Annotated in this window: 62 protein-coding genes and 1 pseudogene (2 of these 63 only partly in view); 31 read left to right on the top strand and 32 right to left on the bottom strand. The window is 62.0% G+C overall.

Annotated features, from left to right (window positions below; translation table 11 throughout):
* The 3 genes in view from GC127_RS06605 to glpD are tightly spaced (at most 16 nt apart) and all read right to left on the bottom strand, a layout consistent with a single transcriptional unit that may run on beyond the window.
* Nucleotides 1-53, bottom strand: partial view of an ABC transporter ATP-binding protein gene (locus GC127_RS06605; protein WP_151977173.1) — the 5' portion only. 1,042 nt of this gene lie to the left of the window's left edge; 53 of the gene's 1,095 nt are visible here — the first part of the coding sequence; its start codon is at nt 51-53; its stop codon lies off the left edge, out of view.
* Between the two features lie 9 nt (nt 54-62).
* On the bottom strand, nt 63-1,151 hold the full coding sequence (locus GC127_RS06600) for an ABC transporter ATP-binding protein (protein ID WP_081507614.1): 1,089 nt from the start codon (nt 1,149-1,151) through the stop codon (nt 63-65).
* A 16-nt stretch (nt 1,152-1,167) separates the two neighbouring features.
* A complete protein-coding gene (gene glpD / locus GC127_RS06595; RefSeq protein WP_151977171.1) occupies nt 1,168-2,829 on the bottom strand; it encodes a glycerol-3-phosphate dehydrogenase in 1,662 nt (553 codons plus the stop codon).
* A gap of 238 nt (nt 2,830-3,067) precedes the next feature.
* Here glpD and GC127_RS06590 point away from each other — a divergent pair, with 238 nt between their 5' ends.
* Nucleotides 3,068-3,853: a DeoR/GlpR family DNA-binding transcription regulator gene (locus GC127_RS06590; RefSeq protein ID WP_008279280.1), complete on the top strand. Its 786-nt coding sequence runs from the start codon at nt 3,068-3,070 to the stop codon at nt 3,851-3,853.
* Here the strand turns inward: GC127_RS06590 and GC127_RS06585 are convergent.
* On the bottom strand, nt 3,841-4,095 hold the full coding sequence (locus GC127_RS06585; RefSeq protein WP_151979659.1) for a DUF167 domain-containing protein: 255 nt from the start codon (nt 4,093-4,095) through the stop codon (nt 3,841-3,843). The genes GC127_RS06590 and GC127_RS06585 overlap by 13 nt on opposite strands.
* Nucleotides 4,096-4,208: 113 nt before the next feature.
* On the opposite strand from GC127_RS06585, the gene GC127_RS06580 reads away from it, so the two are divergent.
* Nucleotides 4,209-4,787, top strand: a complete 579-nt coding sequence (locus GC127_RS06580) for a nitroreductase (RefSeq protein WP_151977169.1) — start codon at nt 4,209-4,211, stop codon at nt 4,785-4,787.
* Nucleotides 4,784-5,491 carry an EI24 domain-containing protein gene (locus GC127_RS06575; RefSeq protein ID WP_151977167.1) on the top strand — a complete coding sequence of 236 codons (708 nt, stop codon included), beginning with the start codon at nt 4,784-4,786 and terminating at the stop codon, nt 5,489-5,491. Before GC127_RS06580 ends, GC127_RS06575 begins: the two co-directional genes overlap by 4 nt.
* Here GC127_RS06575 and GC127_RS06570 read toward each other — a convergent pair.
* Together GC127_RS06570 and mce are read right to left on the bottom strand one after the other, a co-directional pair.
* The gene (locus tag GC127_RS06570) at nt 5,457-5,741 is read right to left on the bottom strand and encodes a DUF1467 family protein (RefSeq protein WP_008279284.1); all 285 of its coding nucleotides are present in this window, start codon (nt 5,739-5,741) and stop codon (nt 5,457-5,459) included. The two genes, GC127_RS06575 and GC127_RS06570, sit on opposite strands and share 35 nt — an antisense overlap.
* Nucleotides 5,741-6,145 carry a methylmalonyl-CoA epimerase gene (gene mce / locus GC127_RS06565; RefSeq protein WP_151977165.1) on the bottom strand — a complete coding sequence of 135 codons (405 nt, stop codon included), beginning with the start codon at nt 6,143-6,145 and terminating at the stop codon, nt 5,741-5,743. Before mce ends, GC127_RS06570 begins: the two co-directional genes overlap by 1 nt.
* 138 nt (nt 6,146-6,283) lie before the next feature.
* Here mce and GC127_RS06560 point away from each other — a divergent pair, with 138 nt between their 5' ends.
* Genes GC127_RS06560 through pdeM form a run of 3 tightly spaced genes read left to right on the top strand, consistent with a single transcriptional unit; the run spans nt 6,284 to nt 10,168 of the window.
* Nucleotides 6,284-6,994: a response regulator gene (locus GC127_RS06560; RefSeq protein ID WP_087148877.1), complete on the top strand. Its 711-nt coding sequence runs from the start codon at nt 6,284-6,286 to the stop codon at nt 6,992-6,994.
* A gap of 44 nt (nt 6,995-7,038) precedes the next feature.
* On the top strand, nt 7,039-9,447 hold the full coding sequence (locus tag GC127_RS06555; RefSeq protein WP_151977163.1) for a ligase-associated DNA damage response DEXH box helicase: 2,409 nt from the start codon (nt 7,039-7,041) through the stop codon (nt 9,445-9,447).
* Between the two features lie 43 nt (nt 9,448-9,490).
* On the top strand, nt 9,491-10,168 hold the full coding sequence (pdeM, locus tag GC127_RS06550) for a ligase-associated DNA damage response endonuclease PdeM (RefSeq protein WP_008279288.1): 678 nt from the start codon (nt 9,491-9,493) through the stop codon (nt 10,166-10,168).
* On the opposite strand, the gene GC127_RS06545 is transcribed toward pdeM, so the two are convergent.
* Complete coding sequence (locus GC127_RS06545) at nt 10,156-11,022, bottom strand: LytTR family DNA-binding domain-containing protein (protein WP_151977161.1); 867 nt, start codon at nt 11,020-11,022, stop codon at nt 10,156-10,158. The two genes, pdeM and GC127_RS06545, sit on opposite strands and share 13 nt — an antisense overlap.
* A 90-nt stretch (nt 11,023-11,112) precedes the next feature.
* Between GC127_RS06545 and GC127_RS06540 the strand changes: the two genes are divergently transcribed.
* Nucleotides 11,113-11,526, top strand: a complete 414-nt coding sequence (locus GC127_RS06540; protein ID WP_151977159.1) for a PaaI family thioesterase — start codon at nt 11,113-11,115, stop codon at nt 11,524-11,526.
* A gap of 27 nt (nt 11,527-11,553) precedes the next feature.
* Here the strand turns inward: GC127_RS06540 and GC127_RS06535 are convergent, their stop codons facing one another.
* Complete coding sequence (locus tag GC127_RS06535) at nt 11,554-12,240, bottom strand: bifunctional 2-polyprenyl-6-hydroxyphenol methylase/3-demethylubiquinol 3-O-methyltransferase UbiG (RefSeq protein ID WP_151977157.1); 687 nt, start codon at nt 12,238-12,240, stop codon at nt 11,554-11,556.
* A 91-nt stretch (nt 12,241-12,331) separates the two neighbouring features.
* Between GC127_RS06535 and aat the strand changes: the two genes are divergently transcribed.
* Nucleotides 12,332-12,973: a leucyl/phenylalanyl-tRNA--protein transferase gene (gene aat / locus GC127_RS06530; RefSeq protein WP_151977155.1), complete on the top strand. Its 642-nt coding sequence runs from the start codon at nt 12,332-12,334 to the stop codon at nt 12,971-12,973.
* On the opposite strand, the gene GC127_RS06525 is transcribed toward aat, so the two are convergent.
* The 5 genes from GC127_RS06525 to GC127_RS06505 all read right to left on the bottom strand — a co-directional run bounded on the left by GC127_RS06525 (nt 12,940) and on the right by GC127_RS06505 (nt 16,357).
* On the bottom strand, nt 12,940-13,299 hold the full coding sequence (locus tag GC127_RS06525; protein WP_254700021.1) for a DUF2155 domain-containing protein: 360 nt from the start codon (nt 13,297-13,299) through the stop codon (nt 12,940-12,942). The genes aat and GC127_RS06525 overlap by 34 nt on opposite strands.
* On the bottom strand, nt 13,296-13,757 hold the full coding sequence (gene mlaD / locus GC127_RS06520; protein ID WP_008279294.1) for an outer membrane lipid asymmetry maintenance protein MlaD: 462 nt from the start codon (nt 13,755-13,757) through the stop codon (nt 13,296-13,298). Before mlaD ends, GC127_RS06525 begins: the two co-directional genes overlap by 4 nt.
* 10 nt (nt 13,758-13,767) lie before the next feature.
* The gene (locus tag GC127_RS06515; RefSeq protein WP_008279295.1) at nt 13,768-14,151 is read right to left on the bottom strand and encodes an NADH:ubiquinone oxidoreductase subunit NDUFA12; all 384 of its coding nucleotides are present in this window, start codon (nt 14,149-14,151) and stop codon (nt 13,768-13,770) included.
* Between the two features lie 158 nt (nt 14,152-14,309).
* On the bottom strand, nt 14,310-15,578 hold the full coding sequence (clpX, locus tag GC127_RS06510) for an ATP-dependent Clp protease ATP-binding subunit ClpX (RefSeq protein ID WP_008279296.1): 1,269 nt from the start codon (nt 15,576-15,578) through the stop codon (nt 14,310-14,312).
* 146 nt (nt 15,579-15,724) lie between these two features.
* Nucleotides 15,725-16,357, bottom strand: coding sequence for an ATP-dependent Clp protease proteolytic subunit (locus tag GC127_RS06505; RefSeq protein WP_008279297.1), 633 nt, complete (start codon nt 16,355-16,357; stop codon nt 15,725-15,727).
* 262 nt (nt 16,358-16,619) lie between these two features.
* Here GC127_RS06505 and GC127_RS06500 point away from each other — a divergent pair, with 262 nt between their 5' ends.
* Nucleotides 16,620-16,958, top strand: coding sequence for a helix-turn-helix transcriptional regulator (locus GC127_RS06500; protein WP_008279298.1), 339 nt, complete (start codon nt 16,620-16,622; stop codon nt 16,956-16,958).
* 21 nt (nt 16,959-16,979) lie between these two features.
* On the opposite strand, the gene GC127_RS06495 is transcribed toward GC127_RS06500, so the two are convergent.
* From GC127_RS06495 to GC127_RS06465, 7 genes are all read right to left on the bottom strand, one after another.
* Nucleotides 16,980-18,215, bottom strand: a complete 1,236-nt coding sequence (locus tag GC127_RS06495; protein WP_151977153.1) for an acyl-CoA dehydrogenase family protein — start codon at nt 18,213-18,215, stop codon at nt 16,980-16,982.
* A gap of 70 nt (nt 18,216-18,285) precedes the next feature.
* A complete protein-coding gene (locus GC127_RS06490; RefSeq protein WP_008279300.1) occupies nt 18,286-19,314 on the bottom strand; it encodes a GlxA family transcriptional regulator in 1,029 nt (342 codons plus the stop codon).
* Nucleotides 19,295-20,401 (bottom strand): ABC transporter ATP-binding protein, encoded by a 1,107-nt coding sequence (locus GC127_RS06485; protein ID WP_151977151.1) that lies wholly within the window; start codon nt 20,399-20,401, stop codon nt 19,295-19,297. Before GC127_RS06485 ends, GC127_RS06490 begins: the two co-directional genes overlap by 20 nt.
* On the bottom strand, nt 20,398-21,198 hold the full coding sequence (locus GC127_RS06480) for an ABC transporter permease (protein WP_081507602.1): 801 nt from the start codon (nt 21,196-21,198) through the stop codon (nt 20,398-20,400). Before GC127_RS06480 ends, GC127_RS06485 begins: the two co-directional genes overlap by 4 nt.
* On the bottom strand, nt 21,195-22,037 hold the full coding sequence (locus GC127_RS06475) for an ABC transporter permease (protein WP_151977149.1): 843 nt from the start codon (nt 22,035-22,037) through the stop codon (nt 21,195-21,197). Before GC127_RS06475 ends, GC127_RS06480 begins: the two co-directional genes overlap by 4 nt.
* Before the next feature lie 73 nt (nt 22,038-22,110).
* Nucleotides 22,111-23,247 (bottom strand): spermidine/putrescine ABC transporter substrate-binding protein, encoded by a 1,137-nt coding sequence (locus tag GC127_RS06470; RefSeq protein WP_081507600.1) that lies wholly within the window; start codon nt 23,245-23,247, stop codon nt 22,111-22,113.
* A gap of 22 nt (nt 23,248-23,269) precedes the next feature.
* A complete protein-coding gene (locus GC127_RS06465; RefSeq protein ID WP_008279305.1) occupies nt 23,270-24,070 on the bottom strand; it encodes a creatininase in 801 nt (266 codons plus the stop codon).
* 94 nt (nt 24,071-24,164) lie between these two features.
* Between GC127_RS06465 and GC127_RS06460 the strand changes: the two genes are divergently transcribed.
* Nucleotides 24,165-25,055, top strand: coding sequence for a LysR substrate-binding domain-containing protein (locus GC127_RS06460; RefSeq protein WP_008279306.1), 891 nt, complete (start codon nt 24,165-24,167; stop codon nt 25,053-25,055).
* A gap of 102 nt (nt 25,056-25,157) precedes the next feature.
* Entirely contained in the window at nt 25,158-26,375 is a 1,218-nt protein-coding gene (locus GC127_RS06455) for a M24 family metallopeptidase (protein WP_081507599.1), read from the top strand.
* A 131-nt stretch (nt 26,376-26,506) separates the two neighbouring features.
* Here GC127_RS06455 and GC127_RS06450 read toward each other — a convergent pair whose 3' ends face one another.
* Nucleotides 26,507-27,421 (bottom strand): threonine/serine dehydratase, encoded by a 915-nt coding sequence (locus GC127_RS06450; RefSeq protein WP_151977147.1) that lies wholly within the window; start codon nt 27,419-27,421, stop codon nt 26,507-26,509.
* A gap of 80 nt (nt 27,422-27,501) precedes the next feature.
* Here GC127_RS06450 and GC127_RS06445 point away from each other — a divergent pair, with 80 nt between their 5' ends.
* Entirely contained in the window at nt 27,502-28,317 is an 816-nt protein-coding gene (locus tag GC127_RS06445) for an LOG family protein (RefSeq protein WP_151977145.1), read from the top strand.
* 78 nt (nt 28,318-28,395) lie between these two features.
* Here the strand turns inward: GC127_RS06445 and GC127_RS06440 are convergent, their stop codons facing one another.
* On the bottom strand, nt 28,396-29,430 hold the full coding sequence (locus GC127_RS06440; protein WP_008279311.1) for a succinylglutamate desuccinylase/aspartoacylase family protein: 1,035 nt from the start codon (nt 29,428-29,430) through the stop codon (nt 28,396-28,398).
* A gap of 144 nt (nt 29,431-29,574) precedes the next feature.
* Here GC127_RS06440 and GC127_RS06435 point away from each other — a divergent pair, with 144 nt between their 5' ends.
* The gene (locus tag GC127_RS06435) at nt 29,575-30,177 is read left to right on the top strand and encodes a methyltransferase (RefSeq protein ID WP_199861204.1); all 603 of its coding nucleotides are present in this window, start codon (nt 29,575-29,577) and stop codon (nt 30,175-30,177) included.
* A gap of 239 nt (nt 30,178-30,416) precedes the next feature.
* Here the strand turns inward: GC127_RS06435 and GC127_RS06430 are convergent, their stop codons facing one another.
* On the bottom strand, nt 30,417-31,070 hold the full coding sequence (locus tag GC127_RS06430) for a peroxiredoxin (RefSeq protein WP_008279313.1): 654 nt from the start codon (nt 31,068-31,070) through the stop codon (nt 30,417-30,419).
* Between the two features lie 132 nt (nt 31,071-31,202).
* On the opposite strand from GC127_RS06430, the gene GC127_RS06425 reads away from it, so the two are divergent.
* Together GC127_RS06425 and GC127_RS06420 are read left to right on the top strand one after the other, a co-directional pair.
* A complete protein-coding gene (locus GC127_RS06425) occupies nt 31,203-32,645 on the top strand; it encodes an aldehyde dehydrogenase family protein (protein ID WP_151977141.1) in 1,443 nt (480 codons plus the stop codon).
* Nucleotides 32,646-32,649: 4 nt separating this feature from the next.
* Nucleotides 32,650-33,372, top strand: coding sequence for a glycosyltransferase family 25 protein (locus tag GC127_RS06420; RefSeq protein ID WP_151977139.1), 723 nt, complete (start codon nt 32,650-32,652; stop codon nt 33,370-33,372).
* A gap of 4 nt (nt 33,373-33,376) precedes the next feature.
* Here GC127_RS06420 and preA read toward each other — a convergent pair whose 3' ends face one another.
* Both preA and GC127_RS06410 read right to left on the bottom strand, forming a co-directional pair.
* Entirely contained in the window at nt 33,377-34,681 is a 1,305-nt protein-coding gene (gene preA, locus GC127_RS06415) for an NAD-dependent dihydropyrimidine dehydrogenase subunit PreA (protein ID WP_151977137.1), read from the bottom strand.
* 3 nt (nt 34,682-34,684) lie between these two features.
* A pseudogene (locus GC127_RS06410) lies at nt 34,685-35,566 on the bottom strand (FAD-dependent oxidoreductase); the annotation flags it as partial.
* Between the two features lie 148 nt (nt 35,567-35,714).
* On the opposite strand from GC127_RS06410, the gene GC127_RS06405 reads away from it, so the two are divergent.
* From GC127_RS06405 to GC127_RS06390, 4 genes are all read left to right on the top strand, one after another.
* Nucleotides 35,715-35,918, top strand: coding sequence for a hypothetical protein (locus GC127_RS06405; RefSeq protein WP_151977135.1), 204 nt, complete (start codon nt 35,715-35,717; stop codon nt 35,916-35,918).
* A gap of 6 nt (nt 35,919-35,924) precedes the next feature.
* Nucleotides 35,925-36,401 (top strand): hypothetical protein, encoded by a 477-nt coding sequence (locus tag GC127_RS06400; protein ID WP_008279517.1) that lies wholly within the window; start codon nt 35,925-35,927, stop codon nt 36,399-36,401.
* A 261-nt stretch (nt 36,402-36,662) separates the two neighbouring features.
* Complete coding sequence (locus GC127_RS06395) at nt 36,663-37,040, top strand: thiol-disulfide oxidoreductase DCC family protein (RefSeq protein WP_008279516.1); 378 nt, start codon at nt 36,663-36,665, stop codon at nt 37,038-37,040.
* 63 nt (nt 37,041-37,103) lie between these two features.
* Entirely contained in the window at nt 37,104-38,363 is a 1,260-nt protein-coding gene (locus tag GC127_RS06390; protein ID WP_151977133.1) for a glycerate kinase, read from the top strand.
* Between the two features lie 96 nt (nt 38,364-38,459).
* Here the strand turns inward: GC127_RS06390 and GC127_RS06385 are convergent, their stop codons facing one another.
* The gene (locus GC127_RS06385) at nt 38,460-39,344 is read right to left on the bottom strand and encodes a LysR family transcriptional regulator (RefSeq protein ID WP_008279514.1); all 885 of its coding nucleotides are present in this window, start codon (nt 39,342-39,344) and stop codon (nt 38,460-38,462) included.
* A gap of 192 nt (nt 39,345-39,536) precedes the next feature.
* Here GC127_RS06385 and dctP point away from each other — a divergent pair, with 192 nt between their 5' ends.
* The 8 genes from dctP (at nt 39,537) to GC127_RS06345 (ending at nt 46,001) form a co-directional block, all read left to right on the top strand.
* A complete protein-coding gene (dctP, locus tag GC127_RS06380; RefSeq protein ID WP_081507480.1) occupies nt 39,537-40,526 on the top strand; it encodes a TRAP transporter substrate-binding protein DctP in 990 nt (329 codons plus the stop codon).
* A 62-nt stretch (nt 40,527-40,588) separates the two neighbouring features.
* Nucleotides 40,589-41,092, top strand: coding sequence for a TRAP transporter small permease (locus GC127_RS06375; protein ID WP_081507481.1), 504 nt, complete (start codon nt 40,589-40,591; stop codon nt 41,090-41,092).
* Nucleotides 41,093-41,095: 3 nt separating this feature from the next.
* Nucleotides 41,096-42,397: a TRAP transporter large permease gene (locus GC127_RS06370; RefSeq protein WP_081507482.1), complete on the top strand. Its 1,302-nt coding sequence runs from the start codon at nt 41,096-41,098 to the stop codon at nt 42,395-42,397.
* Nucleotides 42,373-43,158, top strand: coding sequence for an alpha/beta fold hydrolase (locus tag GC127_RS06365; RefSeq protein ID WP_008279508.1), 786 nt, complete (start codon nt 42,373-42,375; stop codon nt 43,156-43,158). Before GC127_RS06370 ends, GC127_RS06365 begins: the two co-directional genes overlap by 25 nt.
* 200 nt (nt 43,159-43,358) lie before the next feature.
* The gene (locus GC127_RS06360) at nt 43,359-43,859 is read left to right on the top strand and encodes a YbjN domain-containing protein (protein ID WP_008279507.1); all 501 of its coding nucleotides are present in this window, start codon (nt 43,359-43,361) and stop codon (nt 43,857-43,859) included.
* A gap of 42 nt (nt 43,860-43,901) precedes the next feature.
* A complete protein-coding gene (gene proC / locus GC127_RS06355; RefSeq protein ID WP_151977131.1) occupies nt 43,902-44,717 on the top strand; it encodes a pyrroline-5-carboxylate reductase in 816 nt (271 codons plus the stop codon).
* Nucleotides 44,710-45,048 carry a tRNA-binding protein gene (locus tag GC127_RS06350; protein WP_008279505.1) on the top strand — a complete coding sequence of 113 codons (339 nt, stop codon included), beginning with the start codon at nt 44,710-44,712 and terminating at the stop codon, nt 45,046-45,048. Before proC ends, GC127_RS06350 begins: the two co-directional genes overlap by 8 nt.
* Nucleotides 45,045-46,001, top strand: a complete 957-nt coding sequence (locus GC127_RS06345; protein ID WP_083803297.1) for a D-glycerate dehydrogenase — start codon at nt 45,045-45,047, stop codon at nt 45,999-46,001. Before GC127_RS06350 ends, GC127_RS06345 begins: the two co-directional genes overlap by 4 nt.
* A gap of 39 nt (nt 46,002-46,040) precedes the next feature.
* Here the strand turns inward: GC127_RS06345 and GC127_RS06340 are convergent, their stop codons facing one another.
* Nucleotides 46,041-46,421, bottom strand: a complete 381-nt coding sequence (locus tag GC127_RS06340; RefSeq protein ID WP_008279503.1) for a hypothetical protein — start codon at nt 46,419-46,421, stop codon at nt 46,041-46,043.
* Nucleotides 46,422-46,607: 186 nt separating this feature from the next.
* Here GC127_RS06340 and GC127_RS06335 point away from each other — a divergent pair, with 186 nt between their 5' ends.
* A complete protein-coding gene (locus GC127_RS06335) occupies nt 46,608-47,258 on the top strand; it encodes a hemolysin III family protein (RefSeq protein WP_151977129.1) in 651 nt (216 codons plus the stop codon).
* A 43-nt stretch (nt 47,259-47,301) separates the two neighbouring features.
* Here the strand turns inward: GC127_RS06335 and GC127_RS06330 are convergent, their stop codons facing one another.
* The 3 genes from GC127_RS06330 to GC127_RS06320 form a co-directional block, all read right to left on the bottom strand.
* Nucleotides 47,302-47,565, bottom strand: coding sequence for a DUF6455 family protein (locus GC127_RS06330; RefSeq protein ID WP_037296779.1), 264 nt, complete (start codon nt 47,563-47,565; stop codon nt 47,302-47,304).
* Between the two features lie 63 nt (nt 47,566-47,628).
* A complete protein-coding gene (locus GC127_RS06325; protein ID WP_151977127.1) occupies nt 47,629-47,985 on the bottom strand; it encodes a YigZ family protein in 357 nt (118 codons plus the stop codon).
* A 1-nt stretch (nt 47,986) separates the two neighbouring features.
* Nucleotides 47,987-48,697, bottom strand: a complete 711-nt coding sequence (locus GC127_RS06320) for a M48 family metallopeptidase (RefSeq protein ID WP_008279499.1) — start codon at nt 48,695-48,697, stop codon at nt 47,987-47,989.
* A gap of 123 nt (nt 48,698-48,820) precedes the next feature.
* Here GC127_RS06320 and GC127_RS06315 point away from each other — a divergent pair, with 123 nt between their 5' ends.
* Nucleotides 48,821-49,060, top strand: a complete 240-nt coding sequence (locus tag GC127_RS06315; RefSeq protein WP_008279498.1) for a hypothetical protein — start codon at nt 48,821-48,823, stop codon at nt 49,058-49,060.
* Nucleotides 49,061-49,064: 4 nt separating this feature from the next.
* Here GC127_RS06315 and meaB read toward each other — a convergent pair whose 3' ends face one another.
* Nucleotides 49,065-50,039 carry a methylmalonyl Co-A mutase-associated GTPase MeaB gene (gene meaB / locus GC127_RS06310; RefSeq protein ID WP_151977125.1) on the bottom strand — a complete coding sequence of 325 codons (975 nt, stop codon included), beginning with the start codon at nt 50,037-50,039 and terminating at the stop codon, nt 49,065-49,067.
* A 114-nt stretch (nt 50,040-50,153) separates the two neighbouring features.
* Here meaB and hrpB point away from each other — a divergent pair, with 114 nt between their 5' ends.
* Complete coding sequence (gene hrpB / locus GC127_RS06305; RefSeq protein ID WP_151979657.1) at nt 50,154-52,610, top strand: ATP-dependent helicase HrpB; 2,457 nt, start codon at nt 50,154-50,156, stop codon at nt 52,608-52,610.
* 70 nt (nt 52,611-52,680) lie between these two features.
* Nucleotides 52,681-53,142: an NUDIX hydrolase gene (locus GC127_RS06300; protein ID WP_008279495.1), complete on the top strand. Its 462-nt coding sequence runs from the start codon at nt 52,681-52,683 to the stop codon at nt 53,140-53,142.
* A gap of 6 nt (nt 53,143-53,148) precedes the next feature.
* Here GC127_RS06300 and GC127_RS06295 read toward each other — a convergent pair whose 3' ends face one another.
* Nucleotides 53,149-53,764, bottom strand: partial view of a MaoC family dehydratase gene (locus GC127_RS06295; protein ID WP_151977123.1) — the 3' portion only. Its footprint extends 416 nt past the window's final position; the window shows 616 of its 1,032 coding nt (coding positions 417-1,032); its start codon lies off the right edge, out of view; its stop codon occupies nt 53,149-53,151.

The following is a 53,764-nucleotide window of genomic DNA, read 5'->3' as shown; positions in this document are numbered from 1 at the left end:
GCGGGGCGCGAGAGGTAGCTATGCGCGAGATTATCAAGCGTGATCTTGGCCATGGTTCCCCCTCACGCCGCCTCGGCATAGGGCGCGGGTGCGACCAGCGCGCCATCTGCCCCGAATACATAGACATGCGACGGATCAAGATAGACCCGCAACGCCGCCCCCAGTTTCAGATCGCGCACCCCGTGGATAAGACCCACCCAGCGCTCGCCATGGTGATCCAGATGCACAAAGGTTTCAGACCCGGTGATCTCGGTCACGTTGAGGCGTGTGTCAAAGGTCAGCGCATCGGCGGTATGCCGATCAAGTTCCAGATGATTGGGCCGGAAGCCCGCCGTATAGGTGCCGTCCGCCAAAGCGGCCATGCTGCCCAGCGCCTCGGCCGATTGCCCATCGCCAAAGAGGATGCGGTTGCCGGTCTTGGTGACGCTGAGGAAATTCATCGGCGGATCGCTAAAGACGCGCGCGGTCGTGGCATCGCGCGGTTGGCGGTAGACTAGCGGCGTGGGGCCGAACTGCGTGACACGCCCCTCCCACAGGGTTGCGGTATTGCCGCCCAAAAGCAGCGCCTCTTCCGGCTCTGTTGTGGCGTAGACAAAGATGCTGCCAGCCGCCTCGAAAATCTTGGGAATTTCGGCGCGCAATTCCTCGCGCAGCTTGTAATCGAGATTTGCCAGCGGCTCATCCAGCAGCACCAGCCCCGCCTCTTTGACCAGTGCGCGGGCCAGCGCGCAGCGCTGTTGTTGGCCGCCCGACAGCTCTAGCGGTTTGCGCGCCAGCATCGGGGACAATTGCATGAGGTCGGCGGTTTTCTTGACCGCTGCGTCGATTTCGGCGCTGGATTTGCCCATCAGGCGCAGGGGCGAGGCGATGTTGTCGTAGACGGTCATCGAGGGGTAGTTGATGAATTGCTGATAGACCATGGCCACGCGGCGATCCTGCACGCGCATCCCCGTCACATCCGCGCCATTCCACAGAATGCGGCCTGTTGCAGGCACATCAAGCCCCGCCATCAAGCGCATGAGCGAGGTTTTCCCCGAGAGGGTCGGGCCCAGAAGCACGTTCATCGTGCCAGCCTCGAGCGTGAGATCGGTCGGGTGAATATGCACCTGCCCGTTCACACGTTTCGATACCCCCTTGAGTGTCAGCGCCATGCGGTCGATCCCTCCGTTATCCCTTGGCAGCCACGGGGGCAGCCCGATCAAGGCCGCGCTCGTGCTGCATCCAGTCGTCGAGCGCTGCAATCTGCGCCTCGGTCATCTTGAGGCCCAGACGGGTGCGCCGCCAGACCACATCCGCCGCCGTTCGGGCGTATTCATGGTCCATCTGCCAACGCACCTCGGCCCCGGTCAAACCGGCCCCGAAATCGGGGCCAAGATCGGCTGCCTCGCGCGCTTGGCCCAGAATATCCTGCGCCTCGGTCCCATAGGCGCGCACCAAGCGGCGCGCCCCTGCCGCCGTCAGAAACGGATAGGCCCGGTGCAGACTCTCTGTCAGCGAGTCAAACCCGTCAACGGGGAAATTACCCCCCGGCAGGGCGACGCCTGCGGTCCAATCCGCGCCCGCCTCTGGAAAGAAGGGCCGCAGTTTGGCCAGCGCTGCCTCGGCCAATTTGCGATAGGTGGTGATCTTGCCGCCAAAGATGTTCAAAAGCGGCGCGCCCGGCCCCTCGGCCAGCGTGAGCACATAGTCACGGGTGGCGGCAGTGGCGGATTTCGCGCCATCATCATAAAGCGGGCGCACGCCCGAATAGGTCCAAACGATATCAGCGCGTGTCACGGGCGTCTGGAAATACTCGGATGCAAAGCGGCAGAGATACTCAGCCTCTTCCGGTGTGCATTCCGGGCGGCTATCGGCCTGCCCATGTTCGGCATCGGTGGTGCCGATCAGGGTGAAATCCCCCTCATAGGGGATGGCAAAGATGATCCGCCCATCGGTGCCCTGAAAGAAATAGCATTTGTCATGGTCAAACAGGCGGCGCGTCACGATATGGCTGCCGCGCACCAGCCGCACCCCCTCGGCAGAATTAAGGCGCAGCGTGCCCGAGATCACATCCTTGACCCAAGGTCCGGCGGCATTGACCAGCGCGCGTGCCTGCACCACCTCGGTGATACCGGTTTCCTGATCCTTGAGCGTTACCTGCCACAAATCACCCACACGCTCGGCTGATTGCACGCGGGTGCGGGTGCGGATGCGGGCACCACGCGCCGCAGCATCGCGCGCATTGAGCACGACAAGGCGGCTATCCTCGATCCAGCAGTCGGAATATTCATAGGCGCGGGTGAACTTGTCCTTGAGCGGCGCGCCCTCGGGCGTCTTGCGCAGATCAAGCGTAGAGGTCGCGGGCAGGATTTTCCGGCCCCCAAGATGATCGTAGAGAAACAGCCCCAGACGGATCAACCAAGCGGGCCGCCGCCCCTTCATCCATGGCATGACCAGATTGAGGATGCGCGAGGTCGGCGTTTCGCCCTCGAACCGCATATCGCGGTGGTAGGGCAGAACAAAGCGCATGGGCCAGCTGATATGCGGCATCGCACGCAGCAGCGTTTCGCGCTCGATCAGCGCCTCGCGCACCAGCCGGATTTCGAAATATTCGAGATAGCGCAGGCCGCCATGGAAGAGCTTGGTCGACGCGCTTGACGTGGCCCAAGCGAGATCGTTCATCTCGGCCAATTCAACGCGCAATCCACGCCCCGCCGCATCACGGGCGATGCCACAGCCGTTGATGCCGCCGCCGATGACGAACAGGTCGATCACTGTGTTCCCGCGGCCCTGCGACACGCGCCCCTCCCACCGTAAGATGAGCGCAAACGAACCATTTTTTGACCACATCGGTCAAGAATGAATGTTCGTTTTGTTTCTTTTTAAAATACACCTATTGATTTTATTAAATAATTTTCCAAACCCACCTCACTTCAACGGGCGAACGAACGGATTTTGCCACCCAACACCGCGCCAGCAGGCGATCCGGGCTGTCGATTCGTCCGCCATGCCGCAGCGCGGCGGAGGCTTTGCTTGCAGAGATCCCCAAAACGAACATAATCGAACCTGTAACCGATCAAGGCCCGCCATGTCCCAGAGCTTTCGCCAACCCGACATTCTCGAAATTGCCCGCGCCGAAGGCAAGGTTACGGTCGAGGATCTCGCAGAACGCTTTGATGTCACCGTTCAAACCATCCGCCGCGACCTGACCGAACTTGCCAATGCGGGCAAGCTGGAGCGCGTGCATGGCGGCGCGATCCTGCCGTCTGGCGTGTCCAATATCCTGTACGAGGAACGCCGCCGCCTCAATGAGCCTGCCAAGGCCGCGATTGGCCGCGCCTGTGCGGCGGCTATTCCGCATAATGCCTCGGTCTTTCTGGACATCGGCACCACGACCGAAGCGGTGGCGCGCGAATTGATGGATCATCGCAACCTCATGGTCGTCACCAACAATATGAACGTGGCGCAAATCCTGCTGACCAACAAGGATTGCGAGATTGTCGTGGCAGGCGGCGCGCTCAGGCGATCCGACAATGGCTTGGTCGGCAATCTGACCGCGCGCACCATCGAGAATTTCAAGTTCGATTACGCGATTCTGGGATGTTCCGCGCTGGACGAGGACGGCGACATGCTCGATTTCGACATTCAGGAGGTGGTGGTGGGCCAGACCCTGCTCAACCGCTCGCGCGAGGTGTTTCTGGTCGCCGATCACTCAAAATTCCAGCGCAGTGCGCCGGTGCGGCTAGGGTCTATTCGCGATGTAGATCAGGTCTTTACCGACCGCCCCTTGCCGGCACCGCTGGCTGAAAACTGTATTGGTTGGGGAACACGGGTGCAGGTGGCGGGCATGCCGGGCAAGCGTCAGTCGACCTGAAACACCTTGTCCCGGCTGGTGTGACCGCGCAGCAGGGTCAGGCGCGATTTTGGCACGCCCAGCGCCTTGGCCAAGAGTTTTTGAACGGCGGCATTGGCCTTGCCATCCTCGGGCACGGTGGTGACATAGACCCGCAGCACGTCATCCTCTGCAACGATGCGATTGCGCGCGGCCTTGGGCGTGACCCGCAGGGTAAAGGTGGTGCCGGGCTGGGCCAATGCGCTGAGGTCGGGGATGTCCATGGCACCGCAATAGCGGCTGGCTTGAGCCTGTCCAAGAGGATTTGCAGCATCGGGGCTTGACCCCGGGCGCGCGCTTGCCGACATGTGGGGGGCCTTGCAGGAGAAAGACACCGATGCCCACGCCCAATCCCGCCGCCCTTGATTTTCTGCTGTCGCGCCGCTCGCGCCCAGCCAAGACGCTGGGGCTGCCGGTGCCCGACAGCGACGCCCTGCGCCCGCTCTTGGCCGCAGCCACCCGCGTGCCCGACCACGGCAAGCTGGAGCCGTGGCGCCTGATCGTGCTGGAACGCGCGGCCCTCGTGCGGCTGGCGGGGCTGGTGGCCAAAGCAGGCGCGCGGCTGGGCAAATCCCCCGAGGATATCGCCAAGGCCGAGACGCAATTCGCCGATGCGCATCTGGCGGTTGCCGTGATCGAGAGCCCGAAACCCTCGGACAAGATTCCGGCGATCGAACAGACCTATTCGGCGGCCTGCGTCTGTCTTAGCCTCTTGAATGCTGCCCTTGCCGCTGGTTGGGGGGCCAATTGGCTGAGCGGTTGGCCCAGCCATGACCGGGGTTTCGCGCAGACCGCCCTTGGGCTGACCGAACACGAGCGTATCGCCGGTTTTCTCCATATCGGCACCGAAGGGGCCGCCCCGCCCGAGCGACCGCGCCCTGACATCGACGCCATCACCACTTGGGTTTCGGAATGATTTTCGCCAGTTTCTTCAAGGCCTTGGGTCAGATCGGCGACCCGCGCTTTCGCAAGGTGCTGTTCTTGGGAGTGGGTCTGACGCTGGCCCTGCTGATCGCGGCCTATGCTGGTGTGCTCTGGCTCATTCAGGTGGCTGTGGGCGACAGCACCACCCTGCCACTGCTCGGCGAGGTGACATGGCTGGGCGATCTTTTGAGCGGCGCGTCGTTCCTGCTGATGATCGTTCTGTCGGTATTCCTGATGGTGCCGGTCGCCTCTGCCATCACCTCGATGTTTCTCGATACTGTGGCGCAGGCGGTGGAGGACCGGCATTATCCGCATCTGCCCCCGGCCAGCATCGTGCCCTTTGGTGAGGCGCTGCGCGACACGATCAACTTTTTGGGCGTCATCATCGGTGCGAATGTTGTGGCGCTGTTTCTCTACGCGCTTTTCACGCCCTTTGCGCTTTTCATCTTTTGGGGCTTGAACGGCTATCTTCTGGGGATGGAATATTTCCAACTTGTCGCCATGCGCCGGGTTGGGCGCGCGGGGGCCAAGACATTGCGCAAGAAACATCGTCTGACCATTTGGGCGGCTGGTGTGTTGATGGCGATGCCGCTTTCAATCCCGCTGGTGAACCTGCTTATTCCGATCTTGGGGGCGGCCACCTTTACCCATATCTTCCACGCTACTCAGGCGCGGCAGGTGGGGCCATCCGGTTGAACATATCCAGATCGCGCACCGTGATCATTCCCGAAATGATCGTGCCGCCGATAATGATCCAGAGCACGATGGCGATGCCGGTGGTGATCCACGCCTTTTTCTTGAGGTGGTGATGTTCGGGTGATCCCGCATGAGTGCCGGGGACGATCTGACCCAGATCCCCTTGGGTCTGAATGCGGATGGGCAGCACGACGAAAAACGTCATGAACCAGATCACGGCAAAGAGCACGATGGCCGAGGTAACGCCCATCAGACCTGCTCCAGTTCCACGAGGCAGCCGTTGAAATCCTTGGGGTGCAGGAACAATACCGGCTTGCCATGCGCGCCGATCTTGGGCTCTCCGCTGCCCAGCACCCGCGCGCCGATGGATTTCAGATGGTCGCGCGCCGCGATGATATCCTCGACCTCATAGCAGACATGGTGAATCCCGCCCGAGGGGTTCTTATCCAAAAACCCTTGGATCGGGCTGTTTTCGCCCAAAGGATAGAGCAATTCGATCTTGGTATTGGGCAATTCGATGAAGACGACGGTCACGCCATGATCCGGCTCGTCCTGCGGCGCGCCCACTTTTGCGCCAAGCGCATGGCGATACTGATCGGCGGCGGCGGTAAGGTCCGGCACGGCTATGGCAACATGATTGAGGCGTCCGATCATGGGGCAATCCTTTCGCATGAATTTCCCCTGTTATGGGGATGAACGCAGGAACTGACAAGCGACAGGGGGACGCAACCCGCGCATTAACCTTGCGTTCACCACAATCGGGCCATGCTGCGGGGATGTCGTGACAGAAGGATGCGCCCGATGACCGATCTTGACAGCCTTGCGCGCCCGCGCACCCCCAATGCCCAACGCCCGCTTTTGGGCATGACCGTTCTGGCGGTCGAGGATAGCCGCTTTGCCTCAGAGGCGCTGCGCCTGATGTGTCTGCGCAGCGGCGCACGCATCCGGCGCGCCGATTGCCTGACCTCGGCGCGGCGGCATTTGCAGGTCTACCGCCCGTCGGTGGTGATCGTCGATCTGGGCCTGCCCGATGGGCGCGGCGAGGATCTGATTGCCGAGCTTGCCCGCGCATTGCCCCGTGTGGGGGTGATCCTCGCGACCAGCGGCGATGCCGGGGCCGAGGCGCGGGCGCGCATGGCTGGGGCCGATGGGCTGCTGCTCAAGCCGGTGGCGAGCCTTGGCATCTTTCAGCAAGAGGTGCTGCGCCATGTGCCCGCCGACCGGCGGCCCCTTGGCCCCTATGCGGTGCAGGCCGAGGTGATCCACCCCGATCCGCTGGCGTACCGCGACGATCTTGACCATGTGCAAAACCTGCTGAGCCATGATCGCACGCCCGACATCCTAAGCTATGCGGCACAGTTTCTGGCCAGCGTTGCACGGGCCGCCGAGGATACCAGTCTGGCCGAGGCAGCGGCAGGGCTGACCGGGCATTGCCCCGAGGCGGGGATTGCGCGGGTCATGGGGCTGATCACGGCAAGGCTGGCGGCGCAGGCGGCGCTCTAGCAGGACGCTTTGCTTTGCCGCAGCCCACCGCTAGATAGGGCGTCATGCGCGCCCTTCCCGCCCCTCTTGCCACGTGGATTTCTGCCCGCAACTGGCAGCTTCACCCGCATCAGGCGGAGATGCTGGCGCGGGCGGATGATCCTGCGACGCTGCTTATCGCCCCCACAGGCGGGGGCAAGACGCTGGCGGGGTTTCTGCCATCCTTGGCGGATTTGGCAACAGGCGATCACGCCGGGCTGCACACGCTTTATATCTCGCCGCTCAAGGCGCTCGCGGCGGATATTCGGCGCAACTTGACCACGCCTGTCACGGAAATGGGCCTGCCCATCCGGATCGAGGATCGCACCGGCGACACCTCTGCCCATACCAAGCGCCGCCAACGCGCCGACCCGCCCCATATCCTGTTGACCACACCCGAAAGTCTGGCGCTGCTGACCTCTTACGAGGATGCGCCGCGCATTTTTGCAGGCCTGAAGCGCGTTGTGATCGACGAGGTGCATGCCTTGGCCGAGAGCAAGCGCGGCGATCAGCTCATGCTGGCGCTGACCCGGCTTCAGGCGCTCTGCCCCGACATGCGGCGCGTGGGCCTGTCGGCCACGGTCGAGGACCCACCGGCCCTCGCGCGCTACATGGCACAGGGCAGGTCAGATTGCGCGATCCTCATGGCCGATCCGGGGCCGGAACCAGATATCGCCATGTTGGAGACCACGGAGCCGCCCCCTTGGGCCGGGGGCGGTGCCGCCTATGCCATTCCCGCCGTGCTGGATGCGGTGCGACAGCACAAGACGACGCTGATTTTCCACAACACCCGCGCACAGGCCGAGATTTTCTTTCACAACCTCTGGCTTGCCAATGATGACGCCCTGCCCATCGGCATCCATCACGGCAGCCTTGACCGGGTGCAGCGCGAGCGGGTCGAGGCAGCAATGGTGCGCGGCGATCTGCGTGCCGTGGTTTGCACCGGCAGTCTCGATCTGGGGCTGGATTGGGGCGATGTCGATCTTGTCATTCAGGTGGGCGCGCCCAAGAACGTCAAACGCCTTGTGCAGCGGATCGGGCGGGCCAATCACCGCTACAATGCCCCGTCCAAGGCGCGTCTGGTGCCTGCCAACCGGTTCGAGGTGGTGGAATGCCGCGCAGCCCTTGAGGCCGTGCGCGCCCGCGATCTGGATGGCGAGGCGCGCGGGCCGGGGCCACGCGATGTGCTGTGCCAGCATATCCTGATCCGCGCCTGTGCGGGGCCGTTCGAGGCGGATGTGCTCTTTGCCGAAGTGATCGGGGCCGGGGCCTATGCGCAGCTGACGCGTGCCGAGTTCGACGCCTGTCTCGAATTCTGCGCCACGGGGGGCTATGCGCTCCGGGCCTATGACCAATGGCAGCGCCTGCAACAGCGCACCGATGGCCTCTGGCAGTTGCGTGATCCGCGCTCTGCCCGGCTTATTCGTATGAATATCGGCACCATTCAGGACACAGACACGCTCAAGGTGCGGATGCGGCGCACGCGCGGCGGCAAACCCTTGGGGGAAATCGAAGAGGGCTTTGCGGCTACTCTCACCCCCGGCGATACATTCCTGATCGGCGGGCAGATCGTGCGCTTTGAATCCCTGCGTGAAATGGTGGTCGAGGTCAGCCGTGATCCCGGCCGCAAGCCCAAGATTGCCACCTATATGGGCACCAAATTCGCCACCTCGACGCAGTTGTCAGAACGTATCCTGCACATGCTCGGGGCCCCCGATTGGCCGGATTTGCCCACCCCGGTGCGCGATTGGCTGCACCTGCAACGGCAGGTGTCGCAAATGCCGGAACCTGACAGCCTGCTGATCGAAAGCTTTGCCCATGAGGCGCGCGAACATCTGTGCATCTACGGCTTTGCCGGGCGCAACGCGATGCAGACACTGGGCCTTTTGGTGACAAAACGGATGGAGGAGACGGGCCTTGCGCCGCTGGGTTTCGTTGCCACCGATTACGCCACGCTGATCTGGGGGCTTGAGCCGGTGACGGATGCGGCCCCCCTCTTTGCCCCCGATGCGCTGCGCCAAGGGCTGGAAAGCTGGCTCATGTCCAATGCGGTGATGAAGCGCACTTTTCGCGCCTCTGCCACGATTGCCGGGCTTATTCAGCGCAACACCCCCGGCGCGCGCAAGAGCGGGCGGCAGGCGACGCTCTCGTCGGATATTCTCTATGACACGCTGGTGAAATACGACCCAAACCATCTTTTGCTCGATATTACCCGACAAGAGGCGATGCGCGGGCTGGTGGACTTTGGCCGCATCGAAGAGATGCTGGCGCGCGTTGCAGGACGCATCACGCTGCGGCGGCTGGCACGGGTCAGCCCGCTTGCGGCGCCGCTTTTTCTTGAAGCGGGACGCATGCCGGTGGAGGGGGCCGCGCAAGAGCGGCTTTTGGCCGAAGAAAGCGCGCGGCTCTTGGCGGCGGCGGGTCTTGCCCCCTGAGCACGGTCTTGCCATTTCATCGGCAAAGCGGCACCAATGCCGCATGAACGGTTACGGATTCACACTCGCTGGAACGGCGTTGACGGCCTTGCCCTCGGGTGCGCTGTATTGGGAGGCGCGCAATTTGCTGTGTGTCTCGGACCTGCATTTGGGCAAGGCACTGCGTCGTGCGCGCCTTGGCGAACCGCCCCTGCCCCCCTATGAAACCCGCGACACGCTGACCCGGCTCGAAAGCGATCTGCGCCGCACCGGGGCGGCGACCGTGATCTGCCTGGGTGACAGTTTCGATGACAGCGCCGCCGCCATGCATCTGCCCGAGGCGGAAAAGCTGTGGATCGCCAAATTGCAGGCGGGGCGCCGATGGGTGTGGATCGAGGGCAATCACGATCCGGGTCCGATTGACCTTGGCGGGGCACATATGGCCGAACTGCCGGTGCCGCCGCTCTTGTTTCGCCATATCGCCCGCGCGGGGCACAGCGGTGAAATCTCGGGGCATTATCACCCCAAGGTGCGGCTGGCCCTCAAGGGCCGCAGCCTGAGCCGCCCCGCCTTTTTGATCGACAGCGACCGGATCATTCTGCCCGCGTTTGGCACCTATACCGGCGGTCTTTGGTCTGACGATCCGGTGCTTACCGGGCTGATGCGGCGGGATGCGGTGGCGGTGCTGACCGGGGCCATGGCCCATGCGGTGCCCATGCCCCGCGGCACTTATCGCGCCTGAAACACCGCATCGAGACTGTCGATCACCCCTGCCGCCTCGAGGTTGGGGCGGTATTTTCGGCTGACTGGCACGCGATCGCCATTCTTGAGCAGCAGGAATATCTTGCCGCCGCTCTCGCGCTCGGTGCCGCTGATGGCAGCAAAAGCAACCCAGTGCGACCGATGGGTGCAAATGCCCGCAACCGGCTCCATCTCTTCGATCGCATCGACAAGGCGCAAGCGCAGCGTTTCGATACCATCGCTGGTTGCCACCTCGACATAATGGTTATTGGCGGACAGACGGTGTATTTCGGCAAAAGGCGGGCAGGACAGCCGCCGATGCAACCGGGTTTGCGCGGGCGTCTCCGGCTTGGGCGCAGGGCGCGACCAATAGCTGGTCGGCGCCTCGGCACCGATTTGCCGCCGCACAACAAAAACCCCGCAGGCAATCAGAAAACTGTTGAGGGTAATCTTGATCGGGTTCAGATCCTCATGCGCCAAAATCGGGTCCATCCAGCCGCGCAGAAACCAGATCAACGGACCAAGGGCGATGCCGACAAGAAAACTTGCGCCAAGATCGAAAAGCGCCGGATGCCGCCCCCCCAAGAGCGCCCGCATGGTAGCCCGGGCAGCAAAGCCAACCAGGATGGCCGCCGTGATGACCGCAGCCCAATAGGCGGTGCGGATCGGCCAGCTCATTGTATCATAGCTTCCGAACGGGCCGGCCAGAACCGCAAAGCCCAATGTGGCCGTCCAAACATAGAATGTCACGGACGAGAACAGCAGTGAAAACGTATCCACAAAATGCAGGCGCAGATCAGACCAGTTCAACGTGCCACCCTTGTCCGTTCCCATTTCATATGCATTTATCAGCATGATTGCTCTAGTCCAACCTAACGTCGCCAGAGTGGTTCAATTTACTGTCAACGTAACGTGACATCATAAACAATGGGAAAGCCTCGGAAAATGTCCCCTGACATTGAACAGAAAATTCGCCGCAGCTTTGCGGCGCAGGCGATGATGACCACCTTGGGCGCGCGTCTTGTGGCCCTTTCTGACGGGGCCACGGTGATCGAGGCCCCCATTCTGCCCGGCAGCCGGCAACAACACGGCTTTGGCCATGCCGGTCTGACCTTTGCCATTGGTGACAGTGCTGCGGGCTATGCCGCGCTCAGCCTGATGGCCGACGGGGCCGAGGTGCTGACCACCGAGATGAAAATCAACCTGCTCGCCCCAGCGCAAGGAGAGCGCCTGATTGCTCGTGGCAGGGTGATCAAGCCCGGGCGTCGCCTTGTGATCGTGCAGGCGGATGTCTATGCGCTGCAGGATGGGGTTGAGACCCATATTGCCCTGCTCACCGGCACGATGATCCCGGTCTGAGTGTGGACGAGGAATCACCACGCGCCGTCAGGCTGTGATTTCCGGGGTCAGGGTGAAACTCGCGCGCATTCCCAGCCCTGTGACATAGTAATCGTCCAGCCCGATCCGCACCTCTGGGTCGAGCACGGACCAGTCGATCCAATCAAGATCAAAGCCGGTATCATAGGCCACCATGGCAACCGCCCCCCGCCCCGGTACAAGCGCCGGGCGCGCGCGCCCTGCCACCGCCTCGCGCGTGCGGTCGATCCACAGAACCGGATCTTCGGTATCGAGAAATCGGCCATCCACCACCACGAGGCGCGGGTGCAGATCCCGGATCAATTCAAAAAGATCATGCAGGTCGGCCACCTTTTCCAAGAGATCAAAAAGCACAATCACATCATATTGCCGCCCGGCCCGCACCTCTGATCGGATTTCCTCGACCGGATCGGCAGAGCGCAGATCAATCCGCTCGCGCAATCCGACATCGGGCAGCCGGCCAAACCGCTCGACCATGGTGGCATCCGTTTCGATCCCCACCACCTGCAAGGCCCCCGCCGCCGCCAACGCATAGCACCATGCCCCATCGCCAGCCCCGATCAGCATCACCGTCGAATCGGCAATCGCGTGGCGATAGCTATCCACCAACAGCGCATGCCGCGCCTGCGCCCGGTTCAAGCCGCCGGTTTTGTCATCGTCCGCCTGCCGTTTGAACCCATACCCCATGATCGTCATCACACACCCATCAGCCTGTATCGCCTTTGGTCTTGTAACATGACAAAAGATAGCAAACCCTTAAGCGCGATTTGGTTCAGTACGCAGGCCCATGACAACACCCCTGACCCCCGCTCTCTTGCTTCAGGCCTATGCCTCTGGTGTGTTTCCCATGTCGGAACGCCGCGACGATCCCGAGGTGTTCTGGGTTGATCCGCACCGCCGGGGGATTCTGCCGCTTGATGGGTTCCACATTTCACGGTCGCTGGCGCGCCGGATGCGGCAAGGCCGCTATGAGGCCACGCTTGACCGTGATTTCGAGGCGGTGCTGCGCGGTTGCGCCGACCGCGCCGATACGTGGATCAGCCCGCCAATCCACCGCGCCTATATGGCACTGCATCGTCAGGGCTATGGTCATTCGCTGGAAATCTGGCAAGAGGGGCACTTGGTTGGCGGGGTCTATGGCGTGGCGCTTGGCGCGGCCTTCTTTGGCGAGAGCATGTTTTCAAGGCGCACCGACGCGTCGAAACTCGCCCTCGCACATTTGACCGACCATCTTGCCCTCTGTGGATTTCGCCTGTTCGATACACAGTTCATCACGCCGCATCTGGGGCGGCTAGGCGCGTTGGAAATTCCGCGCACGCAATATCGCGCGCTTTTGGAGAATGCGATGGAGGAGGAGGCCGATATCACCCGCCCTGCGTTCGATCCTGATCCGCGTCAGATCTTGCAGCGCAGAACCCAGATGTCATAGCGCGGATGTTCCAACGCATTCAGCGCCGGAGAAGAGGCCAGCATCCAGCCGGAAAAGATCACCGCGCCACCCGCCTGTTCGGAAATTGTCAGATAGGCATAGGCGTCTGCGGCCGGGTCGTCTTGGGGATACCGGCACTCGCCCAAGACCACGTCGAGCGAGCCAAACACGCCCGATTGCCCGTTGGCCAGTTCCAGATCCTGTGCGCTGCCGTTGATCTTGTCGAGGCCACGCAACAACGCGCCTTTCGCAACTGCCGCCACTTCCTGCGCCGTTCCCACGCCCGCGCCGAAGCAGAGCATAAGAGCGAGCCAGAGCGCTCTCATTGCGCCGTCTCTCCCTCGCCGCCCGAGACGAATTTCATCAGAAGCGATACAAGGCTGACCGACCCTTGGGTGAATTCGATCTCAGAGCCCGGTTCAACAGCAAAGGGCGAGCCGCCTGGCATGATTTCAACGTAATTGCCCCCCAACAGCCCCTCAGAGGAAATCGCGACGGCGCTGTCATCGGGCACGTTGATGCCTTCTTGTACGGTAAAGGTCGTCTTGGCGCGGTAGGTTTCGGGGTCAAGCGCGATCTGCGTGACCCGGCCAACCTTGACCCCGGCCAGACGCACATCGGTGCCCACGCTGACGCCATCAGCGCTGCGAAAGCTGGCGCTCAGTTGATATTCACGCGCGCTGCCCGTGGTCATGCCGGTGGTCTTGCCCGCATAGATCAGAAATCCGACTGCTACAGCCAGAACCACGCCGCCAACCAGAACCTCGGCTTTACTCTCAGACATTTTCCTGTCCCTATTCCGGTGACCATGCCTCGTAATCGCGCCGCTCTGCGGGCGCTGCGCGGCGGATCGACCCTGCGGGCGCATAGGCCAGCGGCGTGCCGGTCAGATTCTCGCTATGCGGCTTTTCCCAAGGCTTATGGGCAAGTGGTTTGTCGGTCGGCGGCTCTTTATACGTATGATGCAGCCAACCGTGCCAATCGGGATCAACGCGGCTTGCCTCGGCCTCGCCGTTGAAGATCACCCAGCGGCGCTTGTCGTCGCGGGTGCGATAAAACACATTGCCCTGCGCGTCCTCACCCACCCTGACGCCATTGCGCCAAGTGTAGAGCTGCGTATTGAGTGTCTGCCCGTTCCACCAAGTAACGGCGCGCAGCAAGGTGTTGAGAATGCCCATTCGACCCTCCGACATCATTCAATCCCGATATGGCGGATTTGATGGCGAAGGTCCAGTGCCCGCAACACCGCATGACAGGACAGGGGCCCCAACAAAAAGCCCGCAACACGACTGTTGCGGGCTTTTGATTCGGTTTTGGGTCGGCACGGCGGGCGGGATCAGCCCGCGCTGGCACCTTCCTTCTTGCCCTTGCTTTCGGCGTAGATGACCAGCGGCGCGGCATCGGAATTGACCGCCTCTTCGTTGACCACAACTTCTTCGACATGGGACATGCTCGGCAATTCAAACATCGTGTCGAGCAGGATATCTTCGAGAATCGAGCGCAGACCGCGTGCGCCCGTCTTGCGGGCAATGGCACGCTTTGCCACAGCTTTGAGCGCGTCCTCGGTAAAGCTCAGCTGCGCGCCTTCCAGCTCAAACAGGCGCTGATATTGCTTGACCAGCGCGTTCTTCGGCTGGGTCAAGATCGTCACAAGCGCCTCTTCGTCGAGGTCTTCCAGCGTTGCGATCACCGGCAAACGGCCCACGAATTCAGGGATAAGGCCAAACTTGAGCAGGTCCTCCGGCTCGAGATCGGTAAAGATTTCGCCGACGCCGCGCGCGTCATTATCACGCACATCAGCCCCAAAGCCCATGGCGCTGCCCTTGCCCCGTTGCGCGATGATCTTGTCCAGACCGGCAAAGGCGCCGCCGCAGATGAAGAGGATGTTTGTCGTGTCCACTTGCAGGAATTCCTGCTGCGGATGCTTGCGCCCGCCCTGTGGGGGCACGGCGGCCACTGTGCCCTCCATCAGCTTCAAGAGCGCCTGTTGCACGCCTTCGCCCGACACGTCGCGCGTGATCGAGGGATTCTCGGACTTGCGGGTGATCTTATCAACCTCGTCGATATAGACGATGCCACGCTGCGCGCGCTCGACATTATATTCGGACGACTGGAGCAGCTTGAGAATGATATTCTCGACATCCTCGCCGACATAACCAGCCTCGGTCAAGGTCGTGGCATCGGCCATGGTAAAGGGCACATCGAGGATTCGCGCCAAGGTCTGCGCCAGCAAGGTCTTGCCGCAGCCCGTGGGGCCGATCAGCAGGATGTTGGATTTGCTGAGTTCGATATCGCTCTTGCCGGAATTGTTCAGCCGTTTGTAGTGGTTATGCACCGCCACAGACAGAACCTTTTTGGCGCGCGCCTGACCGATCACGTAATCATCCAGCACCTTGCAGATATCGCGCGGTGCGGGAATCCCCTCACTCGACTTGATACCGGCGGTCTTGGTCTCTTCGCGGATGATATCCATGCAGAGTTCGACACATTCATCACAGATGAACACGGTCGGCCCTGCGATCAGTTTGCGCACCTCATGCTGGCTTTTGCCGCAAAAGCTGCAATAGAGCGTGTTCTTGCTGTCGCCGCCTGAGTTATTCGCCATTCCGTACCTTTCGGGCCCTGCGCCGTCTGCCGTGCATGCGCCCCGCGCGGGGCCTCGTCTGTGATCTGTGCTACCCTTCAGCTTAAGTCAGGCCGTATGGCACCACAATCCGAAAATATCCGGCCCGCCGTTGGGCCGGATCACGTTTACTTCGCGGCTTCGTCGCCCTTGTCGCGATTGGCCACGATCTCGTCGATCAAGCCCCAGGCCTTGGCCTCTTCGGGGGACATGAAATTGTCGCGCTCCAGCGCCTCTTCGACCTTTTTCAGGGTCTGGCCGGTGTGCTTGACATAAATCTCGTTCAACCGATCCTTGAGCTTTTGCGTCTCGCGCGCATGGATCATGATATCGGTCGCCTGCCCCTGATACCCGCCCGAGGGCTGGTGCACCATGACGCGGCTATTGGGCAGCGAGAAACGCATCCCCGGCTCGCCGGCGGTCAACAACAGACTGCCCATGCTGGCCGCCTGACCCACGACCAGCGTGCTGACCTTGGGCTTGATGTATTGCATCGTATCATAAATCGACAGTCCCGAGGTCACGACCCCGCCGGGGCTGTTGATGTACATGCTGATTTCCTTGGACGGATTCTCCGCCTCAAGATGCAAGAGCTGTGCCACGATCAGGCTTGACATGCCGTCATGCACCGGGCCGCTCAGAAAAATGATCCGCTCTTTAAGCAGGCGCGAGAAAATATCATACGCCCGCTCGCCCCGGCTGGTCTGTTCGACCACCATCGGCACGAGGGTGTTCATGTAGATGTCCATAGGGTCTTTCATTACAGCCCGCCTGTCCTGCGCCCGACCGTTGCCGTCAGGCTTTGTCAATCACTCCGACCATAGCCGGTCAGTTCCTAAAGGAGTCTTAGTGTTGCGCCCAAGGGGCTGCAAGGGCATCGCTCGATTTTGTAGCAGAGCCCCTGAGCGATGGCGCTTTGCGCGCCACATCTGCTCACTTTTTCGCGCGCAAATGCGGCCACGTTTTGCACATCCGGCAAAAACGACCTAGATACACCCAAATCAGCATCAGGATCCTAGAAAAATGCCGCTTCCCATTCTCGATGACACGCTCGACGCCGCCGAAATGGATCGCATGGTCGAAAATGCGACCACCGCCGCCAATTTCCTCAAGGCCATCAGCCATGAGGGGCGGTTGATGATTCTCTGTCATCTGGTGTCTGGTGAGCGGTCCGTGACCGAGTTGGAAACCTTGCTCTCGGCGCGTCAGGCTGCGGTGTCGCAGCAGTTATCACGCTTGCGCCTTGAGGGGCTGGTGACCGCCCGGCGTGACGGCAAGACCATTTATTACAGCCTTGCCGATGACCGGCCTCGCAAGGTGCTCGAAGTCGTCTACGAATTGTTCTGCGCGCCCAAACCCTAAAACCGCGCGACCGTCACCCAATCAGACCTTTTCCTGCGTGTGCTTGCGCAACTCTGCCCGCGCCACCTGCCTGCGATGCACCGCGTCGGGGCCGTCGGCCAGACGCAGGGTGCGCACATGGGTCCACATCGCCGCAAGCGGCACATCCTGCGAGATGCCCTGCGCGCCGAACATCTGCACCGCCTCGTCGATCACCTTGAGTGCCACGCGCGGGGCCACCACCTTGATCTGGCTGATCCAAGGGGCTGCGGCGCGCGCGTCGCCCTGATCCATCATCCACGCGGCCTTGAGGCAGAGCAAACGCGCCTGTTCGATCTCCATCCTAGATTCTGCGATGATGTCGTAATTCGCGCCCAATTGCGCCAGCGGCTTGCCAAAGGCCTCGCGCGCAAGGCTGCGTTTGCACATCATCTCGAGCGCCGCCTCGGCCTGCCCGATCGCGCGCATGCAGTGGTGAATACGCCCCGGTCCAAGCCGCCCTTGCGCAATCTCGAACCCGCGCCCTTCACCCAAGAGTAGGTTTTCCGCAGGCACCCGCACATCCGCAAAGTTGAAATGCATATGCCCATGGGGCGCGTCGTCATGGCCGTAAACCTGCATCGGGCGCAGTTTCTCGATACCGGGCGTATCGGCAGGGACGACAATCATCGAATGGCGCTGATGCTTGGGCAGGTCATCGCCGCCGGTTTTGACCATCACGATATAGACCTTGCAGCGCGGATCACCGGCCCCCGTGGCCCACCATTTCTGGCCATTCAGCACATAGTGATCCCCGTCGCGCACACAGGACATGGCGATATTGGTGGCGTCAGAACTCGCAACATCCGGCTCTGTCATGAGATACGCGCTGCGAATCTCCCCCTCCAAGAGCGGGGCCAGCCATGCGGCCTTCATCGCCTCGGTGCCATAACGCTCGAACACCTCCATATTGCCGGTGTCGGGGGCGTTGCAGTTGAACACCTCGGCCCCCATCGGGGTCTTGCCCATCTCCTCGGCGAAATAGGCATATTCGACCGTGGTCAGGCCAAAGCCCCGCGCGCTGTCGGTCAGCCAGAAGTTCCACAGCCCCGCCGCCTTGGCGCGCGCCTTGAGCCCTTCCAGAATCTCGGCCTGCCGGGGGGTATAGCCCCAGCGATCCCCTTTGCCGATCTCAGCGTGATACTCGGCCTCAAGCGGCATGATCTCGTCGCGCACCATGGCCGACACCCGCGCCAAAAGCGCGCGCATATCGGGGCGCATTCCCAAATTCATATCCATATCACCGGCCCTTTGCTGTCAGTCGCCTCAATTGACAACATCAACCGCCCGGCGACAAGCGCTGTCGCACTCAGCCCGCGCGCCGATATTGCCCCGGCGAATGGCCAAACCGGCTGCGGAATGTCTTGATGAACACCATGGGCGAGGCAAAGCCAGAGGCCATGGCAATCTCGGTCACGCTCAGGTCCGTCTCGCGCAACAGGCTGCGGCCATGATCCAGCCGCAGATCGCGGAAAAAGCGATAGGGCGTCTTGCGCAGATATTTCACGAAAAGCCGCTCCATCTGGCGGCGCGAACAGCCCGCCGCATCGGCCAATTCATCCATGCTGATCGGCGTTTCGATATTGGTCTGCATCACCTTGATCGCCCGCACCAACAGCGGATTGCGGCTATCCAGCGCATTGCTGATCGAGGCGCGCTGCGGGCTGCGCTCGGCCCGGCGTTGGCTATAGAGGCACATATCGGCCACCACATCGGCAAAGGGCCGGCCATAATCGGCCTCGATCATTTCCAGCATCATATCGGTGGCACCCACCCCGCCACCGCAGGTGAAAATCCCGCCATCCACCTCAAAGGTATTGCCCGTCACCTCGACCTCGGGGAATTTCTCGCGAAACGCAGGCTGGTTTTCCCAATGCAGCGTTGCACGCCGCCCCTCGAGCAGCCCCGCCTGCGCGAGCGAAATGGCCCCGGTGCAAATGCCCCCCACGCGCCCACCAAAGCGCGCATGCTGACGCAGCAGCGCCAGCAGGTCCTTGCTGCCCGTGCCCGTGCGCACGGTGCCGCCACAAACCACAAGATCGGTTTCACGCGCAAACGCCCCCAACGACTGATCGACATTCACCGACATGGCGCAAGAGCTGACCACCGGCCCCCCATCCTGAGAGGTGACGGTCCAGCGATAAAGCGGGCGTTGCGCCAGTTGATTGGCAATGCGCAGCGGATCAAGCGCCGCGCTGAACGCCAGCAGCGTGAAATCCGGCAGCAGGTGAAAGGCAAAATGCCGAGCAGGTTTGGTGGTCTCTATGGCAAAGAATGCCGCCCCCTGCGGCACAATCGCCTTGCGTGTGATATGGGCGTCATTCTCCGGGTAGGACATGACAGGCTTCGGGCTCCCAATGCAGGGTCAGGGGGCTTCCTGAATGCAGATCAATGGATGCCAGTTCACCATGACTTTTCTGCACCTTCAACTCCTCTCCTGCATCCGTCTCAAGAAAGACAATCGCCGAGGCCCCGACAAACTCTTCGCCGACCACCCGCGCGCGAATACCCGGCACGCCCGCATCTGCCGCGCTGATCTGCATCTTTTCGGCGCTCACGACAAAAGACAGCGTATCGCCCACGGATTTTGCAGGGGTTTGAGGCGCTTTGACCGCAAAGCGACCATGCGCCGTTTCGACCTGCCACAGATCGCCCGTTTTCTGGACCAGCTTGCCGGTAAAGATATTCGCCGAGCCCAGGAATTCCGCCACGAACCGATTGCGCGGCGCATGATAGATTTCCTGCGGCGTGCCGATCTGTTCGATCTTGCCCCGGCTCATGATCACCACCCGGTCGGCCATGGAAAACGCCTCGGACATGGAATGGGTGACATAGACAAAGGTGATGCCCAGATCCTTTTGCAGATTGGACAGAACCGCCTGCATCCGCACCTTGAGATGCGCATCGAGCGCCGAAAGCGGCTCGTCCAGCAGCAGGATTTTCGGCTCTGTCACCAACGCGCGCGCCAAGGCAACCCGCTGCCGCTGCCCGCCCGACAATTGCGAGATATTGCGATCCGCGAATTCAAGGATCTGCATCTTGTCCAGCCATTTGCGCGCCCGTTGCGCGCGCTCCGCCTTGCCCACACCGCGCATCTTGAGGCTGAATTCGACGTTTTCCTGAACGGTCAGAAACGGAAACAGCGCAAGGCTCTGCCAGACCATCGGCGTATCGCGGTCCCATGTTGCCTTGCCGTTTACCCGCGCCCCGTCGAGATAGATATTGCCCTCGCTCGGGTCCTCGAGCCCCGCCAGCATCCGCAGCGTCGTGGTCTTGCCACAGCCCGACGAGCCCATGATCGCCAGAAACTCGCCGCGTCCGATCTCGAAATCCGCGCGTTCCACGGCGGTGAACTCGCCAAACCTTTTGACCACACCTTCCAGCCTGACAATGGCGTCGGATTTCACAGGGGTTTGCATGTTCATGGCTTGTCCTTTGTCGAATTGCGCAACAGCATCTGCGCCAGAATGATAAGTGTGATCGAACTGAGAAAGGCGAGCGAGCCGATGGCATTGATCCGCGGGCTGACCTGCCCCTGAAGAAAGCCCAGAATTTTCACCGGCAGCGTTTCATTGAGGCCCGAGACGAACCACGCCACCGCGAATTCATCAAACGACACCGCCATGGTAATGAAGAGCGCGGCAAAGATCGCGGGCTTGGTAAAAGGAATGATGACATGGCGCAGCGTCGCCCATTCATTGCCCCCAAGGTTCCACGATGCCGCCTCTAGATCCGGGTCCATCTGCGACAGACGCAGGCGGATGATCGCCATGGCAAAGGGGCTGCACATCACCCCATGCGCGATGATGATCGAAATCGCACTGCCCGACAGATTGACGCGCGACAGGAACGCCAGCATCGCCAGCCCCATGATCACCACCGGAATGGTCGGTGGCAAAAGCGCGAGCGCGAGATAGACGTTTTTGCCAAAGAAGTTGTAGCGAAAATCTGTATAGGCCCCGCCAAATCCCAGCACCGTGGCAATCACCGCCACGATCAACCCCACGACCACCGTGTTCAGGAACCCGGCCCAGACAAACGGATCTTCCCAGATCAGCCGATACCACTCGGTTGAGAAATGCCCCAAGGGCAGCGACGGGAACCGGTCGGAATTAAGCGAGAAGACGAAACTGCCAAGGATCGGCGCAAAGATAAAGAGGACACAAACCGCGATATGCAGTTTCAAGGCGCCATTGATCAGGCGATTGTCATTGCCGGTCATTTGCCGCGCTCCTTATAGGCATAGGTGATGGCGGCAAAGGCCACGGTCAGCAGCGTGCCGATCATCATCAACGCGACCACGGCGGCGCGCGGCCATTGCTGCCCGGATTTGGTGATATCGGTGATCAGGATCGACAGCGTCGGCGGATTGCCCCCGCCCAGATAAAGCGGGCTCACGAAATCGCCAAACGACAGGATAAAGGCAAAGAGTGCTGCAATCACAAAGCCAACCCGCGCCGATGGCACGATCACCGAGAACACCGTGCGCAGCCGCCCGCAGCGCAGATTATGCGCCGCCTCGACAAAATCGCGATTGACGAAATTGAGGCTGAAAACCTGCAACAGGATCACCAGCGGCAGACAGAGCGTCACCATGCCCACCAGCGTCCCGAACGTGGTGTTGAGCATGCCAAAGGGCCCAACCCCCAGCATCCCCAGCGCGGCATTGATGATGCCCCCATCCGACAGGAACACCTGTAGCGCATAGATACGCACCAGATAGCTGGTGAAGAACGGGATGATCAGCACGAAAATCACCCATTGCTTGACCCGCTCCGACAGCTTGAATGAAATCGCATAGGCCGCCGGAAAGGCGATGGCGCTGGTCAGAACCGCGCTTGCCGTGGCCAGAAGAGCGGTGCGCGCATAGGCATCCCAAAAGGTGCCGCGCGTCAGGATACGTTCCCAATTGCCGAAATTCAGATCCGGCATCATCTGGAAATTGCGCACCGTCCAAAAGCTGATGGCGATCAGGAAAAGCAGCGGCACCGCAAAGAACGCCAACTGCCAGATCAAAAGGGGCAGCGACAGGGTGAGAGAGAATAGGCTGGGTCGGGTCATGGAATGCGGCTTTCTCAGAGGCAAGAACAGAGGGGCCGGGGTCTGGGGAGAAGAGACCCCGGCCAAGCCCCCGTCAGGCGCCCTTGTAGTCGGACCAGAAGTCGTTCCAGTCCTCAAGGCTTTGTTGCACAGGCAATTGGCGATACTGGATACGCCCTTCGCGGATCATGTCCATCGCGTTATGCTGGCCCAGCACCATATTCTGCCGCTTGGCCTCGGCGGGGTTGGTGGCATTCAGCACCTCCCAGCCTTTCTTGTTGGGGATGAGCGCGGGATAGGCGGCCATATCGGCGGATTTTGCTTGCCCCTCGGCCGAGGTGATCCACTGGATCCACTTGCGCGCCATGTCGTAATTCTGCGTGCCCTTGCCAATCGAAAAGGACTCGGTCCACTGCAACCCGCCCTCTTCGGGAATGGTGGTGCGGACCTTGGCACCGTTCTTTTCCAACACGCCGGTAATCCAGTCACCAATCCCGGCAAAGGCCACCATCTGCCCATCATTGAGCGACGAGAAGGTGCCGCCATAGTCAAAGAACCCGCCGACCTGCCCGCGCAGCGCCATCGTGGCCTCTTGCACCTTGTCCCAGCCTGCGTCGTCGATATCATAGGCAGACCCATTGCCCGCCGAGAGGCTCAGTTGCCCAAGGTTGGGCAAATGCCAGTCGAAATGCCCCAGCTTGCCGGTCACGCGGGCGTCCGAGAACACCGCATAGCTGGCCGCGTCCTTTTCGCTCAGCACATCGGTGTTATGCGCCACCCCCAGAAACCCAAAGCGCGTGATCACGGAGTAGAGCGTGTCATCCTGCCAATGGCCGGGGAATTTCTGGAACTCGGGGTAAAAATCATCAAAGGCGTAATCGGCGGCATCGAGCGCCTCGATATAGCCCGCCGCGTTCAACTGCTGCACATATTCGGCATCCGACAGGATCACATCATAGGTGCCCGCCGGGGATTGCGCGATCAGGCCCAGCATATTGTCACCGCCGGTATAGTATTTCGGCGTGAATTTGACGTTGTTCTCTTCTTCGAACGCGCCAACGATGTCGGGCTCTGCATGGCCATACCAGGCCAGCATCGACAGGTTGACGGTCTGCGCCGACGCCCGGATCGACAGGAACGGCGTGGCCAGCGCCGCGCCTGCGGTCATCTTCAAAAGGTGGCGGCGGGTGGGGGTTCTCAGGGTCATTGTGGTCTCCTTGTTGGCATGCATTTGTTTTTAATTTTCAATCAAGTCACTCAGCCGCCACGCGGTCGCGCGTTGCAAACTCGGTGCGCAGCGCCGCGACGATGCCGCGCGTGCAGACATCAATCAGGATGTCGCCCTTTTCCGCCGTGGCATTCTTGGGCGAGGACAGCGTGCCGCTTGCGGGCGTCCACTCGGGATGCGGCGGATAGACATCGTAGGGCGGAAAACTCGCTGGCGCGTGATCCACCGCGCGCTCCAGCGATACAAGGTCTGGATAGAGCCGCAGCATGAGCGAGGTTTCCAGCACCCCGCCATGCTCGATATCCCAGCCCAGAAACCCCTCGGGGTATAGCTTGGCAATCGCCGCCTGATCGACAAAATCCCAGTAGGACAGCACCACGACCTTGGTGTCATGGATGCCCGACCAGCCCAATTCGCGCAGAGCAAGGTCGATCCCCTCGGCAATGAACCACGAATTCTCGAAATGACCATTCACGATGCAGATCTGACGGTTGCCGTGGCGCGCAAACTCGCGGATCACGTCCTTGAGCGCATTCACAAGGCTCGCGCCATCAAGGCTGGTGGTGCCCGGAAAGAAATTGCCACCGCCAGATTTCTGCTGCGATTTATACCCATATGTAAACGGCGGCGCGACCAGCCCGCCCACCTCAACCGCCGCGCGGCGCGCAAATTCGGTGGGCAACAGCACATCGACATGCATCGGCATGTGATGGCCATGCTGCTCCATCGACCCAAGCGGGATGAGAATCGGCACCCCGCCACGCGCGACCCGGCGCTGATACTCGGGCCAGGCTAATTCTGCTGCAAAAACCGTATCTTGGGCCATGTCATCCCCTTTTCTCTCGGATTGAGGGACCCTAGAACAGCTTGCCTCATGCGCAAAATTCATAGTAACAATGCATGAATAAGGATTCTTAATCATGCGCCATTTCGTCAATCTGCAAACCGACCTGATCCGCACGTTTGTGACGGTGGTGGACCTTGGCAACTACACCGAAACCGGTCAGGTTCTGGGCCGCACGCAGCCCGCGATTTCCCTGCAAATCAAACGGTTGGAAGATTTGGTGGGCGCCAAACTCTTGCATCACAAGGGCAAGGTTCTGGAGCTGACACCGCAGGGGCACGCCCTTATCGGCTATGCCCGCGAGATGTTGCGCCTGAATGATCGTGCGGTTGCCAACCTGCACGAGGCTCAATTCATGGGCACGCTGCGGGTGGGTTTGCCCACCGATTACGCGATTGGATATTTTCAACGCATCATCGCCGATTTCGCCCGCGCCAATCCCGAGGTGACATTCGACATCCGCTGCGACTGGAGCCGCAATATCCTCAGCCAGCTGCATGTCGATGAATTGGACCTTGCCATCGCCATCACCGATACGATGCCCGCGCCCTATGTCTCGCTCTACTGGTCAGAGCGCCCATTCTGGGTCTGTGGGCGCGACTATCAATTCTCGCTCGACAAGCCGGTGCAAATCATCGCCCACCCCAAGGGCTGCTTCTATCGCAAACGGATGATCGACGCGCTGAACACCGAGGGGCGCGAATGGCGCATCTGCTTTGAGAGCCCCGGCATTACAGCCGTGCAAAACGCGGTGCTGGATGGGATGGGCGTGACGGCGCTGACCAAGAAAACGCTCCTGCCCGGCATGCGCGTGCTGTCACCCAAAGAGGGGTTTCCACCGCTCGCCAATCTGCATGTCGGCCTCTTTTACAAACATATCAAAGCCTCTGACGCGGCGCTGAAACTGATCGAACAGATCACCGAAGGGGTCAGCGCGTTCCGCAAACCAACGCATGCACGCAGCTAGCCTACATTTCATTTTCTTATTCTCAGATCAAACCTATTAATTTCTTGCAGGGCCTCTTTGCTGGTAGCGGATAAACATCCAAGCCAGTGAGGAGAGACCCAAATGCTTGACGACATGTTGCACGTCACGGAATGGCACAACGGCGAAAAGGAGTTTTCGCCCTTTTCCGACAATGAGATGGCCCGCCGCCAGAACGAATTGCGCGTCTGGATGGCCGATAACAACGTCGATGCGGCGCTCTTCACGTCCTATCACTGCATTAACTATTACTCAGGTTGGCTCTACTGCTATTTCGGTCGCAAATATGGCATGGTCATTGACCAAAAGAACGCCACGACCATTTCCGCAGGCATCGACGGCGGCCAGCCCTGGCGGCGAACATTCGGCAGCAATGTCACCTATACCGACTGGCGGCGCGACAATTTCTACCGCGCGGTGCAGGGCCTGACCAAGGGTGCCCGCCGCGTCGGCATCGAGTTTGACCATGTTTCGCTCGATTATCGCCAGCTTTTGCAGGATGCCCTGCCCGGCGTCGAATTGGTGGACGTGAGCCAACCCTCGATGTGGATGCGCACCATCAAATCCGCCGAGGAAATCAAGCTCATCACCGAAGGCGCGCGCATTTGCGACGTGGGTGGCTATGCCGTGGCGGGCGCTGTCAAGGCAGGCGTGCCCGAACACGAGGTGGCGATTGCGGGCACAAATGCGATGATCCGCGAGATTGCCAAATCCTTCCCCTTTGTCGAATTGATGGACACCTGGACATGGTTCCAGTCGGGCATCAACACCGATGGCGCGCATAACCCCGTGACCAACCGCGTGGTGCAATCGGGCGATATCCTCAGCCTCAACACCTTTCCGATGATCTTTGGCTATTACACCGCGCTCGAACGCACGCTTTTTTGCGATCACGTTGATGACGCCAGCCTCGACATCTGGGAGAAAAACGTCGCCGTGCATCGCCGCGGGCTGGAGTTGATGAAACCCGGCGCGCGCTGCATGGATATCGCGATTGAGCTGAACGAGATGTATCGCGAATGGGACCTGCTGAAATACCGCTCTTTCGGCTATGGTCACAGCTTTGGCGTGCTCAGCCACTATTATGGCCGTGAGGCGGGCGTGGAACTGCGCGAGGATATCGACACCGTGCTGAAACCCGGCATGGTCGTGTCGATGGAACCGATGGTGATGATCCCCGAAGGCCAGCCCGGTGCCGGCGGCTACCGCGAGCATGACATTCTGGTCATCGGCGAAGAAGGGGCCGAGAATATCACCGGCTTCCCCTTCGGACCTGAACATAACATCGTCGGCAAAGGCTAAACGCCCTTGCGGGACGCGATTGAAATCGTGATTGCGGCGGCCAGTGTCCTTATGACGCTGGCCGCCTTGGCGCTTGCAGACCGGCCCGCCATGGCGCTCCTGTCCGGGTCGCGCGCCATGATCGTTCCCGGTTATGCCAGCGGGTCAGGCGCGATATTGCCACCACAGATCAGAACCGCCACCCGCTCCCCCGCCGCAGGCCGATAAGCGCCCGACAAAAGCGCCGCCAGCGCCGTGGCCCCCGCCGGTTCCACCAACTGCCGCACCTCCCGCCACAAAAGCGCCTGCGCCTCAAGAATTGCAGCGTCACTGACCACCACACTGGCCACGCCCTGCGCCTCGGCCAGACCATAGCACAGGCCTCCAATCCGCCGCGCCCCCAGCGCATTGGCCGCCACCCCCGACACCTCGACATCAACGGGTGCGCCCGCCGCCAGCGCGGCATGCAGCGCGCAAGAGGTCTCTGGCTCGACCGCCACCACCCGGCGACGCCCCTCAAGCCAGCCCAAAGACCCGGCAATCAGCCCGCCACCGCCCACGGCAATCAGCACCGTGTCCGCGTCCAGTCCCTGATCCTCCCATTCCGCCATCACCGTGCCTTGTCCGGCCACGGTCGCCTCGGCGTCATAGGGATGCACCTGCATTGCCCCTGTCGCCGCCTGCCATTCAGCGGCGCGCGCCGCCGCCTCGGCATAGGCCCCGGGCACCACCTGCAAATCGGCCCCTTGGGCGCGGATGAGCGCAATCTTGGCCGGTCCTGCAATCTCGGGCACGTAGATCCGCGCGCGGTGGCCCAGCCGTGCCGCCGCATAGGCCACTGCCGCCCCGTGATTGCCGCCAGAGGCCGCAACAATCCCCGCCTCCGGCACGGTCGCCTGCAAGAGCGTGTTGAACGCGCCGCGCGCCTTGAAACTGCCGGTATGCTGCATCTGCTCCAGCTTGAGCGCCACAGAATATCCACCAACCTCCGCCTGCATCACCGGCGTGCGCCGCACATGCGCAACAATGCGCTGGCCCGCCTCTCCAATACGTCCCTGCCACGCCATCGCTTACACCTCTTTGCCTTTTCTTGATGGGTCAAACCCTATACTCCTGAGGTCAAAGACCCAAGCAAGGATCGCCCGCGATGAAAGACGACCGCCTCAGCCAATTCCGCGATGCCGGTTCCGACCGTTCCACCGCTGAACAGGTGCCGGACACGCCCCAGACCCGTGCGCCCGCCTATCGTCTGGCCTTTGCCGATCCCGATTTCATGTGCCGCGACGAATTGCGCCCCGTGCGCCTGCAACTCGAACTCTTGAAGCCCGAGATGATCCTGAACGAGCGCGGCATCCAGAGCACCGTCGTGCTCTTTGGCGGCGCGCGCATTCCCGAACCGTCGCAAAAGAACACGGCCCGCACCAAAACGCTCGCCGATCTCTCGCGCTATTACGACGAGGCGCGCAAATTCGCGCGGCTGATGACCGAAAAATCCATGGCCAGCGATGGGCGCGACTATGTGATTGCCACGGGCGGCGGTCCGGGCGTGATGGAGGCGGGCAATCGTGGTGCTGCGGATGCGGGCGGGGCCTCGATCGGCCTCAATATCGTATTGCCACATGAACAGGCCCCGAACGAATATGTCACCCCCGGTCTGTGCTTCAACTTTCACTACTTCGCCATCCGCAAGATGCATTTCCTGATGCGCGCCCGTGCCATCTGCGTCTTTCCCGGCGGCTTTGGCACGCTCGACGAGATGTTCGAGGCGCTGACCCTTATTCAGACCGACCGGATGAAGCGCGTGCCGTTCCTGCTCTTTGGGGCCACCTTCTGGCAATCCATCATCAACTGGGAGGCGCTGTCCGAGGCGGGCACAATCAGCGCCGAGGATCTCGATCTCTTCCAATTCGTTGAAACGGCGGATGAGGCGATGCAGATCATCAACGACTGGCCCCAAGGCTGAGCGGCCCAAAACGCCTTTCCGCTTCTTCTTGGTGCAAATACTCAATTCCACCGCCGCACCGTAACGCGGCGGTGCCGCTCAGATGATCTCATCCTCGTCAAAGAGCGCCGCCGCCTCGAGATGGGCGCTGATGCCCCCCGCCGCCGCCTCGGCGCGCGGCGTCTCCGCCACATGGCACAGCGCATCACCCTCATAGACCACCGGCAGGTTGGTACGCCCGATGATGATGCCGGTCACATCCGCCACCACCTCGGTCTCGACATCGCCAAAGGCATTGGCCACCGCGCCCAGCACCGTGCCCGGCTGCACCGCATCGCCCACCGCCAGATAGCCGCGAAACAGCCCGCCGCGCGGCGCACGATACCAACGCGAGCGCGCCGCCCGGATCGGTACACCGCGCGCACGCGGCACGCCCTTGGCACCGATCATGCCCAGATGCTGCATCACCCGCAGGATACCGCTCACCCCCGCCCGCGCCGCGAATTCGTCAAACCGGAGCCCCTCGCCCCCCTCGTAGAGCAGCACGTCTACCCCCGCCTGTTCCGCGGCCATCCGCAACGATCCGTCGCGCAGCTTCGACTCCATCATCACCGGCGCGCCAAAGGCACGACCCAGCTCTTCCAGCCGCGTGTTGCCCGGCGTCAGCCGGATTTGCGGCAGGTTGGTGCGGTGAATGGCCGCCGAATGCAGGTCAATGCCCACATCCGCGCGCCGCACCACCTGATCCATGAAAATATACGCCAGTTGCGACGCCATCGAGCCTTCGCTTACCCCCGGAAACACCCGGTTCAGATCGCGCCGGTCGGGCAGATAGCGCTTGTGATTGAGAAAGCCGAAGGTGTTGACAATCGGCACCGCCATCAGCGTTCCTGCCATCGAGGCCAGCGGTGCCGCCTTGAGCAGGCGGCGCATGATTTCGACCCCGATCACCTCATCGCCGTGGATCGCCGCCGAGACAAACAGCACCGGCCCCGCCCGCCGCCCATGGATCACCTCGACCGAGAGATTGACCGGCGTGTGATTGGACAGCGTGCTTACAGGGATATCCACCCGCGCGCGCGTGCCCGCTGCGACCGTTACACCGCCGATGTCAAAGGGTTTGCGCCGCGCCATGGCATCCTCGCTCTGTCTGACAGCAAGGCTTAGGCAAATAGGTTCGGCCTGTCCATGGGGCTTGGCGGGCGGCACGGCTCTGGCCTTTGCGCCGCGCGCATGGCACAGCGGCCCATGACCCGTGCCAACCCACAGAGGCCCGTTGTGACCACCGCTTTGCATGATGCCCGCCTTCAGGCTGTAGAGACCGCCGTGACCAAGACCGGCGCGCGCACGCTCCTTGATCTGGGCTGCGGTGCGGGCGATCTTTTGCTGCGTCTGGCGCTCTTGCCCGGCCTCACCCGCCTGACCGGCATCGACATTGATCTACCCTCGCTGCGCGCGGCACAGGCGCGGCTGGCGGACCTGCCCCCCGAGACACGCGCCAAGGTGCAACTGGCGCAGGCATCCATGACCGTGGCCCACCCCAATTTGCGCGGCTATGACTGCGCTTGTCTTGTGGAAACCATCGAACATCTGCCGCTTGGTGATCTCAATCGGCTGGAACGCGCGCTCTTTTCCGATATGCGCCCCGGCCATGTGATCGTGACCACGCCCAACGCCGAATTCAACCCGGTGCTGGGCGTGCCCAGCCACCGCTTTCGCCATCCGGGGCATCATTTCGAATGGGATCGCGCGCGGTTCGCAGGCTGGGCCGAAGGCGTGGCGGCACGCCACGGCTACACGGTCACCTGCCACGCCATAGGAGAGGCCCACCCCGCCTTGGGCGGAGCAAGCCAGATGGCGGTGTTTGCGCGACTGGGATGAGGGCGATGCAAGCAAACGGCAGCCCCAATCACCCACGCGCGGGATCAAGGCGCGGTACGCGCCGCCGCGCGATCGCTGGGCCGTCCCGCGGCCTAGCGATTTGGAGAGCGAGCGTATCACTGACGGGTCGCATAGCCTTGGCTGGCATAAAGTGGCAGCCAAGGCTGTTGCTTCGCTAGTCCCCGGCCCAGCAACCGCGCGGCTCCTCGCGCGGTGTCAAAGCCTTCCTCAGAGCCAACCTACCCCTTCAAGCTGGTCTTTCTGAGATACGGCAACACCTTCTCAAAGCTGCCAAACTTGGCCTCGGCATCGGCATCGCTCAGGCTGGCCGGGATGATCACGTCCTGCCCCACTGTCCAATCCGCCGGTGTCGCCACGCCATTGCGCGATGTGGTTTGCAGCGCATCAAGCGCGCGCAGAACTTCTGCGAAATTGCGCCCCACGGTCATCGGATAGGTCATGCTCAGTTTCAACTGCTTGTCCGGCCCGATGATAAAGACCGAGCGCACCGTGGCGCTGTCGTTGGGCGTGCGCCCGTCGGGCAAATAGGCCTCGGCGGGCAGCATGTCGAAGGCCTTGGACACCACAAGCCCCGCATCAGCGATAATCGGGAATCCCGCCGCACTGCCAGCAACCTTTTCAATATCGCCCTTCCACTTGCGATGGTCCTCAACCCCATCGACCGAGACGCCGATCACCTTGCAGCCGCGCTTCTCCCATTCCTCGGCCAAGCGCGCCACAGCGCCAAACTCGGTGGTGCAAACGGGGGTAAAATCCTTGGGGTGAGAAAACAGAATCGCCCAGCTGTCGCCAATCCACTCATGCAGTGAAATCGTGCCCAGATCGGTTTCCACCGTCAGATTGGGGATCACATCATTGATTCGAAGGCCCATAGCCTATCCTTTCCTGATTTCCGCCTTGGGGTGCAGAAATTTGATCAAATTGCCCCAAAGCGCCCTATTTCAAACCTTGCAGCCCGGCATTACCCCTGACAGAGTGCCGCCAAATCACTGGAGGTCAATACCATGATCGAGAAACGTCAGTTCTACATCAATGGCGCGTGGGTCAACCCCCTCGCGGCAAAAGATCACAAGGTCATCAATCCCTCGACCGAAGAGCCCTGCGCGGTGATCTCTTTGGGCGGTCAGGCCGATACCGACGCTGCCGTCGCCGCAGCCAAGGCGGCCTTCCCGGCGTGGATGGCCACGCCAGCAGCGGAACGCATTGCTTTTGCAGAGAAAATTCTAGAGGCCTACAAGGCCCGCGCCGAGGATATGGCGCAGGCCATCAGCCTCGAGATGGGCGCGCCCATCGACATGGCCCGCGAACAGCAGGTCGGTGCCGGAAGCTGGCATATCGCCAATTTCATCGCGGCCGCGCGCGAGTTTGCCTTTGACGAACCGCTTGGCGATCACGCCCCCAATGACCGGATCATCCATGAGGCGGTGGGCGTTGTCGGCATGATCACGCCGTGGAACTGGCCGATGAATCAGGTCACCCTCAAGGTGATCGCGGGTCTGGTCGCAGGTTGCACCATGATCCTGAAACCCTCTGAGGAATCGCCGCTCAACGCCGTGATCTTTGCCGAAATCGTCGATGCGGCGGGCCTGCCCAAAGGCGTCTTCAACCTCGTCAACGGCGATGGTGTGGGCGTGGGCAGCCAACTGACCGCGCATCCCGATGTGGACATGATCAGCTTTACCGGCTCGTCGCGCGCCGGGCGCATCATCTCCAAATCCGCCGCCGACACGCTCAAGCGCGTAAGCCTTGAGCTGGGCGGCAAAGGCGCCAACCTGATCTTTGCCGATGCCGATGACAAGGCGGTCAAGCGCGGCGTGATCCGCTGCATGAACAACACCGGCCAATCCTGCAACGCGCCCACCCGGATGCTGGTGCAGCGCGAGATTTACGACCAAGCGGTCGAGATTGCCGCCGAAACCGCGAATGCCATCCCCGTGGGCCCCGCCCACGAGGCCGGTCGCCACATCGGCCCCGTGGTCAACGAGGTACAGTTCAACAAGATCCAGGACCTCATCCAGCAGGGTATCGACGAAGGCGCGCGGCTGGTTGCGGGCGGCACCGGGCGGCCCGACGGTCTCAACCGGGGCTTTTACGTGAAACCCACGGTCTTTGCCGATGTCACCAACGAGATGACCATCGCGCGCGAGGAAATCTTTGGCCCGGTCCTGTCGATCATCCCTTTTGATACTGAAGAGGACGGCATCCGTATCGCCAATGACACGCCCTATGGCCTCACCAACTATGTGCAGACCGGTGATCCGGCACGGGCCAACCGGCTGGCGCGCGCCCTGCGCTCGGGCATGGTGGAAATGAACGGCCAATCGCGCGGTGCAGGCTCGCCCTTTGGCGGGATGAAACAATCGGGCCATGGGCGCGAAGGCGGCAAATGGGGCATCGAGGATTTCCTCGAGGTCAAATCCGTCTCGGGCTGGACCCCCGGCGCCTGACCCTATGGCGGGGCGCGCCTTTGCCCTGCACGGCGCGCGCGACGCCACGCGACGCGAGCGGGCGCGCGATACGCTCAACACCTGCGGGCTAGAGGGCGACCTCTGGCCCGAGGTTGAGGCCTCTGTGCTGTCCTCTACGGTGCTTTCGGCCACGGTCGGGGCGGGGCTCTTTGCCCCGCTCTATCCGTTCACGCTGACCACCCCCGAGATTGCCCGCTTTCTCAGCCATCGGCAAATCTGGGCCGAGATTGTCCGACAGGGTCTCGATTATGGGCTGATCTTCGACGAGGATGCCGCCCTTGACCCCCAAATCTTTGCAAGAGCGCGCGATCTGGCGCGCGACCATATCGACGATCTGGGGTATATCGCCTTCCAGCCCCAAGCCGTGCGCGGACCTGCGCGCGTGATCGACACCAACGGCGGTTGCGTGCTTTGCCTGCCGGTGGTCAACGCCCCACGCAGCCCGGTGCAGATGGTTGGACAGGATGCCGCCGCCCACCTTCTGCACCTGACTGAAATCTTCGACCGCCCGGTCGAGTTTCTCATTCAAAGCCATTGGCACACGCATCTGCGCACTGGTGCAGTCTATCCGTCCGGTGTATCACGGATCATGCAGGGCTCAGGGCACACCTCGCTTGCGGCGGCTTGGCCACGCTACCTTTATCGCCGTGCCGCCCGGCACGCGGCACGCGATAGCGCGGCACCGCTTACCGGTGGATTACTTTGATCCTTTACTCCGCCGCGCAGCGCCCCGGATTATTGGGATGGGTTGTCCAGTTTGCATACTCGTCCTGCACCACCTCGCCGGTGCGCGGATCGACCATGCCCGCCGCCATCCGTTCCATCGTGATGCATCCCTCGATCGGGCAGACATTGACGCAGAGGTTGCAGGCGACGCACTCGTCATCCTTGACGGTAAAGACCCGATCCTCGGACATCGCAATGGCCTGATGGCTTGTATCCTCGCAGGCGGCATAGCAGCGCCCACATTTGATGCAGTCATCCTGATTGATCTTGGCCTTGGTCACGTAATTGAGGTTCAGATCCTTCCAGTTGACCACATTGGGCACGGCGCGCCCAACCAATTGGTCGACAGAGGTAAAGCCCTTGTCATCCATGTATTGCGACAGGCCCGAGATCATTTCCTGCACGATCTTGAACCCATAGGTCATGGCCGCCGTGCAGACCTGCACATTGCCCGCCCCCAGCGCCATGAATTCTGCCGCATCGCGCCAAGTGGTGACGCCGCCAATACCGCTGATCGGCAGGCCCGCCGTGGCGGGATCGCGCGCAATCTCGGCCACCATATTCAGCGCGATGGGCTTCACCGCAGGCCCGCAATAGCCGCCATGCGCGCCCCGCCCGTCAATCGTGGGCTCAGGCGCAAAGAGATCAAGATCGACGCTCGTGATCGAATTGATCGTGTTGATCAGGCTCACGGCATCCGCGCCGCCGTCCTTGGCGGCCTGCGCGGGCTTGCGGATATCGGTGATATTGGGGGTAAGCTTCACGATCACCGGCAGGTTCGAGTGTTTCTTGCACCAATGCGCCACCTGCCCCACATATTCGGGCACCTGCCCCACCGCGCTGCCCATGCCGCGCTCGCTCATGCCATGCGGACAGCCAAAATTCAGCTCCACACCATCACAGCCGGTATCCTCGACCCGGTGCAATATCTCGCGCCAGGCGTCCTCATTGACCGGCACCATCAGGCTCGCAATCAGCGCCCGGTCGGGCCAGTCGCGCTTGACCCGGCGCATTTCTTCCAGGTTCACTTCCAGCGGGCGATCCGTGATCAACTCGATATTGTTGAGCCCCAGAAGCCGCCGATCCGCGCCGTAAATCGCCCCATAGCGTGGCCCGTTGACGTTCACCACGGGCGGCCCCGCCTCGCCCAATGTCTTCCAGACAACACCGCCCCAACCCGCCTCGAACGCGCGGCGGACGTTATATTCCTTGTCCGTCGGCGGCGCAGAGGCCAGCCAGAACGGGTTGGGCGATGTGATACCGATAAAGTTGGTTGTCAGATCCGCCATGGCTCAGCCCTCCGGCATCAAGGTTGCGTGGATGTCTTCGGCAGCGTCGCGCCCTTGGGCCACTGCCGTCACGGTCAGGTCATCGCCCCCCGCCGCACAATCGCCCCCCGCCCAGACCCCGGGCAGGGAGGTGCGCCCGGGGCCTGAAACGGCGATCTTGCGCCCGTCGAGCGCGGGCAAATCGGCCCCCTCAAGCGTCTGACCAATCGCCTTGAACACTTGATCAGCAGCAAGCCGGAATCGTTCGCCCGTGGGCCTGAGATCGTCGTCGGAATACTCAAACTCAACCTCGCGCACCGCGCCATTGCCATGCACCGCGATGGGCGTGGCATTGGTCACGATCCGCACACCCTTGGAGGCCGCAAGATCCTGTTCATAGCGGCTGGCGTTCATCCGGTCGCGCCCCCGCCGATAAACCAGCGTGACATTGAGCGCGCCCAAAAGTTTGGCCTGCACAGCGGCATCCACCGCCGTCATGCCGCCCCCGATCACCACCACATCGCGGCCCACCGGCAAATCGCTGAGATCCTCGGCCTGCCGCAAATCGGCAATGAAATCCACCGCATCGCGCATCCCCTCGCGGTCCTCGCCGCTCAGCCCCAGCGCATTGACCCCGCCCAGACCAATCCCAAGGAACACCGCGTCGTGATCTTCCTGCAATTCCGCCAGCGTCATCTCGCGCCCCAGACGCTGCCCGGTGGCCAGCGTGATCCCACCAATCTGCATCAGCCAGTCAACCTCGCGCGCGGCGAAACTGTCGGTGCTCTTGTAGGCGGCGATGCCAAACTCATTAAGACCGCCGGGCTTGGCGCGCCCATCGTAGAGCGTGACATCATGGCCTTTCATCGCCAACCGGTGCGCGCAGGCCAGCCCCGCAGGCCCCGCCCGGGGAGTATGATTTGTGGGGGAGGTTGGGGGAGTAGGGAGCCTGAGGGTAGGCAGTTCTGGGATATTCTTTTCGGCAATTAAGTGTTTGATAATAATTCAAGTGTAATCATGTAATTCAGACGCTATATTATCTACATGAGCATCCATGATGGGCAGTTTCAAAATGAAAAAGCGACAATCAGATACTCCCGTTTTCCGCGTTCAAAAAACTGGTCATGCGACAGATGGCACATTCGTTCGTAGGACGGCGCCGTCAGGTAAAATCGTCGTTTCAATGAGCAAGCGGAGTTATGCATCAGCTAAAAGGGCGGCAGCTTCTGCTTTTAGCAAAGCCAAGCAGCCTGCATGATACCTTATGTCATTCAAGAACAAGGTCTTTGACCTGCTCACTCAGGATGGTGAGGATGACATTGAAGCTCTTGCGGCTTATGGGCTGTATAAGCGTCATAAGCGGATGTGGGCCAAGGACTTCGAGGCCGAAAATGGTAAACCACCGACTCCTGAGGATGATGCACAGTTCGCGCGTGCCGTTTGCACCACAGATCAGCTTGCAAGATACAGGAAAGACGCTCAGGATATATTGATTGCCTTCGCAAATCAGTCGATCGAAGATGCAACGCCGCAGATTGAAGTTGGGGCCATTACCACGCGAATTGAGAAAGCGGCGGCATCCATTGAGCAACAAAGCTCCTTTAAACAGCAGATCGTTTCCGGCCTGATATCAACTCTGATAACGACAGCGGCATTGATACTTTTGGCAATAGGTATTCGATTGTTCGGGATTGATGTCATAGATGGCGTGCGCGAACTGCTGCCTGTCCATTCGCCATGACAGAAGTTTGCAACCGGGTGCTGAAAAATTCGTAGCTCTATCAGGGCTGCTTCGCCAGACTGCGGCCCGCCGAGCGCGCGTCATCACCCCGCACCCTTCGCCCCCGTCATCCTCGGGCTTGACCCGAGGATCTCTTGCGAGGCTGGAGAGTCCCGCTTTCGCGGGAATGACGTGTGAAAGGGTTGTGCTCGCAAGCGCGACATTCTGCGCCTCTTCCCCTGCCTGCGTGTCACCCTACCTCCCCTCCACAGGAGGCCCGCCATGACCCAACACACCCAAGTGCTTTATAATGCCCGCTGCCCTGTTTGCCGGGCGGAGATTGCGCATTATGCGGGGTATGTGGAGGCGAAGGGATTGCCTGTGACTTTTCAGGATCTCAACGCGGGCGGGTTGGAGCAGTGGGGGATTGACCCGGATCAGGCGGCGCGGCGGTTGCATGTGCGGCAGGATGGGCGCGTGCTCTCTGGTGTCGAGGCGTTTGCGGCGCTCTGGGCTGCTTTGCCGCGCTATCGTTGGGCGGCGCGGATCGTGGCCTTGCCGGGATTGCGGCAGGTGGCCTCGCTCATTTACGAGCGGGTTCTGGCACCGCGTCTTTATGCCAAGCATCTGGCACGAGAAGCCAAGCGCGCCGCGTCCTGAGGGCTTTCGCAGGGTCGCGCCCCGCGATAGGGTGCGCGCGAGAGACGCGGAGACCCCAGAAACATGACCGATCCCCAGACCCTGTTGCGCCGCCTGTTTGACCGGGCGGTGGCCGTAGCCGACCCGATGCAAAGCCTTGCCCCCTATCTGCCTGCGCGCCCTGAGGGCCGTGTCGTGGTGATCGGCGCGGGCAAGGCGAGTGCGCGCATGGCCGAGGCGGTCGAGGCGGAATGGGGGCCGTGCGAGGGGCTGGTGATCACGCGCTATGGCTATGCGCGCCCCTGTCAGGGCATCGAGATTGTCGAGGCGGCGCATCCGGTGCCGGATGCGGCAGGGATGCGCGCCACGGCGCGGATGCTTGATCTACTGGAGGGATTGGGCGAGGGCGATATGGTGCTGGCGCTGATCTCTGGCGGGGCGTCGTCGCTGCTTGTTCAGCCTGCGGGCGAGATGACGCTGGAGGATAAGCAGGCGGTCAATGCCGCGCTTTTGGCCTCGGGCGCGCCTATTGGGCAGATGAACGTGCTGCGCAAACATCTGAGCCGGGTCAAGGGCGGGCAATTGGCGGCGGCGGCCTATCCGGCGCGGCTGCATGCGCTGCTGATTTCCGATGTGCCGGGGGATGATCCGGCGATGATCGGATCGGGGCCGACGGTGGGCGAGGGCAGCACGCGCGATGACGCGCTGAAGATCGTGGCGCGCTATGGCATTGATCTGCCCGCGTCGGCGCGGGCGGTGTTGGCCGGGCAGAGCGGCGCGGTGCCGCCGGGGGATATACGCCTCAGCCGGGTTGAGAATGTGATCTATGCCGCCCCTGTGCAATCGCTGGAGGCTGCGGCAGAGGTGGCGCGCGCCCAAGGGATCAGCGTGCAAATCCTTGGCGATGCGCTAGAGGGTGAGGCGCGCGATGTGGCGCGCGATCATGCCGCGCTGGCGCGCGAGGTGCAGGCGGGTTTGGCACCGGGGGCGGCACCTATGCTGCTGCTGTCGGGCGGTGAGTTGACGGTGACGCGGCGGGGCGATGGTGTGGGTGGGCCCAATGCGGAATATGCGCTGGCCTTGGCGCTGGCCTTGGAGGGGGCGGCGGGCATTCACGCGCTGGCCTGTGACACCGATGGTGTTGATGGCGCCGCCGAGGTGGCGGGGGCGGTGATCGGGCCGGACACGCTGGCTGAGGCCCAATCCGCCGGGGTTGACCCTGCGCAGGCCCTGGCGATCAACGATGCGCATGGGTTTTTCGGGGCCGTTGGCGGGCAGGTGGTGACAGGGCCAACGCTGACCAATGTCAACGATTTCCGCGCCATCCTGATTGCGCCTGTTTAGGTTACAGCACCTTGCGTCTGATCGGGTGCATATCGCCTCGGTGAGGTCCCGGGTCAAGCCCGGGACGGGCGGGATTTCGATGGGGCGCGACAGGCCCTAAAACTGATCCCAGATCGTGCGGCCCAGATTATCCAGCCGCTCGGGCGAGCAAAAGAGCGAGATCGTCATCGTCGCCGTCCAGTCGCGCCCGCCAAGGCGGACCAGCGTGCCGTCGGCCAGTTCCTGACGGATGGAAAACTCTGGCAGCCACGCCAGCCCAGCGCCCGCAAGCGTGCGCCGCTTCAATGCCTCGGCCAAGGCATCCATGTAACGCAGGTCAAGTGCCGGGCGGCGGTTGCCGATGGTTTGATCGACCACGGTGCCAAGGAAGGTGTTGGGATCGTAGCTGAGATACGGAAGCTCTTGCCCTGCGCGCGGTGGCAGGGACCAGCCGTTGCGCGCGGCGGCCTCGTGCTGGGCCACCGGGATAAGGCGCTCTTCGCAGATGTCCTTGCGCTTGAAGCGGGTCTCGTCAAGGATCGGGGCCACGTCCTGATGCCGGTAATAGAGCAGGAATTCGCAGCCGCCTTCGCTGAGCAACTGGCAACAGGCGGTCAGGCTGTCGGAAATGACGCGCGTGCGCATTTCGGGATATTCGCGTTCCAATGCCGCCATGCGCGGTTGCAGGAAATTGACCGAAATGGCGTGTAATGCCGCAAAGCGTTGAAAGCTGGCATGGCCGCGCGCGCGTTCGCGGATTGCCTGACGGGTATCGGTGAGATCCGCCACCGTCTGTTGCGCCACTGGCAGGAATTGCCGCCCCGCCTCGGACAATTGCACCGGATAGCTGGCGCGGTCGATCAGCGGCACGCCAATCCACGCCTCAAGCGATTTGATGCGGCGGCTAAAGGCGGATTGCGTGATGTTGCGTTCTTCCGCTGCACGGGTGAAATTCAATGTGCGTCCCAGACAGACGAAATCGCGCAGCCAGTTGATATCCATTTCCGCCCCCCTTTTTGTCGCCAGACTGCGCCAGTCGAGATAACCATGCAAGATCGGAATAGTTTTATGAGATGTTTGAATTGGCCGACTCGTGGGGGTCTGTCCTAGCATTTCAGCCAAGACCAAAGGACGAAGACCGCAAGAACGGTCTCGCGCTGCACCAAAAAAGATGCATCCAACAAGGAGAAAGACATGAGAACTTCGTTGAAAGCACTGATTGCCACCACAGCGCTTGGGCTGACGGTGGCGATGCCTGCCATGGCCGAGACCACGATCCGGCTGTCCACCTATGTGAACGAGTCCGATATCCGCTATGACGGCTTTGTGCATTTTGCCGAATTGGTCGCGGAAAAGACCGGCGGCAGCGTTGAGGTGCAGATTTTCCCATCTGCCACGCTGCATGGCTGGTCTGAGGGTGTGGATGCGGTGCAGGGCGGTGTGTCGGACATGAGCTGGATGCCTGCCGATGAGCGGTTGCCTTGTTACCGTGTGACCTCGCTCTATCCGGTGGCGGTGGATTTGGAAGGGCAGATCGAGATGGACGCCGCCTATGCCGATCTGGTGCGCGATGAGGCGGCGGCGATCAACCTCGTGCCGGTGTTCAACTCGAATTATTCCTACGATCAGGAATGGTGGTTTGAAGAGGCGATTGACGATCTGGGCAATCTTGCGGGCAAGCAGGTTCGGTCCATCGGGCCGCTGGTCAGCCTGATGATCGAGACATGGGGCGGCGCGCCGGTGTTTGTGGCCCCCAAGGAAGTTTTTCAATCCGCCGAGCGTGGTGTGGTTGATGGGATCAACATGGGGGTTGCCACCTATTCCAGTTGGAAGCTGTGGGATGTGATGCCCTATATGGTCAAGGCGAGCCTGTTTTACGGCAATATCCAATACATGATGAACAAGGAAAAGTTCGACGGCATGACCGCCGACGAACAAGCCGCTGTGATGGCTGCCGCCAAGGAAACCGAGGAATGGCTCAAGCCCCGTTATGAGGATTGGGTGGATCAGCGCGTTGGCAATGCGGTGATGAAAGGCGGCGGTGCGGCGGTGGCGATCCCCGAAGACAAGCGGATGGCGCTGATCGAGAGCGTGCAGGGCAAGTGGGACGAGACCGTTGATGCGGCCTGCGGGCCGGAATTGGCTGGCAAGATCCGCGACCTCTTTGCGCAGCACGCGCCGTGATCTGACAGGCCCCCCGCGTCATCCATGCGGGGGGCCACCTTTTTTGCACAGGGAGGCACGCCATGCAAAGCGGTCTTGACCGATGGATTGGGCATGTGGAGCGCGCGGTTATCTGGCTCGCGGGGGCGGGGGCCGTGGTGGTGCTCGTGCAGATGGTGTGGATCAGCTACGGCGTCTTTACCCGCTATGTGCTGAATGCGCCGGACCGGATGGTGACAGAGGCGACAGCGCTTTTGCTTTTCCCGGTGGCCTTTGCGGGCCTTGCCTATGCGATGCGCGAGGATGCCTATCCCAAGGTCACGATGCTGACCGATACCCTTCCCGCCGGGCTGCGCAAGGCGGTGGCGGTGTTCAATCTCTGCGTGATGTTGGGGGTTGGGCTGTTTTTCTCTTTGGCGGGCGTGAGCGCCACGATCCGGTCATTCAATTCAGGGGCGTCGTCGGAAATCCTGCTTTGGCCGCGCTATGCGTTCTGGGCACCGGGGGCCTTGGCGCTGGTGCTTTTCTCAATTTACGCGGTGCTGCGGCTGGTGCGGCTGTTGCGCACCCCGGCGGCGGAGGTCTGAACGATGGAATGGTATGAAGTCGGCCTCGGCCTTTTGGGTCTTTTGATGTTTCTGATCGCAACGGGGGTGCCGATCCCCTTTGCGCTGGCGGCGGCCTCGCTGCCGTTTCTGTGGCAAATCCAGACCTTTGAGACCTCGATCGCATCGGCAGAGTTGAAGCTCTGGGGTGTTTGGATCGACTATATCCTGCTTGCGGTGCCGCTGTTTGTGTTCTTGGGCGAGTTGATCGGCAAATCCAATATCGGCCCCAATCTCTATCAATTCCTGCATCAAGGTGTGCGCGTGCGCGGCTCTGCTGCCTATGGCTCTATCGGGGCCTGCGCGGGGTTTGGCGCGGTCTGTGGCTCGTCCATGGTCGGCGCGCTGACCATTGGCGGCGTGGCTTTGCCGGAAATGCTCCGGCTGGGCTATGGCAAGCGGCTGTCGTCTGGCGTGCTGGCGGCGGGGGGCACGCTGAGCGTGCTGTTGCCGCCATCGCTGATCCTGTTGTTTTACGGCATCGTCACCGATCAGAGCATTGGGGATCTGTTCATCGCGGGCGTTATTCCCGGATTGATCCTTGTGACCTGTTTTTCGATTGTGGTGTTGGTCTGGGGTATTTTGAAGCCGGGCGATATTCCCGACCGCGAGGATGCGGTGAAAATGGGAATCCTTCAGATTGCCGCCACTATCGCGCCCATTGGCCTGATCGGTCTGGTGATCACCGTGGCGATCTACGCCGGTATCGCCACGCCGACAGAGGCGGCGGCGGTGGCGGCGCTCTTGACCGTGATCCTCGCCTTTGGCGTGGGGGGGCTGACATGGCAAGGGTTCAAGGACTCGCTCTTTGCCACCATGCGGACCATGGGGTATCTGGGCCTGCTTTTATCGGCGGGGGTGCTTTTTGGCTTTGTGCTGACCTACTACCGCGTGCCGCAGCAATTCACCGAGCTTTTTCTGAGCTTCGATCTTTCGCCCTATGTGGTGCTGACCATTGTGTTGATCTTTTACATCGTGCTGGGGATGTTTCTTGAACCTGTCTCGATGACCTTCATCACCCTGCCCACGATCTTTCCGCTGATGGCCGCCGCCGGGTTCGACCTTATCTGGTTTGGGGTGGTCTATACGATCACCATGGAGATTGCGGTGCTCACGCCACCTGTGGGGCTCAATCTCTATGTCATTCAAGGAATTGGGCGCGGGCAGGTCAGCATTGGCGATGTGATCATTGGCTGCCTGCCGTTCATCGGGGCGCTTGTTCTCTTGATTGTCCTTCTCATCCTCATGCCGGAGATTGCGTTGTGGTTGCCCGAACAGATGCGCTGATTGCGCGCAACGGCCTTAGCTATCGGCGGGCGGGGGCGGGCACGCCGCTGGTGTTGGTGCATGGCTATCTGGGCGGGTCGGCGCAATGGCAGGCCGAGATTGCCCGCTTTTCCGACCGCTTTGATGTGATTGCCCCTGATCTGCCGGGCTATGCCGGGTCAGCGGGCCTGCCGCCTGCGAAACGTATCGCCACATTCGGCGCGGCGGTGGTCGAGCTTTTGGACGAGCTGGGGCTGGGGCAGATCACCCTTTTGGGGCATTCCATGGGCGGTATGATTGTGCAGGAAATAGCCGCCACCCATCCTGACCGGATCGCGCGGCTGATCCTCTATGGCACAGGGCCCTTGGGGGCCATGCCGGATCGGTTCGAGCCGCTCGACACCTCGCGGGCACGGATCCGCTGCGATGGTGTGGCCCAGACGATCCGGCGGATCGGGGCCACGTGGTTTCGCAAAGGGGCCGCGGCGCAGGGGTTCGAGATTGTGGCCGAACTGGGCGCGCAGGCCACCGAGGCCGCAGCGCTGGCGGGGCTTGACGCGATGAGCGATTGGGATGGGCGCGGCGCGCTTGGCCGCCTGACCATGCCGACCCTCGTGCTTTGGGGTGACGGCGATCGGTCCTATCGCTGGCCGCAGGTCGAAACCCTCTGGCAGGGGCTGCCCGATGCCGTGCTGGCCGTGGTGCCGGGCACCGCCCATGCGGTGCATCTGGAAAAGCCGAGCCTCTTTCACGCGCTGGTCGAGGATTTCGTGGGAGGGTGACACGCACTGCCCTCCCTTGCGGCACCTTCCCATTCCATCCACAATATATTGCTTCCCCCCTCAACAAATAGCTTTACAGGCGGCGCTAAACCTCGCACCATATATTGTATGGACGAGGGGAATGGCCCCCGTCCGTAGAGCAGGCACCTAGCGCTAGGGGTGCAACGCCACCCCCGCGCTACAGCAAATGAGGCGGCGCCATGGCACTTTCCGAGCAGTTCTTGCATGACGACATCCACCCCATTGATATTGTTGAACATATTGCAGAGCACCATGACTGGGAGTTCGACCGTATCGGCGACGATCAGATTGCCATGGCTGTTGAAGGCCAGTGGCGCACCTATTCCTTGACCCTCGCGTGGTCCGGCTATGACGAGACCCTGCGTCTTGTCTGCACCTTCGATATGGAGCCGCCCGCCGAGAAACTGCCCGTGCTCTTTGAAATCCTCAATGAAATCAATGATGAGTGCTGGGCCGGTGCCTTTACCTGGTGGGCCGAACAGAAACTTATGGTCTATCGCTATGGCCTCGTGCTTGCCGGTGGGCAGGTGGCCAGCCCCGAGCAGATCGACACGATGCTGCATGCCGCCGTGTCGAGCGCCGAGCGCTATTACCCGGCGCTGCAACTTGCGATCTGGGGCGATCAATCGCCCCGCGATGCGATGCAGGTCGCCATTGCAGAGGCCTTCGGTCGCGCGTAACACTGTCCCCCGCAAACCACGGGAATGAGCGGGGGCACCACCATGACGATGGACGATCTGGCCGAAAAAGGCCTTGTTTTACTGGGCTGTGGCAAGATGGGCAGCGCCATGTTGCAAGGCTGGCTGGCGGGCGGGCTGCCGCCCGCGTCGGTTTGGGTGAGTGACCCCAACCCCTCTGACTGGCTGCGCGGCACCGGCGTGCATCTTAACACCGACCTGCCCGGCCAACCCGCTATCGTTCTTGTCGCGGTCAAGCCGCAGATGATGGGCGCGGCCCTGCCCAGCCTTGCCGCGATGGGCAATGGCACGACGCTGTTCATCTCGGTGGCCGCAGGCACGCCGATTGCGGGGTTTGAAACCGTGCTGGGGGCCAAGACCCCGATCATCCGTGCCATGCCCAACACCCCCGCCGCCGTGGCGCGCGGGATCACCGCCATCATCGGCAATACCCAAACCAGCGCCGCGCATCTGGACCTTGCCGAAGCGTTGTTGCGCGCGGTGGGGCAGGTGGTGCGGCTTGACCATGAGGATCAGATGGACGCCGTGACCGGCCTTTCTGGCTCTGGTCCGGCCTATGTGTTCCATATGATCGAATGTATGGCCAAGGCCGGCGAGGCGCAGGGGCTTGCGCCCGAGTTGGCGATGCAATTGGCGCAGGCCACCGTGGCCGGTGCCGGTGCCTTGGCCGAGGCCGCCGAGGAAACCCCGGCGCAGTTGCGCCAGAACGTCACCAGCCCCAATGGCACAACGCAGGCGGGGCTAGAGGTGCTGATGCACCCTGACACGGGCCTGCCGCCCCTGATGCTGAAAACCGTCGCCGCCGCGACCGACCGGTCCAAGGCGCTGCGCAATGGCTGAGATCAGTTTTGACGATTTTCTTGCCGTCGATATTCGTGTGGGCCGCGTCACCCGCGCCGAACCCTATCCCGAGGCGCGCAAGCCTGCGATCAAGCTCTGGGTCGATTTCGGCCCCGAGATCGGTGAGAAGAAATCAAGCGCCCAGATCACCGCGCATTACACGCCAGAGGCGCTGATTGGCCGTCAGGTGCTGGCGGTGGTCAATTTCCCGCCCCGTCAGATCGGCAAGTTCCGGTCGGAAATCCTTGTGCTGGGGCTGAGCGATAGCAATGGCGATATCGTTCTGATACGCCCTGACCAAGATGTTCCCATCGGAGAGAGACTGCATTGAAACGGATACTTGTCACCCGCCCCATGCCCGACCGCGTGCTTGAAGAGGCCCGCCGCCATTTCGACGTAGAAATACGCGACGACAATACTCCTCTCAAGCCGGGCCAGATGCGGGGCGCGCTGGCGCTTTATGATGGCATCTTGCCGACGCTGGGCGATATGTTTCAGGCCGATGTCTTTGCCGAGGCTGAGAATTCTCGCTGTCGTATCCTCGCCAACTTTGGCGTGGGCTATAACCATATCGACGTCGCCGCCGCCCGTGCCATGGGCATCGCGGTCAGCAACACGCCCGGTGCTGTGACCGATGCCACCGCCGATATCGCCATGACGCTGATGCTGATGACCGCGCGCCGCGCGGGCGAGGGCGAGCGGCTGGTGCGCGCTGGCAAATGGCCGGGTTGGAACCCGACGCAGATGCTGGGCCTGCATGTGAGTGGCAAGACGGTGGGGATCATCGGTATGGGCCGCATCGGGCAGGCGATTGCCAAGCGCTGCCATTTCGGGTTTGGCATGTCGGTTGTCTATCACAACCGCTCGGCCAAGCCGCTTGATTTCGACGCGCGCCAGCTTGGCTCGATCGAAGAGGTTGCGGCCACGGCGGATATTCTTGTTGTGGCGGTGCCCGGAGGGGCGGAAACCCGGCATCTTATCAATGCCGAGGTGTTTGCCGCGATGCGCCCGACCGCGCATTTCATCAATATCGCGCGGGGCGATGTGGTGGATGAGGCGGCGCTGATTGCGGCCTTGCAAGAGGGGCGCATCGCCGGGGCGGGTCTCGATGTTTACGAGCGTGAACCGATTGTGCCGGACGCGCTTAAGGCGATGGAGAATGTCGCGCTTCTGCCGCATTTGGGCACCGCAGCGCTTGAGGTGCGCGAGGCGATGGGGCTGATGGCAGTTGAAAACCTGCGCGCCTTTTTTGCCGGGGAAACGCCGCCCAATCTGGTCAACTGAGTTTGGGAAAGGTCGCTCGCGCTTTTAGGGCGCGGGCGCTTACTCGATCTGTCGCCCGTTCAGAATCTCGAAGGGTTCGAGCCGGTCGCCATTGATCCAGGCATAGCCGCCTGCCTCGGTGCGCACCATGGCGTAGGGGGTCCAGCCGGTGCTGCGCCACCAGCTTTCATAGTCGTTGGTTTCGGCGTTTACGCGCCATTGGCCATCGTCGCGGCGGCCATCCCCCAGCATATAGACCGTGCTGCCATCGGCAGCAAAATACTGCTGATAGTCGGTGCCCGACCAGCTTCCGACAATGGTGTTGCCAGACAAGAGCGCGGTGATTTCGGCCGCGTTCATCTGCGTGGGCTGTGCTGCGACAGGCCAGCCAAGGGCGAGCATTCCGGCGCTCACCAGACCCAGAACATGACGGCGTTGCATGATCACACTCCTTTATTCCAGAGGGTAGTATCGCAAATCCTGCGGTGGGGTGCGACTCGATTCTAGGGCACGCTGTCTTGGGATTGCCGCAACGTCACGCTCAAAACGCCAAGAATTTTGGAAAACTCCGGCCATATCGTGAGACAACGCATAGAAAAATTAATACTCTTCTGCCAAACAGACCGGATGATCGATATGTCCTATCCTGCCTATTCCCGTGCCGAACGTCTTGCTGACGGGGCGGTGCATATTGCTGGTCTGCTGGCGGCGCTTACCGGGGTTGCCGTGCTATTCGCCATGTGGGCGCTGCGCATGGACGGGGTGACGCTGGCCTCGACCATCGTCTATTCCGGTGCGCTTTTGATGATGCTGGGGGCCTCGGCGGCCTATCACCTGTATGCCCATACCGCCGCGCGGCCCATTTTGCGCCGTCTGGATCATGCTGCCATCTATGTGAAAATCGCGGGCACCTTCACGCCGCTCAGCGTGCTTTTGGGCACTGCCTTTGGCTATGTGGTGCTTGCGTTGGTCTGGGTGCTTGCCATCTTTGGGGCCGCGACCAAGATCCGGGCCAAGCGTGGGCAGATGCCAACGGGATGGTTGCCCTATGTGGCGCTGGGATGGATCGGGGTGGCGCTGTTTATCCCGCTTACGCCGATTCTTCCGGCACACAGCCTTGCGCTGTTGCTGGCGGGGGGGCTGCTTTATACGTTTGGGGTGGTGTTTTACAGGTGGGAGAGCCTGCGGTTCGCCAATGCCATCTGGCACCTCTTCGTGGCCTTTGCCAGCGGGTGCTTTTTCCTTGGCATCGCATCGGCCCTCGCGACCCGCCTCTGACGGGGCGCAAGGGCGTTTTGGATCAGGGCCAGAGCGCGCGCGCTCAGGCGTGCTTGCCCGCCATCAGCAGGGAAAAGACATCAGTGTTCCGGCAAAAATCCGGCGTTGCCGTCGCGGTCTTGTTCTGCTGGAGCCATTTCTCGCAGGTCTCGGGATTGACGCAGCCGGTGCAGGCCAAGACCACATCGCCCAAGGTGTCAAAGGTCATCTGACCTTCCATGATTTTCTGTTCCAGATCGACGCCCAAGCTATTGGCCATCCGATCCACCAATTGCGCGTGGCGTTTCAAGGTTGAAGTGCTTTGCATGTGATTGCCCCTTTGCTGCGCCCTCACTGTGCCCTGAGTTTGGGGGGGCTGCTTTGACCTGAATCAAATCGCCCCGTCCTCAAGGTAAAGTCGCACGCAGTCCTGCACGTGGCGAAACCGGTCGCCGCCCAGTTTCTTGCCACCATACCAACGGGTTACGACAATCACATGATCGCGCAAATCGGCGCGTTCCAACATGCGCAGGATCACCTGCCCCGCCCCGGCCTCGCCGTCGTCGCCCTTGAGCGGGGTGCCATCCCTGAGCAGCACAGCCCAGGTGTTATGCGTGGCGCGGGCGAATTTCTTGTCTTTCTTCAAGGTCTTGAGGAAATCGTCTACTTCCGCGCGGTCCTGTGCCATGCCGCCAGAGACCGCATAGGTCGACCCCCGGTCACTGACGACGCCCTTTAACTGCCGCATGTCACAGACCGGCGGCCACCCGGCGCACGGTTTCGATACGCTGTGCGTTGGGCGGATGGGTGCCCAAAAAGCGATTGCCGGGATCGGGAAGCTGGCTAAAGAACTCTGCGCCGCGCACCGGATTATACCCGGCGCGATGGGTGATGACTGTGCCAAGGGCATCTGCCTCAAGCTCGAAATTCTTGGAATAGCTGCGCGCGCCCACCCCGGCACCGATGTCGAGGGCCTGATCCACCACTGTCTGGCTTGCGCCGGTGATCGCCGCCAAGCCACCCAAAAGAATCGCGCCCGCTGCGGCGTTTTGCTGTTGGCGCGGGATATGGCCCGAGATGTGGTGTGCCGCCTCATGACCCATGACAAAGGCCAGTTCATCCGGATTGCGCACCTGCGCGATCAAAGGCAGGGTAAAGGCCAGAATGGGCTGACCGTTGCGATCAAGGGTCTGATAGGCATTGGGCGGTTGCCCGGGCCGATCATCCACGACAATGCGGAAATCGCAATTGGACTGCGGCGAGCGCGCGCGGCATTCGCGTTCGGCCACCGGTTCAACCCTTTGAACAACCGTGATGAATTGCTGGACCTGCGCGCGCGATGGGGTCGCCGCCACGGGGCGTTGTGTTGCTTGCGGTGCGGGCCTGTTGACCGGCCCTTGGTCGACCACCTCGACGCAGCCCACCAGGGCGACCAGCCCGAGCACTGTTATCCAACGCATTCCAAACCCTCTGCTAGCCCTCGTCTATTTACTTGTTCTAGCAGGGTTTCGCACCTCTGACAGGTCTTTTCAAGCACACCAGTCCGGGCTTGCAAAGACCCGCCAACGCGGTAGGCTGGGGGTATGTTTTCCATCGAGCACGAATTCGACGCCACTGTGATCACCCTTGTTGACGAGGGGGCAGCCCCCTTGGGTGAGGATGTGATCATCAACGCCTTTGAGGAATGCGTGACGATCGAGCAATATGATCCGCGCACTGATAGTCTGCACAAAATCACCCTGTCGATGGGGCAGTTGCGCGATTTGCGCGCGGCGCTGGACCTGCCTGAGGGGGTATATATCCAAGCGCCGGACGCCAAATAGAAATTCAGGTGTTGATCTGGCGCAAGACCTCTGCGGCGGCAATCGTGGGTGTCATATCGCCTGCTGCTACACGGGCCGCATAGTCCTGCATCGTGGCGCGGGCTGCCGGGGTTTCGAGCCGCGCCAAAAGGCCCTGACGCACCTCTTGGCCGAACCAGTAGCGGGCCTGTTCTGCCCGCCGACCGTCAAAATGCCCGGTGTCGCGCCGCCAGTTCACCAATGCGGTCATCTCATCCCATGCCCTGTGCAGCCCCTCGTCCTGAAGGGCTGAAACGGTCATCGCCTTGGGATAGCCCTCTGGGTCCTGCGGTCGCTTGCGCAAAAGCCGCAATGCGCCTGCGTAATCCGAACAGGTTCGCATCGCCGCCGGTTTGAGATCGCCATCCGCCTTGTTCACAAGGATGAGATCGGCCATTTCCATGATGCCGCGCTTGACGCCCTGCAACTCGTCGCCACCGGCCGGGGCGAGCAAGAGGACAAAAAGATCGGACATTTCCGCAACCACCGTTTCGGATTGGCCAACGCCCACCGTCTCGATCAGGACCACGTCGAACCCGGCGGCCTCGCAGAGCGCCACCGCCTCGCGGGTGCGGCGCGCGACGCCGCCCAGATGGCTTTGGCTGGGGGAGGGGCGGATAAAGGCCGCTGGATCGCGGCTGAGCCGTTCCATCCGCGTCTTGTCGCCAAGGATCGACCCGCCCGAGCGCGCCGAGGACGGATCAACCGCAAGCACGGCCACGCGCAGGCCCTGCGCCGTCAGCATCAGGCCGAAACTCTCGATAAAGGTGGATTTGCCCACGCCGGGCGTGCCCGAGAGGCCGATACGCACCGCTTGCTTGCCGGCGGATTTCAACGCCTCCATCAGGGCTGCGGCCTGCGTTCTGTGATCGGCCCGCGCGCTTTCGATCAGGGTGATCGCGCGGGCGAGCGCCCGCCGGTCGCCGGAGATGATCTTTTGTGCGATGTCGGCGGTATCCATGCGCTGCCCTTCTTGCTGTCGCCTGCCTTCATGCCTTGGGCCACCGGCCCTTGTCCAGAGGTGAGGGCGGGCAACCCTCTGGCCAAGGGCGCGCCGATGCCCGATAACGCGGGCATGACGCCCGATCTTCCCATTCAAGAGGCCATTCCTGCCCTTATCGACGCGCTGCGCGCGCGGGGGCGTGCCGTGCTTCAGGCCCCGCCCGGTGCGGGCAAGACCACGGTGGTGCCGCTTGAAATGTTGCAAGCTGGCCTGACTGAGGGGCGCATCCTGATGCTGGAGCCGCGCCGTCTTGCTGCCCGCGCCGCCGCCGAGCGGATGGCGCAGAGCCTTGGGGAAAAGCCCGGTGAAACCGTGGGCTACCGGGTGCGCGGCGAGGCCCGAGTGGGGCCGCAGACCCGGATCGAGGTGGTGACAGAGGGGATATTGACCCGCATGGTCCAATCGGACCCCGAGTTGCGCGGCGTGGGTGCGGTGATTTTCGACGAGTTTCACGAACGCTCGCTGAATGCTGATCTGGGGTTGGCGCTGTGTCTTGAGGTGGCGGGGGCGCTGCGCGACGATCTGATCTTGTTGGTGATGTCGGCCACGCTTGATGCCGCGCCGGTGGCGCAGCTTATGGGGGATGTGCCTGTCATTACCTCGGAGGGGCGCAGCTATCCGGTTGAGATCCGCTGGCGCGACCGTCCCCGGCCCAAGACACGCCGGTTCGAGGACGCGCTGGCCGATCTGGTGAGCGAGGCGGTGACCGAGACAACCGGCGGCGTTCTTGTGTTCTTGCCCGGCGAGGGGGAAATCCGACGCCTTGAAACGCTGCTGCGCGCTCGCCTGCCCAGCGATTGCCAGGTGCGGCCACTTTTTGGGGCGATGGATTTTGCGGCGCAACGGGCCGCGATTGCGCCGGTATCAGAGGGGCGCAAGATCGTGCTGGCAACGTCCATCGCCGAAACCTCGCTGACCATCGAGGATATTCGCGTGGTGATCGACGGCGGGTTGGCGCGGCGCGCGCGGTTCGATCCTGGGTCCGGTATGTCACGCTTGGTGACAGAGGCGGTGACGCGCGCCGAGGCAACGCAGCGCGCAGGGCGCGCAGGCCGTGTGGCCGAGGGGCGCTGCTACCGGCTCTGGACGCGCGGGGAAGAGGGGGCGTTGCAGGCCTTTGCCCCGGCAGAGATTGAGGCGGCGGATTTGGCGGGGCTGGCGCTGGAGCTGGCGCTTTGGGGCGCTGCCCCTGAGGATTTGCCGCTGCTGACGCCGCCCAATCCCGGCGCCTATGCCGAGGCGCGTGCGCTCTTGGAGATGTTGGGCGCGCTCGATGCCACGGGCCGGATCACCCCGCACGGCAAGGCGTTGGCGGCGCTGCCGCTGCATCCGCGCTTGGCGCATATGCTTGCCTCTGCCGGGCCAGAGGCGGCGGCGCTGGCGGCGCTTTTGGCCGAGCGTGATCCGTTGGGGCGCGGTGCGCCGGTTGATCTGGCGCTGCGGCTGAGTGCGGTGCGCGACCTGCGCGCCTTTGAGGCGCGCTATGTCCATGTGGTCAATCGCGGTCCGCTCGAGCGGATCAAGACCGAGGCGCGGCGTCTGGCAGCGCAGGCCAAGGGCAGGGGCAAAGGCAGGCGCAGCGATGCCGAATGTGCCGCCCTTGCCTATCCTGACCGGATCGGGCTGCGCCGCAAAGGGGATGCTCCGCGCTATGTGCTGTCGGGGGGCAAGGGCGCTGTTCTGCCCGAGGGCGACCCGATGGCGCAGACCCGGCTGATCGTCGCCACCGATCTGGATGGCGACCCGCGCGAGGCGCGCATCCGGCAGGCTATCGCAATTTCCGAGGCAGAGATTCGCGGGCTTTTTGCGGACCGGATCGCGTGGCAGAATGTCTGCCTCTGGGATCGGCGCGAGCGGCGGGTGGTTGCGCGCAAACAGGAACGGTTTGGCGCGCTGGTGCTGGATGACCGCCATTGGCTGGATGCGCCAGAGGAGCGTATCGCGCGCGCCATGCTGGACGGGGTGCGCGATCTGGGGCTGGCGTGGAGCGATCCCGCCCGGCGTTTTGTGGCGCGCGTTCAGCTTGTGCGCGACGGGGGGGCGGATCTGCCGGATATGTCAGAGGCGGCGTTGATGGCGGGGCTGGACGAGTGGCTCTTGCCCTATCTTCGGGGCGTGCGCAGCGCGCCGGAGTGGAAGCGGTTCGAGATGCTTGATGCGCTGCGCGCGCGGCTGGATTGGGACCAGATGCAGATGCTGGACCGCGCGGCACCGGCGCAGTTCACCACGCCGCTGGGCCGCAAGATTCCGATTGATTATAGCGGCGAGTATCCCGAAATTACCCTGCGATTGCAGGAAATGTTCGGCCAGACCACGCATCCTACGGTCGGGCGCACACCGTTGCGCGTGACACTTTTGTCGCCGGGAAATCGCCCGGTGCAGACCACGCTTGATCTGCCGGGGTTTTGGTCCAGCTCTTATGCGGATGTGCGCAAGGATATGCGCGGGCGCTATCCGCGCCACCCCTGGCCCGAGGACCCGACCGAGGCTGACCCCACCTTGCGTGCCAAACCCCGAAATATCCCGTGATTTGTATTCTGTGGTGAAATGTCTTATATCCTTGAGGCAGATAAATTTGCCCGAGCAGAGCAAAACCACAATGAACCAACTCTTTCCTCAGACCGCGCCCGGCGCGGTCGATGCTGACGCTGTTCTGCCCCGCAGGCAGGTGGCGGCGCTGTGCTGGCGCAAGCACAAGGGGCGCAAGGAGGTTCTGCTGATCACCAGCCGCGACACGGGCCGATGGGTTGTTCCCAAGGGCTGGCCCATCGAGGGGCTGACCGCCGCGCAATCCGCGTTGCAAGAAGCGTGGGAAGAGGCGGGTGTGCGCGCCGATGCCGATAAGGCGCGGTTCATCGGGCGCTTTGCCTATCACAAGGGATTGCGCGATGGCCGCACCCTTCCGGTCGAGGCGGAACTCTACAAGGTGCGCCTGCGCGACGATGAGATGCGCGACCGTTTCCCCGAAGCGCGCGAGCGTCGGCGGCTTTGGGTCACGCCGCGCAAGGCGGCGAAACTTGTCGATGAGCCCGAGTTGCAGGATATCTTGCGCCGGTTCTGAGCCGGTTTATTTCGGCATCAAGACCCAGTAATCCAGATCCAACAGAACATGCGGCTGATGTTTGCCATCCGCGCCGCGCAGGTTAAAGGGCGCGCCGCCCTTGGTTGCCACCAGCCGCAGCCGCAATGCGCCCACCCCCGGTGCGGATGTGTCTGCCCGGTCCAGAACCTCGGACCATGCCCGCACGGTATCGCCCGCAAAGCACGGGTTGGCGTGGCTTCCTGCGTTGATCGCCGCGATCATCTGCGCATTGGCGAGGCCATTGAACGACAGCGCCCGCGCCATCGAGATCACATGCCCGCCATAGATCAGCCGCTTGCCATCGGCGCGCGGTGTGGCGTCGAAATGCGTTTTGGAGGTGTTCTGCCAGAGGCGTGTGGCCATCATATGCTCGGCCTCCTCGATGGTCACGCCATCGACATGGTCGATCTGCTCGCCAATCTCGTAATCGCCCCAGCGATGCGGCTCTCCGGCGAGGGTGAAATCATACTGTGTGAAATCAAGGCCTGCGGGGATGACAAGATCACTGGCGGCCACTGAGGCCGCGGTGTGCGGCACGGTATCGGCGGGGGCCGGGGCCGTCTCATCGCGCTTGCGCACCATGACCCAGCGAACAAATTCC

Origin of the sequence: Roseovarius sp. EC-HK134, assembly GCF_902498815.1 — a bacterium.
Taxonomy (GTDB): Bacteria; Pseudomonadota; Alphaproteobacteria; order Rhodobacterales; family Rhodobacteraceae; genus Roseovarius; species Roseovarius mucosus_A.
This window is presented reverse-complemented; position numbering and strand designations above follow the sequence as displayed.

Excerpts from the sequence above, each read along its gene's own strand:
- GC127_RS06300 (WP_008279495.1), top strand. The coding sequence starts at position 52,681 with ATGAACCAACTCTTTCCTCAGACCGCGCCCGGCGCGGTCGATGCTGAC.
- GC127_RS06350 (WP_008279505.1), top strand. The coding sequence starts at position 44,710 with ATGGCTGAGATCAGTTTTGACGATTTTCTTGCCGTCGATATTCGTGTG.
- aat (WP_151977155.1), top strand. The coding sequence starts at position 12,332 with ATGACAACACCCCTGACCCCCGCTCTCTTGCTTCAGGCCTATGCCTCT.
- meaB (WP_151977125.1), bottom strand. The coding sequence starts at position 50,039 with ATGGATACCGCCGACATCGCACAAAAGATCATCTCCGGCGACCGGCGG.
- preA (WP_151977137.1), bottom strand. The coding sequence starts at position 34,681 with ATGGCGGATCTGACAACCAACTTTATCGGTATCACATCGCCCAACCCG.
- pdeM (WP_008279288.1), top strand. The coding sequence starts at position 9,491 with ATGAACGGTTACGGATTCACACTCGCTGGAACGGCGTTGACGGCCTTG.
- GC127_RS06330 (WP_037296779.1), bottom strand. The coding sequence starts at position 47,565 with ATGCAAAGCACTTCAACCTTGAAACGCCACGCGCAATTGGTGGATCGG.
- GC127_RS06340 (WP_008279503.1), bottom strand. The coding sequence starts at position 46,421 with ATGCAACGCCGTCATGTTCTGGGTCTGGTGAGCGCCGGAATGCTCGCC.
- GC127_RS06385 (WP_008279514.1), bottom strand. The coding sequence starts at position 39,344 with ATGGATATCAACTGGCTGCGCGATTTCGTCTGTCTGGGACGCACATTG.
- hrpB (WP_151979657.1), top strand. The coding sequence starts at position 50,154 with ATGACGCCCGATCTTCCCATTCAAGAGGCCATTCCTGCCCTTATCGAC.
- GC127_RS06600 (WP_081507614.1), bottom strand. The coding sequence starts at position 1,151 with ATGGCGCTGACACTCAAGGGGGTATCGAAACGTGTGAACGGGCAGGTG.
- GC127_RS06490 (WP_008279300.1), bottom strand. The coding sequence starts at position 19,314 with ATGTCCTACCCGGAGAATGACGCCCATATCACACGCAAGGCGATTGTG.
- GC127_RS06390 (WP_151977133.1), top strand. The coding sequence starts at position 37,104 with ATGACCGATCCCCAGACCCTGTTGCGCCGCCTGTTTGACCGGGCGGTG.
- GC127_RS06450 (WP_151977147.1), bottom strand. The coding sequence starts at position 27,421 with ATGGCGTGGCAGGGACGTATTGGAGAGGCGGGCCAGCGCATTGTTGCG.
- GC127_RS06470 (WP_081507600.1), bottom strand. The coding sequence starts at position 23,247 with ATGCATGCCAACAAGGAGACCACAATGACCCTGAGAACCCCCACCCGC.
- GC127_RS06540 (WP_151977159.1), top strand. The coding sequence starts at position 11,113 with ATGTCCCCTGACATTGAACAGAAAATTCGCCGCAGCTTTGCGGCGCAG.
- GC127_RS06580 (WP_151977169.1), top strand. The coding sequence starts at position 4,209 with ATGCCCACGCCCAATCCCGCCGCCCTTGATTTTCTGCTGTCGCGCCGC.
- GC127_RS06535 (WP_151977157.1), bottom strand. The coding sequence starts at position 12,240 with ATGACGATCATGGGGTATGGGTTCAAACGGCAGGCGGACGATGACAAA.
- GC127_RS06320 (WP_008279499.1), bottom strand. The coding sequence starts at position 48,697 with ATGCGTTGGATAACAGTGCTCGGGCTGGTCGCCCTGGTGGGCTGCGTC.
- GC127_RS06430 (WP_008279313.1), bottom strand. The coding sequence starts at position 31,070 with ATGGGCCTTCGAATCAATGATGTGATCCCCAATCTGACGGTGGAAACC.
- GC127_RS06560 (WP_087148877.1), top strand. The coding sequence starts at position 6,284 with ATGCGCCCGATGACCGATCTTGACAGCCTTGCGCGCCCGCGCACCCCC.
- GC127_RS06445 (WP_151977145.1), top strand. The coding sequence starts at position 27,502 with ATGAAAGACGACCGCCTCAGCCAATTCCGCGATGCCGGTTCCGACCGT.
- GC127_RS06455 (WP_081507599.1), top strand. The coding sequence starts at position 25,158 with ATGCTTGACGACATGTTGCACGTCACGGAATGGCACAACGGCGAAAAG.
- clpX (WP_008279296.1), bottom strand. The coding sequence starts at position 15,578 with ATGGCGAATAACTCAGGCGGCGACAGCAAGAACACGCTCTATTGCAGC.
- proC (WP_151977131.1), top strand. The coding sequence starts at position 43,902 with ATGACGATGGACGATCTGGCCGAAAAAGGCCTTGTTTTACTGGGCTGT.
- GC127_RS06495 (WP_151977153.1), bottom strand. The coding sequence starts at position 18,215 with ATGGATATGAATTTGGGAATGCGCCCCGATATGCGCGCGCTTTTGGCG.
- GC127_RS06515 (WP_008279295.1), bottom strand. The coding sequence starts at position 14,151 with ATGGGCATTCTCAACACCTTGCTGCGCGCCGTTACTTGGTGGAACGGG.
- GC127_RS06405 (WP_151977135.1), top strand. The coding sequence starts at position 35,715 with ATGATGGGCAGTTTCAAAATGAAAAAGCGACAATCAGATACTCCCGTT.
- GC127_RS06375 (WP_081507481.1), top strand. The coding sequence starts at position 40,589 with ATGCAAAGCGGTCTTGACCGATGGATTGGGCATGTGGAGCGCGCGGTT.
- GC127_RS06370 (WP_081507482.1), top strand. The coding sequence starts at position 41,096 with ATGGAATGGTATGAAGTCGGCCTCGGCCTTTTGGGTCTTTTGATGTTT.
- GC127_RS06570 (WP_008279284.1), bottom strand. The coding sequence starts at position 5,741 with ATGGGCGTTACCTCGGCCATCGTGCTCTTTGCCGTGATCTGGTTCATG.
- GC127_RS06425 (WP_151977141.1), top strand. The coding sequence starts at position 31,203 with ATGATCGAGAAACGTCAGTTCTACATCAATGGCGCGTGGGTCAACCCC.
- GC127_RS06440 (WP_008279311.1), bottom strand. The coding sequence starts at position 29,430 with ATGGCGCGGCGCAAACCCTTTGACATCGGCGGTGTAACGGTCGCAGCG.
- mce (WP_151977165.1), bottom strand. The coding sequence starts at position 6,145 with ATGATCGGACGCCTCAATCATGTTGCCATAGCCGTGCCGGACCTTACC.
- GC127_RS06505 (WP_008279297.1), bottom strand. The coding sequence starts at position 16,357 with ATGAAAGACCCTATGGACATCTACATGAACACCCTCGTGCCGATGGTG.
- GC127_RS06555 (WP_151977163.1), top strand. The coding sequence starts at position 7,039 with ATGCGCGCCCTTCCCGCCCCTCTTGCCACGTGGATTTCTGCCCGCAAC.
- GC127_RS06485 (WP_151977151.1), bottom strand. The coding sequence starts at position 20,401 with ATGAACATGCAAACCCCTGTGAAATCCGACGCCATTGTCAGGCTGGAA.
- GC127_RS06420 (WP_151977139.1), top strand. The coding sequence starts at position 32,650 with ATGGCGGGGCGCGCCTTTGCCCTGCACGGCGCGCGCGACGCCACGCGA.
- GC127_RS06545 (WP_151977161.1), bottom strand. The coding sequence starts at position 11,022 with ATGCTGATAAATGCATATGAAATGGGAACGGACAAGGGTGGCACGTTG.
- GC127_RS06590 (WP_008279280.1), top strand. The coding sequence starts at position 3,068 with ATGTCCCAGAGCTTTCGCCAACCCGACATTCTCGAAATTGCCCGCGCC.
- GC127_RS06395 (WP_008279516.1), top strand. The coding sequence starts at position 36,663 with ATGACCCAACACACCCAAGTGCTTTATAATGCCCGCTGCCCTGTTTGC.
- GC127_RS06315 (WP_008279498.1), top strand. The coding sequence starts at position 48,821 with ATGTTTTCCATCGAGCACGAATTCGACGCCACTGTGATCACCCTTGTT.
- GC127_RS06585 (WP_151979659.1), bottom strand. The coding sequence starts at position 4,095 with ATGGACATCCCCGACCTCAGCGCATTGGCCCAGCCCGGCACCACCTTT.
- GC127_RS06360 (WP_008279507.1), top strand. The coding sequence starts at position 43,359 with ATGGCACTTTCCGAGCAGTTCTTGCATGACGACATCCACCCCATTGAT.
- GC127_RS06525 (WP_254700021.1), bottom strand. The coding sequence starts at position 13,299 with ATGAGAGCGCTCTGGCTCGCTCTTATGCTCTGCTTCGGCGCGGGCGTG.
- glpD (WP_151977171.1), bottom strand. The coding sequence starts at position 2,829 with ATGTGGTCAAAAAATGGTTCGTTTGCGCTCATCTTACGGTGGGAGGGG.
- GC127_RS06575 (WP_151977167.1), top strand. The coding sequence starts at position 4,784 with ATGATTTTCGCCAGTTTCTTCAAGGCCTTGGGTCAGATCGGCGACCCG.
- GC127_RS06500 (WP_008279298.1), top strand. The coding sequence starts at position 16,620 with ATGCCGCTTCCCATTCTCGATGACACGCTCGACGCCGCCGAAATGGAT.
- dctP (WP_081507480.1), top strand. The coding sequence starts at position 39,537 with ATGAGAACTTCGTTGAAAGCACTGATTGCCACCACAGCGCTTGGGCTG.
- mlaD (WP_008279294.1), bottom strand. The coding sequence starts at position 13,757 with ATGTCTGAGAGTAAAGCCGAGGTTCTGGTTGGCGGCGTGGTTCTGGCT.
- GC127_RS06325 (WP_151977127.1), bottom strand. The coding sequence starts at position 47,985 with ATGCGGCAGTTAAAGGGCGTCGTCAGTGACCGGGGGTCGACCTATGCG.
- GC127_RS06480 (WP_081507602.1), bottom strand. The coding sequence starts at position 21,198 with ATGACCGGCAATGACAATCGCCTGATCAATGGCGCCTTGAAACTGCAT.
- GC127_RS06465 (WP_008279305.1), bottom strand. The coding sequence starts at position 24,070 with ATGGCCCAAGATACGGTTTTTGCAGCAGAATTAGCCTGGCCCGAGTAT.
- GC127_RS06475 (WP_151977149.1), bottom strand. The coding sequence starts at position 22,037 with ATGACCCGACCCAGCCTATTCTCTCTCACCCTGTCGCTGCCCCTTTTG.
- GC127_RS06335 (WP_151977129.1), top strand. The coding sequence starts at position 46,608 with ATGATCGATATGTCCTATCCTGCCTATTCCCGTGCCGAACGTCTTGCT.
- GC127_RS06400 (WP_008279517.1), top strand. The coding sequence starts at position 35,925 with ATGTCATTCAAGAACAAGGTCTTTGACCTGCTCACTCAGGATGGTGAG.
- GC127_RS06460 (WP_008279306.1), top strand. The coding sequence starts at position 24,165 with ATGCGCCATTTCGTCAATCTGCAAACCGACCTGATCCGCACGTTTGTG.